The sequence below is a fragment of the Undibacterium umbellatum genome (genome assembly GCF_014284125.1).
Lineage (GTDB): Bacteria > Pseudomonadota > Gammaproteobacteria > Burkholderiales > Burkholderiaceae_D > Undibacterium > Undibacterium umbellatum.
On sequence record NZ_JACOFX010000005.1, the window covers coordinates 1 to 57,671 of the forward strand.

Below are 57,671 nucleotides of genomic sequence, written 5' to 3' on the forward strand. Positions count from 1 at the left end.
TGCGCTCAGCAGAATATCTTCTATCTTTGCAAACTGTTCTCTACTGATGTCGCTTGGGTAGGCTTTTCTCATCACCTAAGTTTACGCAATATTCCTTTTGTTTACAATAAGATCTCGAACAGCCTCTTATCTGCCCAGCGCGCCGCACCATAGAAGGCAAGACCTGCGACGATAGCGGCGACAGCAAGCAGCGCAAGTAGCAACGATACAATCCAGGTCATAGTGAAATTGGCTGCTTGGTGGAAAAGAGATGGAGTAGATTATGCACAAAACGCTAGCGCGTGTTTGTTGGGTATCAAACATAGGCGGGCAGGTAAAGGTCGAATCAAATATGAAGGCATTTGCACATTTCTTATCTCAGCCGCTTGGTAGAAGCCCGCGCCAACTCAATCAAGGCCGCCTTAGCCGCAGAATGCCGCACTGGCAGCAAAGCATCCACTCCCATGGCAATCTGCCTCGCAGCCTCAGCCCGCGTATCCTCCAGCGCTTCATTGGCGACCAGCCACGTACTGACCTCGGCGGCATCTGCAAATCCATTCGCTGCCAGCACATCAAAACCTTGCAGGTCGCGCTGGCGGGCCAGTAGCAAGGGGTAAGTTAGCAGGCCGGTGCTGAGGTCGGTGTAGCGGGTTTTACCGGTGTCCTTGGTATCGGGGGCGAGGTCGAGTATGTCGTCGATGAGCTGGAAGGCCAGGCCCATGTGGCGGCCAAAATTGGCTGTGGCGGTGACTGTGGCGGCGTTGCAGCCGCCTACGGTGGCACCGGCGCGGCAGGACCAGGCGAACAGGCCGGCGGTTTTGCCGTCGATGATGCGCAGGTAGTCTTGTTCGCAGGCTTCCAGGTTGCGGCGGCCTGATAGCTGGTCGGATTCGGCGGCGATCATGGATTCTATGACTTCAAACAAGTCATCGGCCAGGCCGTTATAGCCTATGCGGTAGAGTGAGCGCACGGCGCGTGAGACCAGCAGGTTGCCTGCCAGCACACCGGCACCTACGCCATATTTTTTCCATGCAGTGGGGTGGCCGCGCCGCTGGTCGGCTTCATCGATGATGTCATCGTGCAGCAGGGTGGCGGCGTGTATCGATTCTGTGATGATGGCGACTTGCACCGCTTCTTCTGACAAGAAGCGCCGCATGAGCATGGAGCACAGCAGAGCGCAGCTTGCGCGCAGGCGCTTGCCGGACTGGAACAGCGAGTCTGCCAGTACGCCATCGATAAGATGGCGCTGGTGGCTGGCGCCGTATTCTCTGAAGTGTTTGTCGGTCTGGTCAAGCGCGCTGATCAAACGTGCACGTAATTTATCGAGGTCGTCTGCCAGTGCCTTGTCATTAATGGAGCCGACTACATCATTGATCAGCGCGTTGACCCCGGATGTATTAGTCTGTGTTTCTGCTGTACCTGATTTCAAGTCAGGCGTAGTGCTGGCCCATTTGGATACTGGTGCCACGCCCCTGCTGAGGTTGTTGATAAAGCGCATGGCCCTGGATTCAAATTCGGGCAGGCGCTGGTCCCAGCCGAGTTGGCGCACGATATCGCCCGCCTTGACAGAATACTCGGCAACGCGGCCAGTCATGCCACCCAGCCAGGCGATGGTTTCGCCAGAAAATACTGGCACCAGGTCCAGCAGGTGCGGCAGGCCCGCCTCAAAGCGCAGCCTGTCTATAACCTTGAGTGGTGTCAGTGCCGTCGGTTCTTCCAGCGGGAATAACTGGCAGCGTGCGGCACTGGATGTAGTCAGATCAAGTATGTGGTTGACTGCATGGCGTGCAGATTCATTCGCGCTTTCCATGGTCGCCACATCGGTCGCAGTACGCACAAAATCGCCAGCGACAAACAGGTTGCTGATGCCTATATCCACTTCAGGCCGTGCCGCCCAGGAACCGGCGGTGTTGACGAAAAGCGGCGCATCGTTTTCCATGCCTTGCTCTGTCCAGCGCAGTGATGGGTCGATGGAACAGGCGATCACTCCCGCTGCTTCCAGCTCTGCCCGGTCTGCCGGTGCAAGGTGGGCCAGGATTTGTTGCCAGACTTCTTCCTGTATTTCTACTGGCGTGCAATCCTTGGCAGGTTTGCGTATGTATTCACCCGGCGCATCAAAATCAGATATGCAAACGCTGATAATGCCGCGCACTGTGCCATCGCCATATTGGGCCAGCCCGCGTGGCCAGAAGCGTTGCTGGCATAGCGAGGTCAATGCCCACGGCGCATCCAGGAATATGGTGTGCCCGTGATTGAGTTCTATGTCTTGCCCGAGATAGAAGAGGATGCCATTCATCCACTCGGTCTTGAGTTCACCCAGCCTGGCGAGGCTGGGTGCTCTCGCCAGCATGTCGTCATTGCTGATAGCGTGCAAGGCTTCCAGCGGCAGCGCAAGGATGAAGTGATCGGCTGCCAATTCTCTACCATCGTCCATTTGCAAGGCACGTGCAGCTTCACCATCCCACAACACATTTTCTACTGACACCCCCTGGATAAACTCCACCCCCAGGTGTTCCAGATGCGTGACCCATGGTGCTATCCATACTTCGCTGGTCGGGCCATTCAAGACCCGGTCGGCACAACTGCGGTAAATATCGCTGAGTAGTTGTATGCCCACCACCACGTTGGACCGTGCACTCATGTCTGCCGCACGGCAAGCCACCAGGGTGCGCGTCACGGCATTGATGACATACTTCTGATAAGCCTCAGAGCGTGACGGTGCCTGGAAATAATCCCAGGCAGAGATATTTTCAAATTCACCAAAGCGCCGCTCATCTGAACTGGTCAGCATGGTGAACACGCAGCGCACATAATGCAGCATGTCTTCACGCGGCACATCAACACCGCTGCCCACAAAAAGATCGTACAGAAAAGACAGCAGCGATGCCGCGTCACGCGATGATGAGCGCAACTGGTTAGGCACTTCCCAGCGCCCCTTTTTTGACAACGCCAGTGTGCGTGTAGTGTGCGCCAGGTTGTCTGCCACGCTGCCATAAGAACCATCTGCCAGAATACAGGGTATGCGCGCCATGGTGTCGGGGATATGCCGGTAAAAACCAGGGAAGAAGCGAAAGCCATGCTCGCCCGGCAGCTCTTGCTGGCCTGCCGTAGCCGAACCCTCTACCGGAATACTGCGCGACTTGCCACCCGGCACAGCCAGCGCCTCCACCACCGTCACCAAATAGCCGCGCTCGGCCAGCTCATGCGCCGCCGTCAAACCTGCAATGCCTGCGCCTGCAATAAGTACTCTAGTCTGCTTCAACGAGCTGTCTCCTGAGATAAGGTCGCGGAGATAAGCTCATCCGCCATTTTTCAGTGGGTAATTTGTCAGCAGGTATTATGCTGGCAGTCTGTTGGTCTTGGGCAAGCAAAGTGTGAGTGGGATAGTATTTGTATAAAAAAACAGACATTCACCATAAGCTGGCTCAGTCCGAGCTTATCCGCCCCATCATCAACTCTTTCCTCTTGTGCGAAAAGCCCTTGTTCCCACATCACGACAGTGCCTTTTGCCCGATAAGCTCCAGCAAAAAGTAAATACAAAAAGTTATTTGCACGCTGATATGGGTAAGATATTGTTCACATATGAAAGAAATTAAGAAAAGATGCGCTCAAAGGCGATCACTTGCTGGCAGTGCTGGCGGCGTTGTCCAACCCGCACCGCTTGCGCGTTGTTGCTGCGCTTGAGACGCAAGGGCGCAACTACATCAGCCAGCTCCTACTGTCTCATGAAGGCAAAGCATTTAGAACTCATTTCATAAATAGGGTGAGATGCGTTTGCCTCATAACGTGGGCTGGCAAGGCGGACGAGGCAGTCAATAGCTTTGCCTATTGACAACGAGTCCAACGCAGTCCAGCGCGCGTTATGAGGCAAACCCTTCGGGAACTGACGATTTGGGCGCATTGCAGCGTTGTGCCGCTTGCAAAGGCGGACGCCTTAGCTGCGCGTCACGTCTTGCACTGCATCCCAAATCGTCTTGTTCGCACTCATCCTATTTATGAAATGAGTTCTAAATATTTTGAAGTAAGCGGTATCGCTGCGGCGGTGTTTTCTCTGCACAACAAACCAGAATCATAGGGGTTAACATGTCTTAAAATGTTATTTGCTGCGTTCTTCTTCCCCGCTGCTGCTGCCGTCATCGTCTACTTCATGAAATACCTATCCGATGTTGTGCAGGTAAGGGTGCGCCTCGGGCAGGACGAAGCTTACCGAGCGCGTGCAAGCCAGGTAGCGCTGGCAGAAATGCACGGCAGGCTCGTGACAGTAGAAAAAATTCTGCGCGAAGTCGAATAGTTGAGTAATCGCACAATCAGCAGCATCAAATCAGGGTGCAGTCTCACATTGATTTACCTACGCCCCAGCGGCCAACAGGAGTTAAGCAAATGATGCCTGTATCATCGTTTCACCTGAATGCGCTCAGGCCGCTTTACTCGTTTATTGCTGTCTTGCTTACATTAACCTGTCCAGGCAATCGAGGTGCAAGATGAAACGAGTGTTACGCTGGTTTGCCTGGATACTGCTGGGCCTGCTTGCCCTGCTTGCCCTCATCGCATTGTGCGGCGCGCTGTTCGCCTACTTCATTTATTCCCCAACACCTGTGCGCCCAGCCTTGTCTGGCGCTGTGCAAAAAGGCAGCATACAAGCAGGTGGCATCAAGCGCACCTACATCAGCTATGTCCCCCGCGACCTGCCCAAGGGCGCACCCCTGGTACTCGTCATGCACGGCTCCGGCCAAAGCGCAGCAGACATACGCGTAGAAACCGGCTACGGCTTCGAACGCCTCGCCGACCAGCATGGCTTTGCCATCGTCTACCCCAATTCCCACAGCTTTGACTGGAACGATTGCGGCAAAATCGGCGACTACCAGGTCAATGGCCGCGACATCGACGATGTCGGCTTCCTCAACGCCCTGACCGACAAACTTGTCAAGGACCTGGGCACAGACAAGACCCGCGTATTCGCCACCGGCGTCTCCGCAGGCGGCTTCATGTCACTACGCCTCGCGCTGGAATCCCCAGCCCGCTTCCGCGCCGTAGCCGCAGTATCCGCCAGCGTGCAAGTTCCGCAAAACTTCCGCTGTAAACCCGCAAGCACCGGCGGAACCTCCGTCATGATCATGAACGGCACCAAAGACCCGCTAGTGCCCTACAACGGCGGCGAAGTGAACCTGCTAGGCCTGTTCTACAAATGCGGCGACGTACTTAACGCCCGCGCATCGGCACAATATTTCGCAGACCTGAACAAGATCACCAGCACACCCACAGCACAGACGACCGCAATATCAGGTGTCGATGTAGAACGCATAAGCTGGAAGCAGGACGCCAGAACCGAAGTCGAACTCGTCACCATCCACGGCGGTGGACATGGCCTACCGCAACCCTACTACCGCCGCGCCCGCCTGCTAGGCCCATCGCCAATGGCCCCGAATGGGGCGGAAATGATTTGGGACTTTTTTAAGCGGCAACAACCCTGAGGCCCGAGCAGCCTGCCATATCACTGCATATCGCCCAACTACTCTTAGCCATCATGGGAAGCTCAAGTCCAAACCAAACGTACTGGCAAGCACGAAGGTGAAAAGCCCCAGGCCCAGGAGCGACAGCATGAAGATGACGGCCACCTTGCCACTCGCGCGTAAAACCGCGCGCTGCTCCAGCCCGTTGTCCTGCTCCTTCTTCCCTTGATCATAATGCCACTTGACGGCGAAAAACATGCCCACGCCAAGCACGAGAATCTTGAACGTCACCAAGACTACAGGTATCCAATCCATCATTTTGAGTATTTCCAGGCTATTACATACCACTATCTATCGTGAAGCCCACTAACTAAAACCTTGCTTTAGCAGCTACGTTTCTTGTTCAAACCATCCCCACAGGCATCCAGCAAAGTAAGCTGCCGAATGCAGATCAGAGCGGTGAAAGCCCCAACGACTGCCCTGCAAGGATAGTGTTGCTCCACATCCTCCTGCATACTACCTGAAAGCAATTTCCATACATGAGGACAAAATGTCCCAGTTGAAAAACACACAAGACAAAATTTACCAACCTGATTGCCATGATTTGCCATGAACGGCGGGCCACGGTTCTTGCAAATTGCAGATGCCTTGCAGGCAGCGGCTAGCACAAGCCCAGGCTGGTCTATCTCAATCCCACATTACAGAACCCGACCGCCATCACCATGCCAGAACACCGGCGCAAGGAACTCGCCAGCATCGCGAAGCGCTGCAATGTACGCATCGTCGAGGACGACCCCTACCGGCCCTTGCCGATGCCCCGCCACTACCTATTGCCACGTTTGCCCCGGAACAGGTGTATTACATCTCAAGCCTGTCAAAATGCCTGACGCCCGGCTTGCGCGTCGCCTTCGTGCTCATACCCGCCACGCAAGAACGCGAACGTTTCCTGGTCGCGCTAAATTCATTTGCGCTGATGGTCACCCCTCTGACGACCGCACTGGCCACCCAGTGGATACTCGACGGTTCGGCTGACAGATTGATGGAAGGCATACGCAAAGAGGCGCGCCTGCGCCACAGCATGGCCAGGGATATTCTGGCAGGGCGATACAGCGGCACCGGAGACGGCCTGCATATCTGGCTAGAGCTGCCAGCATATTGGAATTCCGCACAGCTTGCGCGCGCGGCAGACAGCGAGGGCATAGCAGTTACGCCGGCAGAGGCATCCGCAAGTGGCCGCGGATCAGTGAATGCAATCCGCATCTCTTTGGGCAGCATTAAGGGCCGTGGACGCTTACAGGCGGGTCTTCAACGGCTGTCTCACCTGCTTGCACGGCGGCCCGAGTCGTTCAATACTGCGGTGGTTTAAGTGTCCAGGAAGCATTGTGCTACATCCGGGAATTCTCTGAATGCGGTCGTGCATTGGCTTGCTGCCTCAGTGCGTATTTATCGTGAGATTACGCGCGAAAGTGAACAGACAGAAAGCTAGGATTGCGATGCAGCACAACGTTCGCTTAGGGGGGCGGAAGCCGCGTCGTGCTCTGCTTTCCTTTATTTTTTGAGCGAGTCACCAGCGCCAATTATTGAGGTTTTCCTAAATGATGACAACACATCGCGTGCTGATTCTCCTATAAGAACCAACACAAGGGTACTGTCATGTATTATGTAAAGATCAATAGTAACAGAAATTATTGCAGGTACCGCCGCTAATCCGATCAATCAATATTCAGTATCGCACTTATTTCAGGGAGTGAACGGTAAGGTTTGAGATATACACTTGCAGCACGAGAGTATTCTTCAGTTTCCCGAACCATTTTCGCTAAAGATTTAGTAATTTTAGTAATTTGTGTTCTGTCGCCGATTTCCTTTGCAGCTTTAAGGCTCACAATTTTTTTGTTAACGTCAATTCGAATGTTATTTCGCTTTCTGCAAATTCTTGTTTCATGAAGATGAAATATTACGATAGAATTTTCTACTTTTTTGCGTTGAACAGTATTGATATTTTCTGACGGAGCGGGTTTTCCATCATTGTCAAACCAGATTGATTTGCAATCTTCGGGGTTAAACGGGTCTAGAAATGCTGGGTCCTCTAAATTGAAATCATCTCCAGGTTTATACGCACGTTTATCTTCCTCAACCAACGGAAATTGACATGCTTTCCCCCCTTTAGTATCTGTAAATTTTCGATGCGAGTTACAAAATGTACATGCACAACGATAATTTTTCCAATCGAAAGCTAGCCACCAGTAACCGTCATGTAATTCGTCACCATCGAGCCTATTTTTCGGTCTAAAGTGATCTATCGGAAAGTCTGACCGTACATCTGCAGCTTCGCAATACCAACATTTTTTTTTCAAATTTTCTGGTAAAAGTTTATAAAAGTCACGCCAAATTTTTGAAGAACTAGCCTTCTTCAAGATGGCTTTTTTCGCTGTTATTGTCGATGCGTTTTCAAGTGCTTTAAGTGCATCCCCGGCTGTTTTTCGCCACTCTTCAGTTAAGCATTCTTCGATATGATCTTCACATATCCAGCGCATTATTTTGCCTCGTCATTCTTTTGATGATATTTTTTATTGAGGAAATCCGTATAGTCAGGATCGTCTGAAATAAAATTAAAACCTAATTTGTCCAATTCCTCATTCAAAACATCTAATTTCTTTAATTCACTACCCTGCAACGATTCCTTACTTGCCAATTTGTTGCGCTCAATTATTTTTTCATTTGTTTTATTGTCGAGCGTTGTTTTTAAACCAAACATATCACTTCGTAGAATCAGATTGATCCCCATACCTCGTGGGCTCTCATTCGGCATTGAAGCCGTAATTTGAGAACGTTGCATTACAGAAGAATTATCGTCTGCCAAGGGACTGGGAATTTCTCTTAATGTTCTCTTCATAACTTGAACTTGGCTACGATCAAGTTCTGCAATCGCCAGTGGATGGTGGGTTACCATCAGGAGATGACTTGTTTCGTGATTTGGAACAAATCGCTCCAAAAAGCTCAAATACTTGACTGCCCAAGATGGATTTAAATGCGTATCTGGTTCGTCTAGGAGAAACAGCGAATCTTTGCCACCGGTAAATTTTAGCAGGCCTAGGACGGTCAATAATTGTTGCTCCCCTTCGCTCAATTCACGGAAAGTTAAAGATTCATCCGTAGAAGTGATTTTTACGCGAACGCTTACTTCAGAAATCATTTCCGATAACAGCGTACTTTCAAGCATTTTGAATAATTCATCAGGGCTCAAATTCTTTGCAAAATTTCGTAGTGATGTGACGTCAGGCAAAAATAAATGGAAGAATTCATTCTTGATTTGGCTTCCAGTAAGTGTAGTATCTTCCCCTCTGGTGACCTTAATCGGCGCTAATGCATAAGGAAATAGCTCGTCAAGAAATTTGCGGACTACGCCATGCGCACCCCAAAATAGTTCTCCTTTCTTTTTTGCCCATGATGGTCTACGCATTACGAAATGGACGCTATCGAGATTTTCTATCCCTAGTTCATCGCGTAAAAATTTTTTTTCGTTGTCTTCTTGGGCGCTCAAAAAGAAGGCAAGGAGCACAAATTGACTATGAAATGGTTTTGCATAAAATAATGGTCGGATATCACCTTTGAGATCAACTTCGTTTTTGAGTAATTTATTATAGAAATCTGTCCGATGTTTTCTGAAGTACGATTCTAGTCTGTCGCTCGGACCAGAGTAATAAGCAAACAAATACTTTGGTAGATATGGTGCGACACCTGATTTAGGATCTCGTTTTACTTTTGAAAATGGCAATGGATCTTTTGGGTTCTCGACAGCATTTAGTTCTTTTTTAGCGCCGTACAGTTTGAGTTTTTTTATTGTTATTTGATATTGTTTAGATAGGCCGAGTCGAGATGGATCGGCATCAATTTCAATTTCGTCCCACCGATCCGAATGGGCATCGCCTAACTGATACGTCAGTGCATACGAAAAAGGTGGAGATTCGCCTAAATCTAAATTACGGAAGATAGATACCAAGGCTTCGAGCACGTTTGATTTCCCTGAGCCATTGAGACCAACGATAACCGTCATCAAACTCGCTTCAGCAAAATTTATAGACACATTTTCAAGGTTTTTAAATCTCGAACGAATATGAAATTTGTCAATTTTCATTGCTTATTCTTCCATCATGCATTGTTGGCTAATTCAAACCAGTCTTCATTGGAATCTTTTGGGCGCTTTTTTATTACAAGCCCATTGCTTATTTGGTCACGAATATCGAGGAAGAATTGTTCTAATAATTGCACCGACGCTTCTTGAGGATATCCAGCTAATATAAATAACTCTCTACCTGAAAGAGATTTTTTTTCTTGATTTAAAATATCCAAAATGGGGCTAATCTGATTTAGATTCATATTTTTTTTCGCAGAGTTTATTAATTTCCTTGGCGGTTTCTGCCCGATGTTTCGTATGTGAACATTCGTTTTTTTCAGCAAATCTTCAGCTGATTCGTCATTTGAATCTTGTGGCACGAGTGCGCCATGCAAAGCTTTTTCATATAGCGCTGGCATTAACCGATTGGCCGCAATGAATGTTTTAGAAAGGCGTTGCTCTAACTTGTCAGCTAAAGCAAAAAGAGAATCTACTTGTCGCACAATTTCATGCTGCTCTTCAGAAGGGGGAATCTGAATTTCAAGATTTCGAATGTCGCCTAATGTTAATCCAACTTTTGTTGCGCCTTTGCTGAGATTTTGAAGTTGTGCTACCCCCCCTGTAGGTGAGGCCAAAAAATAAGCTAAATATTTTGCGTTATATTCTGATTTTGGTCGTGCTAAGCATATATGTTGATTAATGTATGCCTCTGATAGTAGTGGTCCATCAATTAATGCAACCATTCCAACATCTGCGGTAATTGATATTAATATATCGTTTATTTGAACCCTGGTCCGATTGCCTTCAGCATCTTTTGGGGGAGTTACATATTGAATTTTCGATAAATCTAAGGAGATGGATTGGTGATTCAAATTTCCAATACGAAGAAAAATTGCACCCTCGTTCGAGTAATATTTTGCCCAACCTCTTGAGCCGCTGGTAATCACATCAAAAACATCGTTTCCTTGTTCTTTAATCCAAGTGACATCATTTGCCGTTCGTTTCCCCATTTTTTTTCGCCAGCTTCGTGTCAGCTCGCCAGATGTAGCAGCGACGAGGATAGACTGCCGAAGACGCTTTATATTAATTGGCAAACTGTCAAGGCGTTTCTGGCAGTTTCGAACCACCTTAAGTACGGCGTCAAGTTTATTTGCAATTCGTTTTTGTTCCGCAAGCGGTGGTAGGGAAATGTTTAATAAATATGCGTCTTTTCGGTTGAAACCAGGAATCGCAGTTGATTTATTTAATGACGCCAAGTTAAGTTGTTTAAGCTGATAAAACCAATATTTTGGATCTCCAAATGGGAAGTGGTCAACGTAATAAGTGGTATCAATTGGTGTACATGGGGTTTCTGAGAAGCTTACTTCCCCAACACTGCCTTTCCGCCCTATGATTATGGTTTTTCCATCAGTTAGTGGAGTGTGATGGAAGCCAACTACTCCATTTGAACCATAGACGGGGTATCCCGCACCAGATCGGACCCTATCAGGCAAAGCCTTACCATATTTCAATTCCATAACCTGGCCGAGTTTTGCGTGTGTCCATCCGAGAGGTAGAGTTTTCATGCCTTACCCAATTCGTCCAGAATCGTTTGTAATTCCACTATCGCCGCCTCAAGTTCAACTACAATTTCCTGTGTGAGCATTGCCGGGTCTGGCAGGTCCGCAGCATCTTCCGTATTTTCGTCTTTTAGCCATGATATATTTAGACTGTAGTCATTGTTTGCAATCAAGGAATGTTTAAAGAGACGGAAACGTCCCTGTTCCCCTTGATTTATACGTGTGCTTTTGCCGTACGGATCATCTCCATAGGCAATTTCAAATTCTCGAAAGTACTTGCGACTAAACGGGGTTCGTTTACCAAATTTAGGCATATTGGCACGTAAATCATAAACCCAAACTTCATCAGTGCTACCTACTGCGGTATCACTAACTTTCGTAAAAAAAACTACGTTTGTCTTCACCCCTTGAGCATAAAAAATACCAGTAGGTAATCGTAAGACCGTATGTAGATGGCATTTATTCATTAAATCTTTGCGAATTTCTGAGCCAATACCCGTTTCAAAAAGGGCGTTGTCAGGTAACACGACTGCAGCACGTCCACCAGGTTTAAGACCCAAGTAAATATGCTGTAAAAACGCAAGTTGCTTATTTCCTGTCGTAAATGGCAGGTCTTTTCGAGTTGGACCCCCACCACCTTTTGCTGTTCCAAATGGTGGATTGCTAAGAATTAAGTCGGCAGGAGGTAAATTTCTTCCTAAATCACTGAGGGTATTCCCCAGGATGACGATTCCTTCATCATCCCCCTCCATATCGTGAAGTAGACAATTCATTAAGGCTAAGCGTCGTGTACTAGCGACTAGTTCCACTCCCACATAGGCCTTACTTCTTTGAAATTCTATTTGCTGGGGGGGGAAACCAAAAAAATCATTTGTTTGACTTCGTATGTAAGCGTTGGCCGAAATTAAAAAACCAGCAGTACCCGCTGCTGGATCCTGAATAATTTCACCTGCTTTTGGTTTAACTACTGCAATAATACTGTCAATTAGTGGGCGAGTAGTAAAGTATTGTCCCGCTCCAGATTTTGTTTCAATTACATTCTTTTCTAATAAACCCTCATATAGATCTCCAAGGCCGTCTTTTTTCTCACTAAACCAGCCAATACTGTTTAGTGATTTAATCAATTGACTTAGATGACGTGGCTCTTTCAATTGCGACTGTGCGTTTGCATAAATCGCATTTATAAGCTGATCTTCGCTTTCACTGAGTTTCTTTAGAGTTTTTTTGTAGTGGTCTAACCTTTTTTCCTCTGGCAGCTGAGCGAGTGTTTCCCAACGGGCATACTCCGGCAATTTATGGCGTGCTAAAGGGTTGAGTATTACACGATGCTCTTGAACCTCTTGTTCCATTTTAATAAATAGCAGGAGGACTAGTTCGGAAACATAATCAGAGTAGTTGATTCCATCATCACGCAGGATGTCGCATAAATTCCAGAGTTTTTGGACGATTTCAGTGTTGTTCATTGCATAAGATATTTTGTTTGCAGAAACCACGAGATTGAATACAGATTTTCTCAATAGTCTGAAAATTCACATGTATATCAGTATGTAATTCGTGTGTTCTAGTTTCATCGAAACTTCGAATAATATGTAAATATTGATATTGTGCAACGCACTTACCAAATTTTGGGTCTTGTAGATAAATAAAAAAGCCCATCTTTGTGGGCTTTTCTAATGCAACTATACTACACGTCAATATTCCCCGCCCGCAACGCATTCGATTCAATAAACGCCCTGCGTGGTTCAACGTCATCACCCATCAATGTTGTAAAGATCTGGTCGGCGGCAATGGCGTCTTCGATCTGTACTTTGAGCAGGCGGCGGACTGTGGGGTCCATGGTGGTTTCCCAGAGTTGGCTTGGGTTCATTTCGCCCAGACCTTTGTAGCGTTGCTTGCTGACGCCGCGTTCGGCTTCGTCGCGTAGCCAGAGCATGGCCTGGTGGAAGTCGTGTACGGCGATTTCCTTGGCTTTTTCGCCTTCGCCACGGCGGATGAATGCGCCTTCTGTGAGCAGGCCTTTGAAAGTCGTGGCGGCGTTTTCCAGTACCTGGTAATCGGCACCATCAACAAAGTCGGCGTCGATGCTGCTGACCTTGATGTTGCCGTGGTACAGGCGTTCTATACGCAGGCTGAATGCGCCTGAGAGTTCGTCGCTGCGTACTACTGCTTTCACGGCATTGTCGCCAATGGCGGCGGTCAGGGCGATGGCGGATGCTTCTGCGTTTTCTGCATTATCCAGTTTCAGCGTGACACCGGTCATGATGGCGGTGAGGGCGGCGCGGTCGATGACGCGGGTCAGGCGCATCATGATGGCGTTGGCCAGGTTGTACTGGCGTACCAGTTCGCCCAGGGCTTCGCCAGTGATGGGGGCTGCGCCTGTGCCTGGTGTGAGGGATGCGCCAGTCAGGGCAACGGTCATCATGTAGGTGGCTTCTTCTGCGTCATCTTTGAGATAGCGTTCATCGCGGCCTGCCTTGACTTTGTAGAGTGGTGGCTGGGCGATGTAGATGTGGCCGCGTTCTACCAGTTGTGGCATCTGGCGATAGAACAGGGTCAGCAGCAGGGTGCGGATGTGGGCGCCGTCAACGTCAGCATCGGTCATGATGATGATGCGGTGGTAGCGCAGTTTGTCGGCATTGAATTCGTCGGGGCCTATGCTGGTGCCCAGGGTGGCGATCAGGGTGGTGATCTGTTCACTGGACAGCATTTTTTCAAAGCGGGCTTTTTCTACGTTGAGTACTTTACCGCGCAGTGGCAAGATGGCCTGGAACTTGCGGTCGCGACCTTGCTTGGCTGATCCACCCGCAGAGTCACCTTCGACGATGTACAGTTCGCACAGGGCCGGGTCTTTTTCCTGGCAGTCTGCCAGTTTGGATGACAAGCCCAGGCCGTCCATGACGCCTTTGCGGCGTGTCAGTTCGCGGGCTTTGCGGGCTGCTTCACGGGCGCGGGATGCCTCGACGATTTTGCCGCAAATGATCTTGGCGTCGTTTGGTCGTTCTTGCAAAAAGTCAGACAGGGTCTTGGCGACGATTTCTTCTACCGGGCCGCGCACTTCGCTGGAGACGAGTTTGTCTTTGGTCTGCGAGCTGAACTTTGGTTCTGGCACTTTGACGGACAAGACGCAGGTCAGGCCTTCGCGCATGTCGTCGCCAGTGACTTCGACCTTGGCTTTTTTGGCGTATTCGTGTTCTTCAATATACTTGTTGATGACGCGGGTCATCGCGGCACGCAGGCCGGTCAGGTGGGTGCCACCGTCGCGCTGCGGGATGTTATTGGTGAAGCACAATACCTGTTCATTGTAGGCGTCATTCCATTGCATGGAGACGTCGACCGTGATGTTGGTGCCCTGGTCAGACAGGCGTTCGCCAGTGGCCTGGAAAATGGTTGGGTTGAGTATGCTTTTGTTTTTGTTGATGTATTCAACAAAGCCTCGGGTGCCGCCTTCAAAGGCAAACAATTCTTCTTTGCCGGTGCGGTGGTCGTTGAGCTTGATGCGTACGCCATTATTCAAGAAGGACAATTCGCGTATGCGCTTGGCCAGGATTTCATAATGGAATTCAACATGGGTAAAGATTTCTTCATCGGCCCAGAAGTGGACTTCAGTGCCGCGTTTGTCTGTGTCACCCATGACTTTGATGGGTGAGGTAACAATGCCATCAACGGTTTCGAGTTCGCGGTTTTGCGGTACGCCACGGACAAATTCCATCGCATACATTTTGCCATCGCGGCGGATAGTCAGCTTCAGCAACTTGGACAAGCCATTTACGCAGGACACGCCCACGCCATGCAGACCGCCAGATACTTTGTAGGAGTTTTGATCAAACTTGCCACCTGCGTGCAACTCGGTCATGACGATTTCTGCGGCGCTGCGTTTTGGGTCGTGCTTGTCATCCCATTTGATGCCGGTAGGGATGCCGCGGCCATTGTCGGTAATCGAGATGGAGTTGTCGCTATGAATGGTGACATTGATCTCGGTACAGTGACCTGCCAGGGATTCATCAATCGAGTTATCCAGCACTTCAAAGACCAGGTGATGCAGACCGGTGCCGTCCGAGGTGTCACCGATGTACATGCCGGGGCGTTTCCGCACGGCTTCCAGGCCTTCCAGAATCTGGATTGAAGATGCGCCGTATTGATTGGGCTGGGCTGGAGTGTTGTCTTGGGTGTTATCGGACATGGCTACCTTCTAAAAAAACGAACTGTTTTGGACAATTGTGTCAATCGCCCAATGTGAAACATATTCAGGGACTGCTTTGTCATTCTTATTCAGGTGGGATCCACTGTCTGCGTTGTTGATGCATTACGGCACAACGACACTGGGGCGCCAGCCCGGTGGATTCCCGCCTGCGCGGGAATGACGGTAATGAGATTGCCGTGAATTTTGCGTACAGCTTTCACGGCAATTCAGCACATAAAAAAACTATATCCGCATCGGCATGACGACATATTTAAAGTCGGTGTTGTCGGGGATAGTGATCAGTGCGGATGAATTGGAGTCACCCAAAGAGACCGATATCTGGTCGCATTTGAGGTTGTTCAATACATCGAGCAGATAGCTGACATTGAAGCCGATGTCTACGCTGTCGCCACCGTAGTCGATTTCGATTTCTTCTATCGCTTCTTCCTGGTCGGCATTGGTCGACAGGATCTGCATCAGGCCAGGGGTGATGACGCAACGCACGCCCTTGAACTTGTCCGACGTCATGATCGCGGCACGTTGCAGTGAACGCAGCAATTGCTCACGGCCCAACGTGAAGCTGTTTTTATAGCCTTTTGGGATGACGCGGTTAAAGTCAGGGAACTTGCCTTCGACCAGTTTGGAAATCAGTTCGATATCGGCAAAAGTCAGTTTGACCTGGTTGTTGGCGATGTCGATTTGTACCGGGTCTTCTTTGTCTTCCAGCAGGCGCTGCATCTCGATGATGGTCTTGCGGGGGATGATGACTTCATGACGCGGGAACTCTTGCTCAACTTCGACCTGGCAAAACGCCAGGCGGTGGCCATCAGTTGCCACGGCGATGACGTTCTTGCCATCAACGACCAGCAGCAAGCCATTCAGGTAATAACGAATGTCTTGTTGCGCCATCGAGAAATGCACCATGTTGAACAGGTGCTTCAGGGTTTTTTGTGGCAGGTTGACGCTGGCATTGAAATGCTCGGCCTGGGCCACGGTAGGGAATTCTTCTGCCGCCAGGGTTTGCAAGGAGAAGCGCGACTTGCCTGACTGCACGGTCATCTTCTTGTTTTCAAGCTTGAGGACAACATCATTGTCATCTGGCAGGGCGCGCAAAATATCCAGCAATTTGCGGGCTGCTACCGTCGTGGCTGTGACGTCGCCGCCTGAGCCTATGGCCGCCTTGGTCGTGATCTGCACTTCGATGTCTGTCGACAGGAACGACACTTGTTCACCGTCTTTGCGAATGAGGATATTGGCCAGAATCGGCAATGTATGCCGACGCTCGACAATACCACTCACAATTTGCAAAGGCCGGAGCAGGGTGTCCCGGTGGGTTTTAACCAATTGCATTTGAATATCCTCACTAAATTATGGTGATAAGGAACTTAAATTATCTCTTACTGTTTTTTATAAACTGCTTCACATATTTACTGCGGTATTGCTTGTTACTTTGATGCGCATGGGGCACCTTACAAATTTTTCATTCCCTCCCTTTCAGGGGGAGGGAGTCACATCATATTGCCAAATTTCTATGTCGCTCTGTGCAAACGGCTCTTGCGCAGATGGATCCCAGCCTTCGCTGGGATGACGTTAATACGATTTCGCGTATCACCAATTCCAGAGCAAAACCCTTGCCAACCCGTAGGGTGCGCCGTGCGCACCGTTTTAGCTGGCTTTACTGACTTGGTGCGCATGGCGCACCCTATTCATCTACATGCCGCCAAAACCATCCCAACTTGCACATCCTACAACATCCAGCCCATCAACCCTTGAGCGTTTGCTCTAATACATGCAGCTCATGGTTGCATTCGGGGTTTTTGGTGCGGTCTGCTGTGATCTTGCGTACGGCGTGCAAGACCGTGGTGTGGTCGCGGCCGCCAAAGAGTTCGCCGATTTCTGGCAGGCTCTTTTGCGTAAGTTCTTTGGCCAGATACATTGCAATCTGGCGTGGCCTTGCGATATTGGCCGGACGTTTTTTCGAATACATGTCGGCGACTTTGATGTTGAAAAAGTCAGCAACGGTCTTTTGTATGTTCTCTACGGAAATCTGGCGGTTTTGTACCGACAGCAAATCCTTCAGGGCTTCTTTGACCACGTCGATGGTGATTTCTTTGCCATGGAAGCGGGAGTAAGCCAGGATCTTGCGCAATGCACCTTCAAGTTCGCGCACGTTGGAGCGCAGATGCTTGGCGACGAAGAAGGCAACATCGTCAGAAATATTCACGCCTTCTGAATGCGCTTTCTTGAGCAAAATCGCTACGCGCATTTCCAGCTCTGGTGGTTCAATGGCGACTGTCAGGCCAGAGTCAAAGCGCGAAATCAGGCGGTCATCCATGCCGGTGATTTCTTTTGGGTAAGTATCACTGGTGATGATGATCTGTTTCTTGGCCGCAATCAGGGCTTCAAAGGCGTAAAAGAATTCTTCTTGTGTACGGCTCTTGCCGCCAAAGAATTGAATATCATCGATCAGCAGCAAATCCAGCGAATGGTAATAGCGTTTGAACTCGTCAAAACCCTTGCGTTGGTAAGCGGTCACTACGTCGCGTACATATTGTTCAGCGTGGATGTAGCGTATCTTGGCGTTCGGGTTATCGACCAGGATCTGGTTACCAATGGCGTGGATCAAATGCGTTTTACCCAGGCCAACGCCGCCATATAAGAATAATGGGTTGTACGAAACACCAGGGTTATTCGCCACCTGGATAGCTGCAGCGCGGGCCAACTGGTTGGCCTTACCGGTGACGAAGCTGTCAAAGGTGAGGTCGGAATTAATACGGCTTTGTTCGCGGCGCGGTGATACTTCTGGTTGCGCCGGTTCGGACATCATTTCTGGCACGCTGCCCTGGGCATCGAGGTCAGCATTCAAACCTTGCGAACGTGGCGCAGCCGCCGCTGGGGGAGCCGGCTTTCTGTTGCCACGCGGATCAAGCACAAACTGTACTTCGACATCCTCATCCCAGAACTGGTTCGCCAGGTCGGTGATGCGGCTGGCGAACTGGGCTTTGACCCAATCCAGTTTGAAACGGTTGGGCGCCGCAATGCGCAGCTTGCCGTTTTCATAGTCAAGCGGTACTAGCGGTTTGATCCAGGCGCTATATTGCTGTGGTGGAAGCTCTTGCTCAAGTTGGGAAGAACAGGCCTGCCAGAAATTTTCCATGTATGACTTTAATTATTAAATGCAAATGCGCGGTGCCGAATTAAATTCTACCGGTGCGATATTTAGTAAAGATTACTGTGAGGTTTGCGCCTCTATCGCTGGGTAAGTTGTCTGGAAGACATAAAACGGTGCCGCGCTAATCCGCTATTTTAACCCCGCTTGACCGAGTTATCCACAGGTTTGGGTTTAAATTTATTCTTTGCATTGCACCAATGCTTGTGCCCTGATTGATTAATTTTTGCGCTAAGTGATTGACACGCAAAGCAAAAATGGTGTCTAATTCAGGGTTCCCTACCCCTCTTTTATTGGTGCGGCTTTAATTATCGGTTTTTTGATGGATTGATGCGCAACACCATGAGCAGCGGTTTTGGGGCAGTAAAGGCGAAAGGCCTGACGAAAATGTGCAAGCCGAAGTCGCACCCAAGACAGCCTTTATCCGTAATTCCGATTTTTTTTATTGCTCAATTAGCGAGACCAACATGAAACGTACTTACCAACCTTCCGTCGTTCGCCGCAAGCGCACCCACGGTTTCCGCGCACGTATGGCAACCCGCGGTGGCCGCGCTGTTCTGAACGCACGTCGCGCCAAAGGCCGTAAACGCCTGGCAGCTTGATTATCAGTTTTGGTCTGCGCCAGCCTTGCTGAATTCGCATGATCAATCATATAACTGAGCCAGTTCAGGCAGGTGCAGGCGGCGCAGATTTTGCCCGCGTTCGACGCATCGTTAAAACGGATGAGTTTTCATCCGTTTTTCGTTTGCGCCCCGTGCAAAAGACCGCGCATTTTGTGCTGTACACCAGAACCAATGATTTGCCGCATGCCCGTCTGGGTGTGGTGGCCGCTAAACGTTTTGCGCCACGTGCCGTGACGCGCAATACGATCAAGCGTGTCACCCGCGAGATTTTTCGTCACGCATCATTGCTGAATGTGGATTGCATCGTGCGGCTGTCCCGCCCTGTTAACAGCAAGGCAGGGCCGGCGACGACCGCCCAGCTCAAGCGTGAGCTCAGGGCGGAAATCTTGCGTCTATTTGCCGCACCGGCTTGCGCAGTGGCGGTTAGCAAACTGCCAGTAAGTCAACTTTAGGGCATTTGAGATGAAAACCCTGCTGCTCCTGTTGCTCAGATTTTATAAGCTGGCAATTAGTCCCATGCTGGGGCAGAACTGTCGTTTTTATCCCAGTTGCTCTGAATATGCAGCAGAGGCCATCAAGGTACATGGTGCCGCCAAGGGTAGCTTGCTGGCAGGCAAACGCTTGTGCAAATGCCATCCCTGGCATCCTGGCGGCGTGGATAATGTGCCACCTGCTAGTGAAAAATCGCAAACTGCCCCCACATCTGCCCAGTGCTGCCATGATGGCAAGCATACTGGACATTCTTCTCCCCTTTCCTGACATACACAAATGGATATCAAACGTACCGTCCTGTGGGTAATTTTCTCTTTCTCACTGCTCATGCTCTGGAATGGTTGGGGGCAATATAACGGCAAGCCGTCTATGTTCGCTCCACCGCCACCATCTGTCAAAGTGGCCAGTGCCTCGGCTTCTGCCAGCAATAGTGCTACCGCTGCTACAGCCACATCGGCAAGCGCTACCGCAGTTGCTGGTACGGATGCAACAGCAGCCCCTGTTATCAAGAGTGAAACCATTATCATCACAACTGATGTCGTCAAGGCGGAAATTGATACCATTGGTGGCGAGCTGAAAAAGCTGGAATTGCTCAAGCATAAAAATGACACGGACCGCACTAAAAATGTGTTCCTGTTTAATAAATCTGATAAACGCACTTATCTGGCGCAAACCGGTTTGTTGGGCGGTGCTTACCCTAATCACAAATCCGGCTTCGTTGCCAAACCAGGTGTACGTACCCTGGAAGGTGGCAACCAGGTGCAACTGGTGCTGGAATCCGAGCAAAGTGGCGTCAAGCTGACCAAGACTTATACCTTCAAAAAAGGTGAGTACCTGATTGATGTGCGTCATGATGTTACCAATACCAGTGCGGCAGCGGTTACGCCTTCTCTGTATCTGCAATTACTGCATGACGGCACCAAGCCTGAGAGTGGCGGCATTTTCTCTGGCAGTGGTGAGTTCTACGCGCCTGCTGTGTATACAGATGCAGAAAAATTCCAGAAACTGGATTTTGAAAAAATCGCCAAAGGTTCAGATAGTCATGCCAAAGCATCAGACAATGGCTGGATAGCGATGTTGCAGCATTTCTTTGTGTCTTCTTTCATCCCGCAAGACAAGACCAAGCGTGAAATCTTTACGAAACAAGTTGATACCAATCTGTTCGCAGTCGGTAATGTCTTGCCCATGGGCACAGTGGCACCGGGTGCAACCGTCAGTATGAATGCTCAATTGTATTCAGGCCCGCAAGAATCTGCCAAGCTGGAAGCAATTGCCCCAGGTTTTGAGCTGGTAAAAGACTATGGTGTATTGACCATCATCGCCAAGCCTTTGTTCTGGGTCATGGAGCAAATCCACAAGATGCTGGGTAACTGGGGCTGGACGATCGTGGTCTTCACGATTGCCATCAAACTGGCTTTGTTCCCATTGTCGGCTGCCGGTTATCGCAGCATGGCAAAAATGAAGGTCGTGACGCCGAAGATGCAGGCCGTGCGTGAACGTTTCAAAAACGATCCGCAAAAAATGAACCAGGCCATGATGGAGTTGTACAAAACCGAGAAAATCAATCCTCTCGGCGGCTGCTTCCCTATCCTGATCCAGATGCCTATCTTTTTGGCATTGTTCTGGGTCTTGCAAGCCAGCGTGGAAATGCGCGGCGCACCATGGGTGGGCTGGATCACGGATCTGACTGCACCTGACCCATGGTTTATCTTGCCGGTGATCTATGCGATCTCGATGTATATCACCTCCAAGCTGAACCCGGCCCCGGCTGATCCTATGCAGGCGAAGATGATGTTGTTCATGCCATTGGCATTCTCGGTCATGTTCTTCTTCTTCCCGTCTGGCCTGGTGTTGTATTGGGTAGTTAACAATATCTTGTCGATTGGACAGCAGTGGGTCATCAATAACAAGTTTATTCCGCCCGAGCATAAGGCTTGAAGATAGAGCTTAAAAATTGAGCAAATGAGAAAGCCCGCAAGTTTGCTTGCGGGCTTTTTTGTTTTTGCACAGATATGTTCCAACCTACGATATCTGCTCTTGTAGGTATACGCTCTGTCGCATTTCCGTCACAAACCCACTGACTAATTTGCACTCATCATGTGCAAGCACAGATAGAATTTCAACATGATCTACGAACCCATTCCCATCGCTGCCATTGCTACTGCCCCCGGGCGCGGTGGTATCGGTGTAGTGCGCATTTCCGGCAAAGACCTTGCCCCTGTCGTCGCGGCCCTGTTTGGCAATACACAATTCAAGCCGCGTCATGCCAGTTATTTGCCATTTACCCAGGCAGATGGCACGGTCATTGACCAGGGCATCGCGATATATTTCAAGGCACCGCATTCTTATACCGGCGAAGATGTGCTGGAGCTGCAAGGTCACGGTGGCCCGGTGGTCATGCAAATGCTGCTGTCACGCTGCCTGGAAGCAGGCAAGGATGCGGGTCTGCGTCTGGCCGAGCCGGGTGAATTCACTCAACGTGCCTTCCTGAATGACAAGCTGGACCTGGCGCAGGCAGAAGCGGTATCTGATTTGATCGAGGCATCGACCGAGGCGGCAGCCAAGTCTGCATCGCAATCCCTGTCCGGTGCTTTTTCCAAAGTCATCCATGCACTGGTAGAAAAAGTCGTGCATTTGCGCATGCTGGTAGAAGCGACGCTGGATTTCCCGGAAGAAGAAATCGACTTCCTGGAAAAATCCAATGCCCGCGGCCAGTTGGCCACTATACAAACGGCCTTGCAAAAAGTGTTTGAGCAAGCTGCTCAAGGCGCTTTGTTGCGCGCCGGTTTGAACGTGGTGCTGGCCGGCCAGCCGAATGTCGGTAAATCTTCTTTGCTCAATGTATTGGCTGGCGATGATGTCGCTATCGTTACCCCCATCGCCGGTACTACCCGCGACAAGGTGACCGAGACTATTCATATAGAAGGCATACCGCTGAATATCATCGACACCGCAGGCATACGCCACGAGCATGATGAACCTGAAGCAGGCCAGGTCGCCAATGCCATCGATACGGTAGAGCGCATAGGCATAGAACGCACCTGGGCAGAAGTAGAAAAGGCGGATGTCATCCTGCATCTGCTTGACGCCAGCCGCGGCCCTACCCGCGCTGATGATGCCATCGTCGCCCGCTTCCCTGAAGGTGTGCCGGTGATACGCATCTGGAACAAGATAGACTTGTCCGGCCATCATGCCAGCGTCGATGAAATGTCAGATGCCACACATATTTATCTGTCTGCCCATGAACACATAGGTATAGATTTGCTGCGCAAGGAATTGCTGCGCATTGCTGGCTGGGAGCAAACCGGTGAATCACTCTACCTTGCCCGCGAACGCCACCTTATCGCCCTGAAACACGCGCATGAGCATCTGCAAAACGCAGCGGAATACGCAGCGCAAAATGATCAGTCGCTGGATTTGTTTGCCGAAGAACTGCGCCTGACACAAGATCGCCTGAACAGCATCACTGGTGAATTTACTTCCGACGATTTGCTGGGTGTGATTTTCTCGCGTTTCTGTATCGGAAAATAGGCAGCGGCATCAAACATGGCGCAACTCAAGACTCTGATAGATACCGTCCCGCGCTTCTGGCGCGACGACAGATTACCGTTTATCGAGGCACGCTATCTGCCTGAAGGCCGTTCAGACAGTTATGACAGACATGCACATGCGACTTTCTGCATAGGCGCGATTATTGCTGGCGCAAGCAATTTCTTTATGGCGGGTGTGCAGCATCTTGCGCATGCAGGTGAGCTGGTGATCATCAATCCGGGACAGGTGCATATCTGTAAACCCGTCGATGATTTGCCCTGGGCTTTTTGCATGTTGTACGTTGATGCCAACTGGCTGGCAGCTTTGCAGACTGAACTGGGGCAAGTAAGAAAACCGGAATTTCAGGCTTATACCAGTGCGGTGTCGGGCAATATTTTCCTGTATGAAGGCCTGCTCGATTTATATCAAACCCTGATAGATAGCGAAGCTGAACTGCTTAGCAAACAGGGTAATGTGATCCAGTATTTTTCTGAGGTGCACAAGCACCTGCAATCTGCTCCGGCAGAACTGCAACTGGAAAATGCCAGGCTCAAACTGGCCGCTGATTTTATCCATGAACATTGCACGCAAGACCTGAGTCTGGATGATATTTCTGCCCACGCAGGCTTGTCCACTTCTTATTTATTCCGCGCTTTCAGGAAGCAATATGACATGACGCCGCATGCCTACCTGATTAATCGCCGTGTGCAATATGCGCAAGAGAAATTGCGGCAAGGTGCGACCATTGCCGATGCTGCATTGGAAGCAGGCTTTGCGGATCAGGCGCATTTCCAGCGTGTTTTCAAACGCCTGCTGGCGGCGACGCCGGGACAATACCAGGCTTGAAAATTTGGATCAACTCAGCACCAAATACACGGCACTGATCAATAACATCACAGCCAGGCTGCGGTTAAAGGCACGCATCAGCGCTGGCTTTTTGAAAAGCTGGCGCAAGGCCGTGCCCGCATAAGCCCAGGCGGCTATCGATGCATAGCAGATGAAGAAGTAGATGATGGTGAAGTGCCACACCATGCTGGTGTCACCATTCGCTGCATAAGCGCCCATGCCTGCGATAGATGCCAGCCATGCTTTGGGATTCAGCCATTGCATGAGCGCGCCATACCAGGCTGACGGTCCCTTGCCATGTTCATCCACTTCCAATTTCCCATTATCAACAGCCAGCTTGTAAGCCAGGAACAGCAGGAAAGCGACGCCTGCCCATTTTATGATTTGCGCCAGCGCAGGCATGATGGCTAACAGCTCATGCAGACACAGGCCCGTCAGAAATAGCAAGATCGTAAAACCTATGGTCGCGCCGCTGACATGGGCAAGGCTGGCACGGAAGCCATACTGTGTGCCCGACCGTAATGCAACGATATTTACAGGACCAGGTGAAATGGATGAGGCCAGCGCAAATGCGGCCATGGAGAGATAGAGATTGAGCATAAACGTGGTCCGTATAAGTGAGTCGATAGACAGATTTATACGTGACCACACTTGACCTGTATTGAAGAAAACTACCCTGAGGGCATGTGCAGCACTTACATAGTCATGGCTGCCTGTAAGCGCGGTCGCAGATCATCGACGAGGCGTTTGCGACTGGAGCGTGCATATTCTGCCGGTGAAAACCACATGGCGGCGTTTGCAAAGGCATCGACTACGGGCAGAATTCCCCTCGCTTCAGCCGCACTGAAATCAGTCTTGCTGCCATTGGCTGTCAGGTGGCTAAGCTTTTCTTGTAAAACGCCTTTGCATGCAATTTCAGCGGCAGAAACTGGATTGGCCGTACATATGCCAAAGGTGCCAAGCAGTAAATGCTTCCAGTGGAGTTCTGCATTTTCCGCCAGCCCGGCTATGTTGACCGTGCCATCCGCTTCAAAGCAGTCTCGCAGATGCCATACACTGGTATTCATTTCTGTCAGCGCAGCGATATAGTCACGCATGAATTCCTGCTTCATCAGTTCTGGTGCCGCTGTTTCTCCGTGCTCAGCCACCAGCTGTTTTGCTCTTTCGCACCAGACGGTATGACAGCCACGGAAATATTCTCCAGCAACAGTATCGTTGACATCTGACTCACCAAATACAGCAGAGTTGATGGTGGCATTTTCTGAGACTACATAAGAAGGACCGGGCAATATTTGTGCTGCTAACAAGTCATTCAATTCTGCTTCAGAAATTGCGCAGGCTGCTGCGAATTGTGCTCTGTTCAGGAAATGTCTATTCAGGTAGAGCTGTAGTTCAGACATGTTGATATTCTCTCTGGATATGAAAACTGCCTTTGGTTAGGCGGGATGTTGCGCCATAAGTTTGGGGTGCACTTATGCGTTAGCCATGTACATGGCGACTATCTGCCGGTGCCTGTTCACGCTCCAGCAAACCATAGTCACGCACTACCGATGCAATACGTAAACGGTAAGCTGCGAACACGTGGCCGCGTCCTTCTGATTGCGCCGCCCTGTGCTCTTCGGTATTGCGCCAGTTGGCGACTGCTGCTTCATCACGCCAGAATGACAGGGACAAAATCTTACCGGGGTCAATCAGGCTCTGGAAACGCTCTATGGAAATAAAACCATCCATCTCCCGGAGCAAAGGTGCAAGCCCTGCTGCGATATCCAGGTATTCCTGTTTGTTTTCTGCATGTGGTATGACTTCAAAAATCACGGCTATCATGTGTTCTCCTTGTTTTAGATGTTGTGAGTAAATACCGGGATGCGGCCATTCAGCGAAGCTCTGTAAGTCCAGCGTAGTGCAGCAAAATCAAATGCAGCTGTGCTCAGCAAATGAGACAGGCAAGTGGCTGTGATGCGCTCTGCAATGTCTTGGCCCGGGCAGGCGTGGCGACCATGGCCAAAGGTGAATACTTTTCTGTCTGCCCTGTTCAGTTGCAGCATGTCCGGGTCAGCATTGGCCGCAGCATCACGATTGGCAGCAGCTAGCAAGACCACGATGACATCGCCCGCTTGCAGGGACTGGCCAGCGATTTCGCAAGCCTGGTTAACGAAGCGCCTGGTGTTTTGTACTGATGCATCGTAACGCGCCACTTCGGCTACGAACTGGCTTAATTTTTGTGCAAGGGCAGAAGTGTCTGCACGCAAGTCTTGCAGCAAGACGGGGTGTGCTTGCAAGGCAACGAGGCCATTGCCTGCCAGGCCAGCAGTGGCTTCATAAGTCTGCGACAGCAAGCCTATGAGGTTGGACAAGGTGCCATCAGCATGCTGCCAGCCACATAGTTCAGCTTCGTTTTGCAGACCTGCCAAAAATCCTTGCGGTTTTGCCTGGCTGTCTTGCAGCAGTTGGCGGAAATTGTCTTGCAAAGCCTGAGCAGCCACATGTGCCGCATCAATTTGTTCTGCTGTGCTCAAGGGGGACAGACAGCGTACGAAATCTGCCATCCAGTTTGCCAGGTCAGGCAAGGTTTCTTCTTCAAATCCCAATATGCTGCCCATGACATGAACAGGCAAAGCTAACAAATATTGTGTCAGCCCGTTCCCTGTAGTGACATCATATTTCCTTGCAAGTTGAGCGGCATGCTGCTGCGTATATGCAGAGATGCCAGACAAGTCCAGCTTGCGTAATGAGCTTTGTATGACTTGCTTGGGTAGTGCATGTGCCTGGCCTTCATTCATGCGTATCAGGTTTGAAAATACTTCCCCTGCCGTGCCACCCGCAATATTGCGCGGCACGGGTTCGGCAACTGGCCTGACGGCGCAAGCAGGTGATTCCAGCACTTGTTGCACGACGACGGCACGGCTGGCTATCCAGCATTTGAGTTCTGCATCGAAAACCAGCGTGGGCCCTTCGCGCAGGCTGGCGTAATACGGATAAGGGTCTGGGTGGCAAGCGGCATTCAGGATGGTGATTGGATGTGTCATGGCATGGCCGTTGGGTAAGTAATGAAATGCAGTATAGGGCTTGTTTGCATTGAACAATTCGCTTACCATCAAACTATGAATGCAGACAATCCCACCAATATAGAATACGCCGATACCCAATTAGCCAAGTTGGCTGGTGCCATTGCCGAGCCTGCGCGCTCCCGTATGCTGTGCAGCCTGATGGACGGGCGCGCCCGCACCAGTACTGAGCTGGCTGTCGTGGCTGAGGTCAGTCCTTCCACGGCCAGTGTGCATTTGAGCAAATTGCTTGAGCAGCATCTGGTGAACGTGGTGGCGCAGGGCAAGCATCGCTACTACCAGTTAGCAAGCAATGAAGTCGCGATTGCACTGGAATCCCTGCTGCTGATCGCAGGTTTGCCCAAATCACGCTTTGTGCCCAACACGCCAGACCGCCTGCGCAAGGCGCGTACCTGTTATGACCACATGGCGGGTGAGGTGGCAGTGGGTGTACATGATTACCTGATGCAGCATGCCTGGATCAGACCTGTGGATGGTGAAGAAACCGCCTATGAATTGACAAGCACAGGCAGCAAAGGCTTGGAAGAATTGGGTCTGGATATCGCCACTACCCGCAAGGCCAGACGGCGTTTCGCCTGCTCATGCCTGGACTGGAGTGAGCGCACACCGCATCTGGGTGGCGCATTGGGTGCCGCTTTATTGAATTTGCTGCTAAACCACGCCTGGCTGGAGCGTGACCTTGATAGCCGGGCGCTGGCTCTGACCAGCAAGGGCAAACGTGAATTTCAAAAAGTGTTTGCCTTAAAAACCTGAAACCTCAGGTCCGAGGCTTGAGGCTTAAGATCTGGGCTGCGCTTACTCTGCGTTTACTCTTTTGTACCAGATTTGATCTTGGCAAGCCTATCAATGATTGCTGGCTTTAACTTGCGGAAGTACACCAAGTCTATTGTAAACATGGAAACAAGAGCCAGCCCGACAGTCAGCACGCAGCTAATCCATATCGAGTCTGGTGCCGCTATGCGGTTGGACAGATAAATTGCTGCGAATATTGTCAAAGCCGTCATGAATTCACGCCAGAATGGCTTGCGTGTCTTGAATGTTTTCTGCGCTGCCAGTAACACCAGGTCCGGGTAGTGTTTGGGCGCAACATCCTTTAATTCAGGTACTGCCAGCAATAAGGCATCGGTGCTGAAATTTTGCATGATTATTCCTTTATCAGCCTGATTTCAGGCCACGTTCAGATTATCTGCCTCAATATACGCTTAGTCTACGGTCAAAATGTAAAACATTTACCGATGGCATCTTTAAAGGGACATTTTTTCAGACGGGCATTCCCTGCTTATGCTGCTGGCCGTTGTTTTGCCATCAAAGCTGGCCGTAAATAACATAAGCAAACTTCAAAATCTTATATAGATGGGAATAATAAGCAGGTTTGCCTATGGTAAGGTATGTGCAAACTGTTTTCACTATATGCATCATGTGTCAATTACTAGGAATGAACTGCAATACCCCGACTGATATCGTTTTCAGTTTTACCGGGTTTGCAACACGCGGCGGTTTGACGGACGAGCACAAGGACGGCTGGGGCATCGCTTTCTTTGAAGGAAGCGGCGTACGCCTGTTTGTCGATCACCAGTCGGCGGTGGAATCGCCGGTGGCCGAGCTCATCAAGCGTTACCCCATCAAATCCAAGAATGTTATTGCCCATATACGCAAGGCTACCCAAGGCCAGGTCAGCCTGGAAAACTGTCACCCCTTCGTGCGTGAATGCTGGGGCCGTTACTGGGTATTTGCCCATAATGGCGATTTGAAGGAATTCGCGCCTGTGCTGGATGGCAGCTTCCAGCCTGTCGGCAATACCGATAGCGAAAGGGCATTCTGCTATTTGCTGCAGCGCATGCGCCGCCATTTTGGCGAGCAATTGCCATCGGTGCAGCAACTGGCTCAGTTCATGCGCGAGATCACCGCAGAGATCGCCAGTTATGGCACTTTCAATATGATGCTGTCTAATGGCGAAGCCCTGTTCACCCATTGTTCCACCAAGCTTTACTACATCGTGCGCCAGCATCCTTTCAGCACAGCAGCATTGACGGATGAAGATATGGCCGTGGATTTTTCTCAAGTGACCACGCCTGCCGACAAGGTCGCCATCATCGTCACCGAACCACTGACCACCAATGAAAGCTGGACCCAGTGTGCATCTGGCCAGATGCTGGTATTTGTCGACGGTGATGTATTGCCCCTGCCAGAGGTAGCAGCATGAGCCAGCAGCGTTTGATGGATCAGCTCGATACCAATCTCTTGCGCGTCCTGCATACCCTGCTGACCGAGCGCAGTGTGACCCGCACCGCCATGAAGCTGGGACAGTCGCAACCTGCCATCAGCAATATGCTCAAGCGACTGCGTGAAATCACAGGCGACGCCATTTTGGTACGCGGCAAAAACGGCATGACAGCGACAGAGCGCGGTGAAGAACTCTTGTTGCTGGCACGCCAGGGCCTGAATGTACTGGAAAGCATCGCCAGCCCGGCTCCAGCTTTCATGCCCGCCTCAACCCAACGCATCTTTCACCTCGGTGCACCGGATTACCTGAGTGCCTTGCTGATCCCCCTGATCATAGAAAAACTGCGTGAACAAGCCCCCAATGCTGGCCTGACCGTACATGCCCTGAATGCCGGTTTTGATTATGCCGCTGGCCTGGAAAGTGGCGAGCTTGACTGCGTTATCGGCAACTGGCCAGACTTGCCACCCCACCTGCATCTGGCGCAATTGTTTGAAGATGAAGTGGTGTGCATGGTCAACCGCAAACACCCAGTCGTCAGCAAAGGTTTGTCGATCAAATATTATCTGGAAATGGCACATCTGGCCCCCACGCCCTACATGATGGGCCACCGCAGCATCATCGACACAGCGCTGGCAGAGCAGGGCTTGAAACGCAAGATACAGATGACCATCCCTTATTTCGGCATGGTGCCCTATGTACTCTCACGCACCGACCTCATCTTCACCACCAGCCGCAGCTTTGCCGTGCAATGCGCCAAAGACTGGCCGATAGAAGTCCTGCCCATGCCGGTCACCGTACCCAAGATGAAGTTCTTCATGCTCTGGCATGAACGCGCACATGCGGCGGCAGAGGTGCAGTGGTTGAGAAGGATAGTGGCCGAGGCTTCGGCTAAGGTGATGGTGTAAAAATATAGATGTAGCTTGAGCCGGGCCTCGTTAGGCTTCGCCTTATCAGCCCAACATTGGGGCTCAGCAAACGTATATCTTATTTAAACGCCGAATGTTGGGCTGATAAGACTTAGCCCAACCTACAGTTCATCTCTTCGTCTTGAAAGGGAACGATGCTCCTACATCAACCCGGCACTTTGCCTTCCACACCCTCGACATAAAACTTGATGTCATGCAGGAACTTGTCATCCGCCACTGCATCCTTGCCCAGCACTTCCTTGCCGATATTATCCTTGATCGGGCCTTTCCAGATCGGGCCTGTGCCATCGATGACGCCCTGGCGTTTGTCGGCGATGAGTTTTTTGACTTCGTCTGACAGGCTGGTGTTGAAGGCTTTGAGGTCTATCATGTTTTCCTTCAGGCCCCACCAGGTGGTCTCTGATTTCCATGTTTTGTTGAGCACTTCATCCACGCGCTTGGTGTAGTACACGCCCCAGTCTATGACGGATGCGGCGAGGTGGGCTTTGGCGCCGAACTTGCTCATGTCGCTGTCCCAGCCAAAAGCATACACGCCTTTTTCTTCTGCAGTTTGCACGACTGCGGCAGAATCAGTGTTTTGCATGAGCACATCCACGCCCTGGCCAATCAGGGTAGTGGCGGCTTCGCGTTCCTTGCCAGGGTCAAACCATTTGTTGACCCAGACTACCTTGGTGGTGGCCTTGGGGTTCACAGAGCGAGCGCCCAGCGTGAAGGAGTTGATATTGCGCAGCACTTCAGGAATAGGAAGAGAGGCAACCACACCCAGCTTGCCAGACTTGCTCATCTTGCCTGCGGCGATACCGGCGAGGTAAGCGCCTTCATAAGTGCGCACATCGTATTGCGCTAGATTCTCAGCAGTTTTATAACCGGTGGCATGTTCAAACTTCACATCAGGAAAATCCTTGGCGACTTTCAGCATGGCTTCCATGTAACCGAAGGTGGTGCCGAAAATCACCTTATTGCCCTGGTTAGCCAGGTCGCGGATCACGCGTTCTGCATCAGCAGCGCTTTCTGGTACGTTTTCAACGAAGCTGGTTTTGACCTTGTCTCCAAATTTGGCTTCTACTGCCTTGCGGCCAACATCATGGGCATAAGTCCAGCCTGCATCACCGACCGGGCCTACATATACAAAAGCGACTTTCAGAGGTTCTGCCGCAGCAGGTGCGGCAGCGGTGCTGGCTGGTGCAGACGCTGCTGCGCTGGCGGATTTGCTTGCTTCCTTCTGGCCACAGCCAGCAAGACCGACGATAGCCAGGGACAGCGCGGCTGCCAGGGTTTTTCTGCGAGAGATTTTCATGGATAGCTTCCTTGGTTTGATTTTCAGTTTTATTCAAAAAACGCACAGCAAATTACATTAATAGAGATTCAAGCTGACCCCGGACGGAAAGGCTTGCCCAGGGAAGCAGGCATGTTCAGACGTATCCAGTCAGGGTTACGCGAGATCAGTACCAGCACGATAATCGTCGCCAGATAGGGCAGCATGGATAAAATTTCCGAGGGTATGGCAATGCCTATCGCCTGGAAATGGAACTGCAATATCGTCACGCTGCCAAACAGTAAAGCACCCAGCAAGACCCGTGCCGGACGCCAGGTGGCGAAGGTGGTCAGTGCGAGTGCAATCCAGCCGCGCCCTGCAACCAGGCCTTCTACCCACATCGGTGTATACACGACTGACAGGTAAGCCCCAGCGATACCGCAGCAGGCACCGCTGAACAGCAGGGCCAGATAACGTATCTTGCGCACAGGGTAACCCAGGGCATGCGCAGATTCTGGCGATTCACCTACTGCCCGCAAGACCAGGCCAGCACGGCTGCGGTACAAGAACCAGATGATGCCGCCACACAGCAAAAGACCAAAATACACTGCCAGATGCTGGTCAAACAAGGCCTTGCCGAGGAAGGGGATGTCCGATAAAAACGGGATGCCATGTGGCCCTGCAGGCAGGGACTGACCGACAAAAGACTGCCCTATGAAGGCCGACAGGCCTGCCCCAAAGATGGACAGCGCCAGACCAGTTGCCACCTGGTTGGTCACCAGCACCAGTGCCAGCCAGGCAAACAAAGTCGCCATCAGCATGCCAGCAATAGCGCCAGCAACAAAACCCAGCCAGGGCATATGGGTCTGGTGGGCGACCGCAAAACCGGTGATGGCCGCCACCAGCATCATGCCTTCGGCACCAAGATTGAGCACGCCTGCACGCTCATTGATCAACAGACCCAAAGCGGCGATCAATAGCGGTGTACCGGAATTGATGGAGGCGGCGATAAGTGCAGCAAAATTTTCCATGGTCGCTTATTTCTGCCAACGCAGGCGGTAATTAATCAGGGTATCGCATGCAAGCAGCAAAAACAGCAGCATGCCTTGGAACAGGCCAGTGATGGCAGAAGGCAGGCCCAGGCGCGATTGCGCCATCTCGCCACCAAGGTAAAACAGCGACAGCACCAGGCCACCAAAGATGGTGCCTATGGGATTCAAGCGACCTATAAAGGCGACGATGATGGCAGCAAAACCATAGCCAGGCGAGATCGAAGGCAAGACCTGGCCTATGGGCCCGGCCACTTCAAATGCGCCCGCCATGCCAGCGAAACCACCGGATATCAGCAAGGATGTCCACAAGGCACGGCGACTGGAGAAGCCTGCATAACGTGCTGCCAACGGTGCCAGACCACCCACGGTCAATCTATAACCAGCAAAGCTGCGGTAGACAAATATCGCCATCAAGCCACTGGCAACCAGCATCACAATAAAGCCTATATGCAAGCGGCTGCCCGAGAACAGGTGCGGCAGCAGATAATCGCTGGAAAATACTTTGGACTGTGGAAAGTTCATGCCATGTGGGTCTTTCAGCGGGCCATTGACGGCGTACATCAGTAGCAATTGCGCGATATAAGTCAGCATTAGCGATACCAAAATTTCATTGGCATTAAAGCGGTCACGCAACAAGGCTGTGATGGATGCCCACAAAGCACCGCCGACTACACCAGCGCAGCTTGCCAGCAACAAAACCATGCCGCCCGACAAACCTGGTGTGCCTGTGTCAAAAAATAGTATAGTGCTGCCAGCGGCCAGGCCACCGGCGATCAACTGCCCCTCAGCACCAATGTTCCAGACATTGGCACGGTAACAGACCGACAGCCCTAGTGCGCACAAGACCAGTGGCGTCGTCTTCAGTAGCAGTTCAGCGATGGCTGCCTTGCTGCGTATCGGTTCTATCAAAAATACCTGCAAGCCAGTCAAAGGATTTTTACCCAGTGCCATGAACAGCAGGGCACCGAAAAAGATCGTCAGCAACAAAGCCAGTACAGGAGAAAGATAAGCCATGCTGCGCGAGCTGGCGGCACGCAATTCCAGCTTAAGCATGCTCACCCCGCTCGTTGCTGTATGGTTTCTTTTTGCGGCTGCCGCTGCTACCGGTTTTACCGAGGGACACAGTTTCTGCCGTTGTCCATTCTTCCCACAAACCACTCATCCACAATCCTATCTTTTCCCTGGTCGCGCTGGCTGTTGCTATCGATGGCGACAAACGGCCTTTTGCGATGACATGCATGCGGTCACATAATTCAAACAATTCATCAAGTTCTTCAGAAATCACCAGCACCGCGCAACCAGCTTGCTTGAGCTTGCGTATCTCATCATGGATTTGCGCTGCCGCACCCACATCCACGCCCCAGGTTGGCTGGGCGACGATGAAGACATCGGGCTGGCGTGTGATTTCACGGCCAACAATAAATTTTTGCAGATTACCACCCGACAGGCTACGCGCCAGTGCCGCAGGCCCGCCCGCCTTGACGCGGAAGCGGGCGATAATATCGGCCGCTGCCTGTATCGTATGGCGAAAATTGATCATGCCCTTAGTGACGAAGGGCGCATGCTGGTGCGACAATAGCATATTGGCTGTCAGGCTCATTTCGGGTACTGCGCCACGGCCCAAGCGCTCTTCCGGCACCAGACTTTGCCCCAGTTTACGCCTGCTCTCAGGGCCACGGTTGCCAACTGGTTTGCCTTTCAGTTCTATCATTTGCGGCGCAGCGCGCCTGTCTTCACCAGAAAGTGCAGCCAGTAATTCTTGCTGGCCATTACCAGACACACCTGCAATGCCTACAATTTCGCCGCCAAATAATTCCAGTTGTATGTCTTCGAGGGCCGTGGCAAAGGCATGCGCCTTGGGCAGGCTTAATTGATGTATGCGCAAACGCGATTCACCCAGGGTCACTGGCTCAGTATGGGCAGATGGCGGCAAGTCTTCACCTATCATCATGCGCGACAGGCTGGCAGCAGTTTCTTGCGCCGGGTCGCAATGCCCGGTGACCTTGCCGGCACGCATGACGGTGGCGCTGTGGCAAAGCTCACGGATTTCATCTAGCTTGTGGCTGATATACAGGATGCTGCAGCCCTCGGATGCAATCTTGCGCAAGGTGACAAACAGTTTTTGTACCGCTTGCGGCGTCAGTACCGATGTTGGTTCATCGAGTATCAGCAATTGCGGTTTGGTCAGCAGGGCGCGCACGATTTCCACACGCTGTCTTTCTCCGACTGACAAGGTGTGTACGTGGCGGTGCGGTTCCAGTTCCAGGCCATAGTTTTCACCGGTCCTGGCGATTTGCTCGGCCAGCTCCAGCATATTCACATTCTGGTCCAGGCCCAGGGCGATGTTCTCAGCCACTGTCAACGTATCGAAGAGTGAAAAATGCTGGAACACCATGGCAATGCCCAGTTTGCGCGCATCTTGCGGTGTCGCCACTTTGACTTCCTGTCCATTCCAGCGCACCGTGCCTGAATCAGGCTTGACGGCACCAAAGATGATCTTCATCAGCGTCGATTTGCCTGCACCATTCTCACCCAGCACCGCATGAATTTCGCCCGGCGCAACCTGTAACCTGACACCATCATTGGCAATAACGGCCGGATAGCGTTTACAGATGTCGGTCAGTTCCAGCCTGGGCAATATGGGTGAAGCAGCAGAAGTCACGTTGACCTTTCCATCTGGTGTTTGAAATTCTAGAGTAGGGAGTAAGTCCGTCTGTTCACATCACGTTCAGGACATGTTGGACATTTGCCTGACATTATAAGTGGCTGTCGCGCACATTTTCAAAATCTATCTGTCATTTGGTACAAGGTGGAATTTGTTTGCCTGAAATCAAATTGGAAGAAATCGTTTAAATTTTTCATCTGATGGCTATACGTTGTTTTCCAGCATCAACAACATTGCCTGCGCACAAAATTTTGTGGATGCGCTATTTGGCGCCTAGCCCTCAAGGCAAGTGAAGCAAACTTAGCTTGAGTAGCAGGCTTTATAGGGAGGAGGAAGAGAAGAGAAACATCCATGGTGATGTTCTTCTTCTATGCAGCTAACTGGATGGTGTAGAAAATAGGGCGTGAAAGCTTAATAGTAGCTGCACTCTGCATTTAACCTCTATCAAGTATTCGATTCAGTCAGACGGTTACTCTTGCTTTATTGCTTGACAAAAACTGGTTGGTCTACCAATCCTGCTCCCGGTGTATATACAGACGCGGCTGTATTTATCCGCTTGGCAGGCGTGCTGCCATCTGCGCCAGTCGCAGGGTTGGGTAAAGGCAATTTAAACTTGGTTCCCAACAAAGCATAGCCGGTGTATTGAGTAGTACCGTTCGAAGTGATATCCAGTGTTTTGTAGGATTCAGTGCCAGAAGTCAAATAAATGTCGCCCGTTTTGAAAATTCCCGTCAGGCTATCATTTTGGATGAAGCCTCCAGTGTTACCGGTAAGGATGGCGCAAACTTCCTTCTTGCCGGTGATAGCGTTGCCTGAGAAAGTAAAAGTGGTACGTGTCTCATACGCGCCATGGATGTCTAAACCGCAGGCAGTTCCAGTGGTATGGCTCCCCGTGGAGTAGACCCATGTTCCTTCAAGTTCGGAGACAGTTGGGGTTGTCGTGGTGTTAGGAGTAGAGGAACCTCCGCCACAGGCAGTAAGGCAGGCAATGAATAGGAGGGATAGTTTTTTCATAGGGCGGGTCTAAATACGAATTAGCAAATGTTACATAAAAATGGGATGCAAAATGTATCACATATAAGCAGAAATGGTGCTGACGCGCGTCAATGTTCTCGCTTGGGTATAGAATAATCCTTAATAATCAAAGGATTTGCCGTATTTTCTAGCGCATGGACAAACCAGCCACTTTCCGTGACGATGCCCGTTTCTGGCGCAGCCCGCTGCTGCCGGATGCTGAGTTGCTGACCGCTGAATACTTTGCCCAGGAATTTGCTCCGCACTGGCATGAAAGCTTTTCCATCCCCGTCATACAGTCTGGCGCACAAACTTACCGCTATCGCGGCACCCGCTGCCTGGCCACGGTTGGCTGCATCGCAGCCATCAATCCCGGCGAAGTGCATACCGGCGAAAGGGCAACCGAACATGGCTGGGCCTACCGCGCGTTTTACCCGTCCGTAGACTGGATGCAGCAACTCGCCAGCGACATGGCGGGAAGCGCTGTTGGTGTTCCCTGGTTGCCGGATGGAGTCATTGAAGATGCCGAGGTCTCCACCCAACTGGCATATGCCCATCGTTTGCTGGAAGCAGGTAGTGATCCCCTGGCAGCAGAAAACGCCCTGACCGCAGGCTTTGCCCTCATGCTGTCCCGCTACGCCCGCACCCGCCCGACCATTCAGACTATTTTGCCCGATGCCGTCAGGGTAGAGATGATGAAGTCCAGACTCAGCGACGACCTCAGCACATCCATCAGCCTGACCGAGCTGGCACAAGAGGTTGGCCTGTCCAGCTTCTACGCCGCCCGTTTGTTTTCCCGCACTACTGGCATGCCACCGCATGCCTGGCGTAATCAGCTGAGACTGAACCGCGCGCAGAGTTTGCTGCGGCAGAATCTGTCGGTGACTGAGATTGCGACCATGATAGGGTTTGCGGACCAGAGTCATTTCACGCGGCATTTTAAAAGGGCGTTTGGGGTAGCACCGGGCAGATGGCGGGTTTGAAATTATTAAGGCCAATGATAGATTTACTTTACCTACAGCTATTTGACACATAGGTTGTGTTGACGTTGGGGTTGTTGTTGCTTTTGATGTTTGTAGTTCCGATGTGTCGATGCCTTTGCTGCGAGACAGAAAATGGATTAAGAAATGACCGTTGTTTGAGCGAAGCGAGTTTCGGGCATTTCCCATTTTTTGACTTGCAGCAAAGGGGCCCCCTTTAGGGGGCAGCGACGCCTCGGTCGCCTTCTTTGACTTACTTTTCTTGGCGAGACAAGAAAAGTGAGTAGCCACCGGGCTACCCCCGGCCTGCAATCGTGAATAACGTGTGGAGATATCTAGAAATCTAGCTCGTAAATCTACGATTCTGAGTTTAATGTATTGCACGGCATGCTAGGAACGCCCATGGATTCCAGCCAAAATCACGCTGGAATGACGTAACTAGCATGTAGAGTCATTTAGTTTACTTTCAGCAAGGTAAGGTACATAAGTAAATTTTTTATTTCAAATAACGCCCCCAAACCGCAAGAACGTACAAGCCCTTTCCCCAATTTACAGGCAAGATCCCATTCAATCGCCATCCGCAATATGGAATCAGCACATGCCTACCGCTACCCCTACCCGATTAAACCACTTCACCGCTGGCGTCCGCGACACCGTCCCCATGCTTATTGGTGCAGCCCCTTTCGGCATGATCTTTGGGACCCTGGTCGCCACAGCACAAATGCAAGCCTGGCAAGGGCAATTGATGTCGCTGGCGGTGTTTGCAGGCTCTAGCCAGTTCATCGCCACGGGTCTCATCGCCAGTCATACTGGCATGCTGGTGATATGGCTGGCGACTTTTATCGTTAATTTGCGACATATGCTGTATGCGGCTGCTCTGATGCCACATGTGCGTCATTTACCGAGGCGCTGGCGCTGGGGACTGGGCTTTTTGCTGACGGATGAAACTTTTGCCGTGGTTGATCGCTATTACCGACAGCATCCTCAGGATGCCTTGGGGCATTGGTATTTCCTGGGCTCTGGCTTGTCCATGTACGTCAACTGGCAAACTTGGACGCTGATAGGCCTGATGTTTGGGGCGATATTCCCGCAATTACAGACCCTGGGTCTGGACTTTGCCATGGTGGCAACTTTTATTGCGATAGTTGTGCCGCAATTGTTCAAACGTCCACATTTGCTGGCCGCCATCGTTGCTGGAAGCACAGCTTATGCTTTGCAACATTTGCCTTACAAACTGGGCTTGCTGGTGGCGATTGCTTTTGGGGTGGCGACGGGCATGCTGGTGTCGCGCTTCACCAGGCAAGATAATAAGCAAGAACAAATCACCGCGGAGCAGGCATGAATATTACTTTGACCATCCTTGGCATGGCAGTCATCACCTTTCTGGTCAAGGCCTTGATCTTCATCCTCGGTGACCGCGTAGCATTTTCCGGTAACCTCAAAAAGGCACTGGAGTTTGTGCCGGTGACTGTCCTGACAGCCATCATCGTGCCCATGATCTTGTCGCCTCATGGCAAGGAGTTGGAACTGACCTGGCGCAATCCGCAACTGGTAGCGGCGACTGTAGCAGCCTTGCTGTGTGCGGTGAGCAGGCATCAACTGGCAACCATCATCGTCGGGCTGACGGTGTTCTTTAGCTGGCAGTATATGCTTAGCTGAAGGTAAGATATGTGCTTTGTCGCTTTCAACATTTAGCAAATGACTTACGATTTCAGCGCAGTTAACGCAGCCATGCAAAAATATGTGGACAGGCAGATCCTGTCCGGTGTCTCGACCGCCGTGCTGGTCGGGCGCGAACTGGTGCACCAGCATTGCACTGGCTGGGCCGACCGCGAGAGCCAGACGCCGATGCGCGATGATCATCTGTTTCGCGTGTTTTCGAATACCAAGCTGATTACTTCGGTGGCAGTCTTGTTGCTGATGGAAGACGGCAAGCTGGAACTTGATCAGCCAGCTGAAGAATTCCTGCCGCAACTGGTGCATATGCAGGTGCTCAAACCTGGTGCGACCAATATCAGTGATACCGAGCCAGCGCGCAGCAAGATCACCATCAGGCATCTGCTTACTCATACTGCCGGTTTGAGTTATGGCTTGCTCGATCATGGCACGGTCATGTACAAGGCCTACAATGAAAAACGGGTCATGAATGCCTTTACCAGTCTGAACGACATGATGGATGTGCTGGCAGAATTGCCGCTGAGTTTTCATCCCGGCGAAGCCTGGGAATATTCGATTGCCACCGATGTACTGGCGCGGCTGGTAGAAGTTGTCAGCGGCATGAGTTTTGACCGTTTTTTGCAGTTGCGCATCCTCAATCCCCTGGCCATGCATGACACCAGCTTTGTCGTGCCTGCGCATAAACTGGGCAGGCTGGCTTCTTACTATGCTGGTACTGATCCACAAAACATCTTGCAGCGTGGCTTGCGCAAGCTCGACAAATCTCCTTACCCTGGCGCATTCACCACGTCAGTTGCCCGCCTGTCTGGCGGTGGTGGCCTGGTATCGAGCATGCAGGACATGCTGGCACTGATGCGCAGCTTCATGCCAGATGGCGATACCTTGCTCAAGCCGGAAACGATCAAACTCATGATGCAAAACCACTTGCCCCCTGGTACTGGCATTGCATTTCCTGGCGTTGGTGATGTGCCTGGCAAGGGTTTTGGCCTGGGTGGTGCGGTAACACTAAAACCGTCATCGATAGATCCACCAGCGTCTGTTGGTGAATTTGAGTGGGGTGGTATCGCAGGCACGCATTGGTGGATATCACCACGCCACAATATCGCCGGGATATTGATGACGCAAAGACTCATGAGCTTCTGGCATCCGTTTTCTTTTGACTTCAAGCGACTGGCATACGAGGCAGTAGGGGTGAAATAAACAAAAGGAGAAGAGCATGAATTTTTACTCGACAGCTAAGCTGCGCCTGATAGGTGCCTTGGCAATCGGCAGCTTGCTGGCTGCCTGCAGCAGCGTCCCTATACAAACCGGGCAAGACAGTAAAATGCAGACTGCCTGGGTCGTCATTGGTGAAAACGGGCAAGCCATTGCCAGAGCCATTACGACAGATACGACTTGCCCGGCCCTGGTGCAGGATGGCAAAGCTGCCAGTATGAGCATCAGGGCAGCAGCGGATACCCTGCCTTTGCGCAAAACTGCAAGCAAACCGGAAGACAGCAAGCCATCCACTTTTCCTGTGTTGACTTGTGAAGCGGCATTATTGGCGAGCACCAAAACAGCCAGTATTGCTGGCCGTGATTTGCCCATCCCCAAACCAGTGGCACAAAAAATTATTGTCATTGGTGACACTGGCTGCCGTTTGAAAGTGGCAGACAATTACTTCCAGTCCTGCAATGACAGTGAGAAATGGGCTTTCCGTGAAATGGTGGAAACCGCAGCGCGCTTCAAGCCTGACCTGGTCGTGCATGTCGGAGATTATCACTACCGCGAAAATGCTTGCCCTGAAGGTAATGAGGAATGTGCAGGTAGCCCATGGGGTTATGGCTGGGATACCTGGCAGGCAGATTTCTTCACACCAGCGCACGCTTTGCTGAAGGTTGCGCCGTGGGTCGTTGTGCGCGGCAATCATGAAACTTGTGTGCGTGCAGGCCAAGGCTGGTGGCGTCTGATGGACCCGCGCCCTTTGAAGAGAGGGCGCGACTGTGTGGATGAAGGAAATGACATGCGTGGCGACTATAGCGATCCTTATGCCGTACCCCTAGGGCGCGTGGGCAGCGAGCAGGCGCAACTCATCATCTTTGACTCTGCTAAAGTGCCTATCAAACCACTGGCAAAAACCGATGCTGCCTACCAGCTCTATATGGAACAGTTCAAGACCGTCAATGCATTGGCAGAAAGTGCAGACTTCAACATCTTCATTGACCATCACCCCATCCTGGCGTTTGCCGCAGAGCGTAAAAAAGATGGGCCGCTGAATATCTTCCCTGGCAATCTTGCCATGCAAGACATCATGCAGACTTTGAATACCACACGCCTGTTTCCATCCAGGGTGCAAGCGACACTGGCAGGTCATGTGCATTTATTCCAGGCTTTGACTTTTAGCACAGATCATCCTGTGCAATTTGTAGCGGGTAATGGTGGTTCTTCTCTGGATACTCCTTTGCCGATACCTCTCGCGGCGAATTCCACGCCATATACAGAAGCCAGACTCGATTTCTTTAGCAATTCCAATGAAGTTGGCTTCATGACGATGGAACGTGAGCAGCACAGCTGGAAAATCCAGGCCTGGAACAAGCGCGGTAAATTGATAACGGAATGTCGTACGCAAGGCAAAAAAACGGAATGCAAGAATAAATAAGCCTGCTTCTATTTCGTCAGAAAAGCAGAAAAATTTAAAAAGCCTGAGTATTTTTACTCAGGCTTTTTTATATTTGCTGACATAAATTTTGCACCAGCGCAGCACGCACCAATGTGGCAAGATTGCTCATTTGAGGTGCAGTTTTCTTGTTTTTGTTTTATTGAAACTGTCGGCATTTCGCCACGGAATGTGCAAGAAATGGTGAAATAACTTTTTGTAAGTCTTGTCATCATCTAACTTGAAAAGAATGGTTGAAATTTCTATTTCCGCCAGGCATCTCCTACGAGACATCAAGTAAGTCAGTGCTCTATTGCCAGTCGTTAAGTTGTTGTTGTGAAATGGTTTTGAAAATTTCCATCAGGAAATAGTTCAAGTCTGTCAGATGAATAAAACCTACAATGAAGAAACTTTCAAGGAGATAGCATGAATTTGAAGCCTTTTATCACTTTATTGGCAATGACTTCCGCAGTATCGGCCGCCTGGGCCCAGGATACTTCCAATATAACCATTAGCGGATTTGGTACAGCTGCACTGACGCGCAGTAATACTTCCGATGCAGAATTTGCCCGTCCCAATCAATTGGCAGGGGTCACCAGTGGCGCAAAAACCGGGGTAGATTCCAACCTCGGTTTACAAGTCACCGCAAAAATGAATGACTGGTTGTCTTTCACAGGCCAGGGTCTGGTGCGTAAAAATGTGACGGACAATTTTGGTGCAGAACTGGCCTGGGCCTTTGCTAAGGCCAAGGTATCCGAGAGCCTGAATATACGGGTGGGCCGCATAGGTTTGCCGGTCTATATGATTTCTGATTACCGCAATGTCGGTTACGCCAACACCATGTTGCGTCCCCCGGTAGAAATGTATGCTCAGGTGACGCTGGAAAGCCTGGATGGTGCAGACTTGCTGTATCAGACCAGTCTGGGTGACACCAATATCACGGCACAAGTTGCCTACGGCGTGACCGACTCAGAAAATCGCAGTAACTTTACGGCAAAATTCAAAAAGGTCTCAAGCATCAATATCGTTGCCGAGAATGGTCCTTTCACTTTCCGCTTCGGCCGTGTCGATGCGAATGTCACAGTCGATAATTCAACCAATCTGAACACTCTGGTTTCCGGTTTGTCAAAGTTTGGATTTGTCTCTGGTGCGAACGCAATTGCAGTCAACGATACCAAGGCATCTTTCACCTCTGTTGGTCTGGGTGTGGACTGGAAGAGCATGGTTGTGCAGGCTGAATATGGCAAGCGCAAATCTGCCAGCCTGTCGATTGCCGACACGACATCCTGGTACACCATGTTTGGCTATCGCATGGGCAGCTTCCTGCCATATTTCGTCCATGCTTCGGCAACACAGGATAGCCCACGCACCGTTGCTGGCTTGCCAACTGCCGGTCCCCTGCTGCCTTACACCCTGGGTGCAAATGGCCTGGCCTCGGCTTCACCTATACAAACCAGCAATAGCATAGGTGTGCGCTGGGACTTCCATAAATCAGCCGCTTTAAAACTGCAACTCGACAGAATGTCGCCAGAAAATGGGCCAGGCGTATTCATTAATGCCAAACCTGGTTTCAAGGGCCCGGTCACGGTGTTTGCGGCAGCAGTTGATTTTGTATTTTGATGGAGGTGTGCGATGAATAAACATTTAACACACTTAATGCTGGCCGCAAGCTTCATGACCAGTGCGTCGTTTGCCGGTGCCGCAGAACTGGTTGTCATCGTCAATACAGCCAACCCGGCAACGGCGATGACTGCTGCCCAGGCATCCCAGTTTTTCCTCGGTAAGTCGGCGATGTTCACCCCTGTGGATTTGCCAGACAACTCCCCTATCCGTGCCGAGTTTTATAAAAAAGTGGCTGACAAGGACTTATCCGAGGTCAAGACTATCTGGTCCAAACTGGTTTTCACGGGCAAGGGTACTGCACCGAAAGAAATGCATAACTATGCTGAAGTGAAGAAAGCAGTCGCCGCCAATCCGACGGGCATCGGTTATATAGAACGCTCCGCCGTGGATGCAACTGTCAAGGTAATCACGGTTTTGCCTTGATTTTTCATGCATCGTTGTTTCTGAGAAAGCTGCTAGTCAGCTTTCTTTTTTTTTGTGGCTTTTGCTGGATAACTACAAATTTCCAATGAGAAATTTGCAATCTGCAACAAATCCATCTAAAACTACATATATAGTCTAAGTAAGTTTCTTATTTCCCCCTCCCTCGCAATTCTGTTGTTCTTTCCAATAAAGGACTTATCATGAAATTGTTTTATAACCTGAGGATATCAGCCAAATTGTTTGTCGGATTTGGTTTGCTGCTGTTACTCACGGTTTTTCTAGGTGTGTTTTCCATCGCCATGTTGGCCAAGGTCAATCAAAATGCCTATGAACTGGGGACCAACTGGATGCCTAGTGTGAATGCTGCCATGGGGATCAAGGAAAGGGTGTCTCGCATCCGTTCTCAGGAAGCTCAACTGGTCTCAGCAGAAAATGCCGAAGAGGTAGAGAAATATATTGGTCGCACCAAGGAAGCGATTACCGGGTTGAAAGAAAACGAGGCCGAATACGCACGCCTGGTTTCTACTTCTGAAGAGAAAAAACAGTTCGAAGAGTACAGTAAATCCATGGGGGAATATCTCCAGATTTCTGACAAGATCATGGCACTGGCACGCGACGGTAATAGCAAGGATGCCATGAGTTTGATGCGTGGCGATTCTTCCAAAATCAATACCAAAGTCCGTGGACTGGTCGATAACATGGTAAAAACCAATGTGGATGGTGGTGTCAATGCCTACAAGAAGGGTACGGAGGCTTATCTAGCTTCGCGCACTTTGATTATTGCCGTTTTGGTCGCCAGTATCTTGCTTGGTATGTTATTGGCTTATGTCATCGCCCGCATTGTCTCACGCCCTTTGCAAGACGCACTGAAGGTTGCACAAACGGTAGCATCTGGCGACCTGACCAGCAATATCCAATCGAGTACCAGTGACGAGACCGGCTTGCTGTTACAGGCATTGAAGGAAATGAACCAGAGCCTGTTGCAAGTGGTGACTGAAGTGCGCCAGGGTACGGATGAAATCGCCGCTGCAACAAAAGAAATTGCCGAAGGCAATATGGACTTATCCAACCGCACCGAAAACCAGGCCAGCTCGCTGGAAGAAACCGCTTCTTCCATGGAAGAAATTACTTCCACCATCAAACACAATAGTGACAATGCACGCCAGGCCAATCAACTGTCGCATTCTGCCTCTGCCGTAGCGCAAAAAGGGGGCGATGTGGTGTCGCAAGTGGTTGATACCATGGGTTCTATCAACGAATCTTCCAAAAAAATCGTTGATATCATTGCTGTTATTGATGGCATTGCCTTTCAGACCAATATCCTGGCTTTGAATGCGGCGGTAGAGGCAGCTCGTGCCGGTGAGCAGGGGCGCGGCTTTGCCGTGGTGGCGTCAGAAGTTCGCAACCTGGCCCAGCGGTCAGCCGGCGCTGCCAAGGAAATCAAGGAGTTGATCAATGATTCTGTCGACAAGGTAGGGCAGGGTACACGTCTGGTTGACCAGGCTGGTGAGACCATGAAAGAAGTCGTCGAAAGTGTCAGAAGGGTCAGCGACATCATTAGCGAAATCACGGCTGCTGGCACGGAGCAGAGCGCGGGTATAGAGCAAATTAATGTTGCCGTCACCCAGATGGATCAGATGACGCAGCAAAATGCCGCTCTGGTGGAAGAGGCTGCTGCGGCAGCAGGCGCCTTGCAAGACCAGGCACAAAACCTGAGTCGTGTAGTCAGTGTGTTCAAACTTGATCAGACAAATACAGTCGGTAGCAAACCAGAGCCGGTGGCCAGATCAGTAGCAGCAAAAAATACCGGCGCAAAACCGGCGGTGCGTAACTTGCCCAAGCCAGCTGTCAAAGCTGCAAAGCCTGCCTCGACAAGAAAAGAACCAGTCGCAGCGACTGATGACTGGGAAGAGTTTTAAGCTTGATAAAAAAAGCCCGTCTATTGACGGGCATTTTTTTAAACTCGAAATACAGCGTAGAAACGCAAGCTCAGGACAGTTCGCTCTGGTTAACAATGATGCGAGAAACCAGTCCATACTCCTTGGCTTCAACAGCGCTCATCCAGAAATCACGGTCTATATCTGCCGTCACTTTTTCCAGTGTCTGGCCAGATTCTTTGGCGATCAGGGCAGCGATGCGCTCGCGTATCTTGACGATTTCACGTGCCTGGATCGCGATATCTGTTGCCTGGCCACCAAATCCACCGCTAGGCTGGTGTATCAGGAAGCGGGTATTTGGCAAGCATACGCGGCGTTCTTTGGGGACCGACAAGAAGACATTGACGGCAGCACTGCCTACCCAGCCTGTGCCAACCATATTCACTGGCGCATCGATGAACTTGATGATGTCATGGATGACATCGCCAGATTCCACATGGCCACCAGGGGAAGATACCAGGATAGTGATAGGTTCTTTGGACTCTGCCGACAAGGCGATCAGACGCTTGCTGACTTCAGCAGCGAGTTTATCGTTAATCGTACCAAATACCAGCACGGTACGGGATTTAAATGCCTTTTCTTCGAGGAAAGGGCTACGTTGTGCGTCGTTATTGTCTTTTTCGTCGGCCATGGAGAAGTCTTCTTTGCTTATTCTGGTTGAGTAGGTGAATTCAGGTGATTTTAAGTCATTCAGGCTGCCTAGATGGCAGCTCAGGTGCTTTTTTTCAAGTAGGCCTCTGCCAGCCTGACCCAATAAGTTGCGCCTATGGGCAGCAAATCATCATTGAAGTCATAGCTGGGGTTGTGCAAGTTGCAAGGCCCGAGGCCGTGGCCCATGTCCCTGTGCCCACCATCGCCATTGCCTAAAAAGACATAGCAACCCGGTTTGGCTTGCAGCATGAAGGAAAAATCTTCAGCGCCCATGGTGGGTTCTACCTGGTCATCGACCTTGTCTGCGCCTACTACGCTGCGCATCACTTCTGCGGCAAAGGCGGTCTCTTTGGCGTGATTGATCAGGGGCGGGTAATTGCGCTTGAAGCGGAAATCCACCTGGGCATCAAAAGCAGCCGCAGTATGTTCAGCGATGGTGCGCATGCGTTTTTCGATGAGATCTATCATTTCCGTACTGAAGGCGCGCACCGTGCCTATCAGCGTCGCTTCATCCGGGATGACATTCGTCGCGCTGCCGGAATGGATTTGCGTGACCGACAAGACGGCTGACTCCAGCGGGCTGGCATTGCGGCTGACGATGGTTTGCCAGCTCTGCGCCATCTGTATCGCCACGATGATGGGGTCTATACCCTTGTGCGGTTGCGCCGCATGGGCACCTTTGCCCCTGACAATGACTTCAAATTCATTCGACGAGGCCATCATGGGGCCTGGCGTGACACCAAAAGTGCCCACTGCTGCGCCTGGCCAGTTATGCATGCCAAAGACTGCATCCATTGGGTATTTCTCAAACATGCCTTCTTCTATCATGCGGCGCGCACCGCCACCGCCTTCTTCGGCAGGCTGGAAGATCAGATAGACCGTGCCATCGAATTCCTTGTATTTGGACAGATAATGCGCCGCCCCCAGCAACATGGCAGTGTGGCCATCATGACCGCAGGCATGCATTTTCCCATCGTGTTTTGAGGTATGGGCAAAGGTATTGATTTCCTGCATGGGCAGGGCATCCATATCGGCACGCAAGCCTATGGCGCGTTCGCTAGTGCCATTCTTGAGTACACCGACGATGCCTGTGCCAGCCAGACCACGGATGATGGGTATGCCCCAGGCCTCCAGCTTTTGCGCGACAACTTCAGATGTGCGGTGTTCTTCAAAGCAAAGTTCCGGGTGGGCATGGATATCTCGCCGGATTTGCTGGATTTCGGCCTGGAATTGGACGATAGGATCGATCAGGTTCATTATTTGTCTCCGGGTAGCGTATTCTGGCCCATGGGCAGGTAGACGCCAATTATTCTTGACAGGATGTTATCCTGTTGAAAAGAGAATGAATAGCCTGCGCACCTTGGTTGGCGGACTATGACTTTCTTCAGTATAGAGAAAGATACCAGATTCCAGGCAAACTGGTAGCCCTGACGCCTATTTCATTCCTGGCATATCGATACTATAAAAACAGATTTGCGTTACCCTTGCACAATCAGGTATGTTCGTGCTGCGCCAAAGACATCGAGTGAAAGGCGGTAAAACCCGGCGACATGTTCCGGACCGAGATTTCCGGTAAAAAGAATAATGATTGCACATGATAAACACCTTTAAAGAGATACAGAACTTCTCCAGGAAAACCAGTTTTTGTGGGTTTGCAGACTCCCTTATGAAGCTGAGATAGGTATGCCCGGATTTATCTTGCGCCGCCTGCTGCAAAGCCTGGCTGTTTTACTACTCATGTCACTGCTGGTATTTGCTGGCGTGTATGCGATAGGCAATCCCATCGATATTCTGATCAGCCCTGAGGCTGACCAGGTTGAGCGTGCGCGCATCATTGCTGCCTTCGGCCTGGACCAGAGCCTGCCGCAGCAATACTGGTTATTTCTTAAAAATGCCCTGGCTGGCGATATGGGGCGCTCCTTCGCTTATGCCACACCTGCACTGGCTCTGATCATAGAACGCATGCCTGCCACGCTGGAACTGGCCGTATTTGCCATATTGATTGCGATAGCTCTGGGCATACCGCTGGGTTTGCTGGCGGGTTTGCGGCCAGACAGCATTGCTGCAAAAAGCATCATGGCGGTATCGATATTAGGCTTCTCCTTGCCGACCTTCTGGGTCGGGCTGATGCTGATCATGGTGTTTGCCGTGCAACTGGGCTGGTTGCCTTCCAGCGGGCGTGGTGAGACAACGCTTTTGCTGGGTGTGCCTGTCAGTTTTTTGAGCATAGATGGCCTCAGGCATTTGCTCTTGCCTGCGCTGAACCTGGCGCTCTTCAATATCGCCATGGTAATACGCCTGACGCGCTCAGGTGCGCAAGAAGCGCTGTTGCAAGACTATGTGCGCTTTGCCCGCGCCAAGGGATTGCGAAATAGCCGCATCATAGGCGTGCATGTACTTAAAAATATCCTGATTCCTATCGTTACTGTGATTGCCTTGCAATTCGGTTCCATCATCGCCTTTGCAATAGTTACAGAATCAGTGTTTGCCTGGCCAGGCATGGGCAAGCTCATCATCGATTCTATCCGCGTGCTGGACAGGCCAGTCATCGTTGCCTATCTGCTGTTGATTGTCAGCCTGTTTATTCTCATCAACCTGGTGGTGGATGTGCTGTATTCATTACTGGACCCGCGTGTGCGTTTGTCAGAAAGCCGGGGCTGATGTGATGGCGACAGAAACCATAAGCCCAAAAATTGAAACGCCCTTACAGCGTTTCTTGCGCGACTTCTTTGCCAGCCGCATCGCCAGCCTGGGCAGCCTGATTTTATTGCTGCTGGTCTTGCTGGCGATATTTGCGCCATTGATTTCACCACAAAATCCTTATGACCTGATGGCGCTGGATGTCATGGATTCCCGCCTGGAACCCGGCAAACTTTCCGCGGATGGCAAACAGACTTTTCTGCTCGGCACTGATGAACAAGGGCGAGACATGTTGTCGGCCATCTTCTATGGTTTGCGTATTTCGCTCATCGTTGGTTTTTCCAGCACCGCAATTGCGCTGGCAATCGGCCTGAGCCTGGGTTTGCTGGCGGGTTATCTGGGCGGCCGTGTCGAAGCCATCATCATGCGTATCGCTGACATACAGTTATCTTTCCCCGCCATCCTGATCGCCATGATCTTGCTGGCGCTGACAGGGCAGGGCATCGGCAAGATCATCATCGCGCTGGTATTGGTGCAATGGGCTTATTATGCGCGCACGGCCCGCAGTGCGGCGCTGGTGGAAAGACAAAAAGAATATATAGAAGCCGCAGTCGGCCTGGGCTTGTCACCGGCGCGCATTATCTGGCGTCACTTGCTGCCCAACTGTTTGCCGCCACTGATCGTCATTGCGGCCTTGCAGGTCGCATCTGCCATTTCGCTGGAAGCCACGCTCTCATTCCTGGGCCTGGGTTTGCCAGTGACCGAACCTTCACTGGGTTTGCTGATCGCCAATGGTTATCAGTATCTGTTGTCCGGTAAATACTGGATCAGTTTTTATCCTGGCCTGGCCTTGTTGCTAACGGTCGTCTCCATCAATCTGGTGGCTGATCATTTGCGCGATGTACTCAATCCGCGCTTGCAGACGCAATAGGTGGTGCTAAATATGACGATGGCGACTCTGGAAGTACAAAACCTGCAGACTGAATTTGCCAGCCGTGGAGGTACTGTGCGTGCGGTGAACAATGTCAGCTTCAGCGTGCAGCCAGGGCAAATCATGGGCCTGGTGGGTGAATCCGGTTCTGGCAAATCCATGACCGCCTATTCCATCATGGGCCTGATCGATTCACCCGGCAAAGTCACGGCAGGCAAGGTCTTGTTCAAGGGCGAGGACTTGCGCAGCCTGTCGGCAGAGGCCATGCGGCAAATCCGGGGCAACCGCATCGCCATGATATTCCAGGACCCGATGATGACCCTGAACCCGGTCCTGCGCATTGATACACAAATGATGGAAACCATCTTTGCACATCAACAGGTCAGCCGCGAAAAAGCGCGGGAAATGGCACGCGCTGCCTTGGTCAAGGTGGGTATTCCCTCGCCTGATGAAAGACTGCTGGCTTATCCCCACCAGTTTTCTGGCGGCATGCGGCAAAGGGTGGCGATCGCCATTGCTCTCCTGAATGAGCCCGAGCTGATTATCTGCGATGAGCCGACCACCGCACTCGATGTCACCATACAGGGCCAAATCCTGTATGAAATGCAAAAACTGTGCCGCGAATCTGGCACGGCACTGATATGGATTACCCATGACCTGTCAGTGGTGGCTGGCCTGGCTGATACCGTAGCCGTCATGTATGCCGGAAAAATAGTCGAAAGCGGTAGCGTGCAACAAGTACTGGAACAGGCCTGGCATCCCTATACTCACGGTCTGATCGCGTCTTCACCATCACGCAATCTGCATGGGCAAAGCCTGCGTCAGATTCCGGGGTCAACTCCGTCTTTGTTGAACCTGCCGCAAGGCTGTGCATTCCGCCTGCGCTGCGAACGTGCTACTGCGGTTTGTGAACAAGACCCGGTGGCAGAAAATCTGCCGGGCCACAAGGTATTGTGCTTCCACCCAATGCACGCAATGGCCGAGGTGGCGCATGACTGATAGCCGTTTGCCCGCCTTGCTGGAACTGCGCCAGGTCAGCAAGCGCTTTGCCAAACCTGTGGCATTCACCGACAAACTGACCCAGCTATTCGGTGCTAACAGCAAACAGCAAATCGTCCATGCCGTTGATCAAGTCGATTTGAGTTTGCAGGCGGGTGAAGTCGTCGGCCTGGTAGGTGAATCAGGCTGTGGCAAATCTACGCTCGGGCGCATGGTCGTGGGCTTGCACAGTTTGTCAGAAGGGTCGCGCTGGTGGCGTGGCGAAAGTCTGGCTGACATGGACCAGGCCAAACGCAGGCAAATGCAACTGGCTGTGCAGATGATATTCCAGGACCCATATGCCTCGTTGAACCCGCGCCTGCGCGTGCAAGATATCGTGGGTGAAGCACCGGTCGTGCATGGCATGATCAAGTCGGCAGAACAGCAGGAATATGTAGAACACCTGCTACAAAAAGTAGGGCTGGACCCGGCTGTGCTGAAACGTTTCCCGCATCAGTTTTCTGGCGGCCAGCGCGCCCGCGTTGGCATCGCCAGGGCACTGGCCGTCAAGCCTGAACTGCTGGTGTGCGATGAGGCAGTAGCGGCGCTGGATGTGTCGATACAGGCGCAGGTCTTGAACCTGTTCATCCAGCTACGTGACGAACTGAACCTGACTTATCTGTTCATCAGCCATGACCTCGGCGTGGTCAGGCATGTGTCTGACCGCGTGCTCATCATGTACCTGGGTCGCGTGGTTGAGTCAGCCGCGACTGCAGAAATTTTTGAGCGACCTAATCATCCCTATACGCAAGCCTTGCTGGCATCTGCCCCCAGGCTGGAAGTGCGCAAGATGGAATACCTTGCCATCAAGGGTGAAATTCCATCGCCTTTGCATCCGCCGACTGGCTGTCACTTTCATCCGCGCTGCCCGCACGCCATGCCCAGATGTGCCACAGAGCAGCCAGCACTCAAAGAAGTTGCTCCTTTACATTTTTCTGCTTGTCATTTAAATACTTGATTATTATCTTGTTATGTTTTAGGCAGTGAATGAGTTTTAATGAAGCAGCAAAGAATCCTGGATTACGATCTGGCGCGTGTTGGTATCAGTCTCAAGACCAACCAGTCAGGCTGGCTGGCGATGCTGCAGCCCTAAATCGGCAAAGAGTCAGTTTGTTGAAACGCGCTGCTTTCCTGTTTTGTTATGGCCTGCCGGTATCCTGCATTATTACGGTTTGTATATTGCATTGGCTAAAGTCTTGCTTACAGTGTCGTACTGCCTGCCAGCCTTGCCTGTGTACATGATCTCTGCAACGGGAGCTCAGCATCTATCTGGCCCATGTGCTGATAGGTATGCTTGTGCTGGAAGAGCTGCGTTATCTGGAGGGTCATACTGTGGGCATGGCGGCCCTTGCTGCACTCATTTTCTCTACATGTGCGCTGGTGTTTTCTCATCTGTGGCGCAGCACGCATCAAAAATAAGAGTCGGCTGTATCCCAGAGTGCAAGTTTTCAGAGACATAGACAAAAATCGCAGTTATCAACTCAGATATTGGAAATGGTGATAACTGGTATACCAAAAATAAAGATGCATTATTTGCTGCGGTGCGATAAAGTAGTACCTGTCTCCTCCAACACCTCCTAAGGTTTGGATTTAACCCGCAACCGCAAGGTCGCGGGTTTTTTTTTGCCTTTTTACCGATCTACCCATAGGCATGATGTTAATTTCATTGATTTCAATTCTGTCAGGAAATATTTTAAACAGGCTTGATATGCGATTTATGAATGATTGATATGTGAAAATAGATGTTGGTGAATTTGTTGCGCTGCGATATAGTTGCACCTGTCTCCTCCAACACCTCCTAAGGTTTGGATTTAAACCCGCAAAATTTGCGGGTTTTTTTTTGCCTGTTTTGAACGTGATGATTCAAATGATGTTTGCCAACTATTTTCCTGCGACTTGTGTGCAAGCTCAGTCTGCGTGACTATCTGGCTTTACTCATTCGCTAAACCCATGTCTATATGCATTTTAAAACCGGATCTGTCTATCTTGCATGTCTTTTGAGTATGTTCGCCTCCACTTGCTTGCCAGCAAGTGCGATGGATCAGCCAAGGAATGGCGTGGTCAAGCAGTCCATTCCCAAGCCCCGCATAGATAAAGATATGCGTCTAGCCTTGCAGCAATTTGTCACTCGCTACGCACTGCATCCAAAAAATGCATCACAGCATATTCATATCGCCAATGTAAAAATAGACAGCGGTGAAACAGCCATGTATGCCTACTGGAAAGAAGATCAGTCCATCTTGATCATGCACTTCTTTGCCCATCCATCCGAAGAGCAGGGCCTCTTATGGCTGCACCATAAAGCCAGGATAGATTTGAAGACTGGCGTGGTAGCTACGGAAGAAGAGATGAGTGGCAGTAATTACCTGGTCACCAAAGCCTGGGCTCAGCACGTCGTCAATGTCTGTCTGGAACATGGTCAATTGCTGGTATTGAAGCCTAAGACAGATCGCAAGTAATTCATCTGGATCATGAGCGGGCTGGTCCAAATATAAACCTGAGTATTACCTCTAGTGATGACGAAAACATCACTGGTATGTCACTTTCCTTGGAGCGGTAGAGGAAGGGCGGATGAGTGGTATGCAATCTATAAGAGATATTCAGAAAATGTATACCTGATATTTGTATAATAAAGCATACAGATATGTTGCGGCGCATTAAAGTAGTACTTGTCTCCTCCAACACCTCCTAAAGGTTTGGATTTAAGCCCGCGAATTCAGCGGGCTATTTTTTTGTCTGCTCACTTGGTAGAAGAAAGTACGGGCTTATTCGGCGATATGGATATGCCGCTTGATATGCTTGAGGTGGGCGACGATGGTAAAAGTCATGATGACCAGCAAGGACCATGAACTCCACTTGCCCAGATGCACGGTAGACCAGGCACCCAACTGGTTGGGGTAACGCCAGATACCAAAGAAGGTCCCCATATTTTCTGCCAGCCAGATAAAGAAACCTATCAGTATGAAAGATAACAGCAAGGGCATGCTGCGGTCGCGGTCCAGCGGGCGAAATACCACGGATGAACGCGCATACAGACCCAGTGCACAAGCCGCCATGTACCAGCGATAGTCACCAATGTAATGGTGAGTGAAAAAATTCACATAAATCAGTATGCCTATCAGCGCGGCCATCCAGTAAGGGGGATGATGGCGTATGCGTAAATCAAATAAGCGCCAGGCCTGGATGATATAGCTGCCTATGCTGGCATACATGAAACCGCTGAACAGCGGCACGCCCCAAATCTTGGTATAGCCAAATTCAGGATAAGCCCAGCTCTGTATCTGGCCCGATACCTTGAACACTTCCAGCGCAAACCCAACCATGTGGAACAGGGTGACGGCTTTTAGCTCATCAACAGTTTCCAGCTTGCTCCAGACCATGCCGCCCTGTATGAGCAGTGCAATCACAAACAGCACGTCATAACGCGGCAAGCCAAACAAGCCAGCCTTGGGCACGATCAAAATCGATGCAAAGAAGAGGCCGACAAAAAGGCAGGCGCGCACTTCTTTGATACCAAAATACCAGAACTCCAGTAAAAAACGACGAAAGCCCACCAGATTTTCAGGCTGGGGAGGCTGGATCAGGAATTGGTCTATGGATTGCAGGCGCATGGGCTGCATTGTAACAAGCTTGCTGCGCTTATCGTCAGGGCAGTGATACGGTTGCTATTGTTACAGGGTGCTTACACAGCATTTATTTGACCTGCCTTTGCTTGTTGTGAAAAATTCCATGTTGTTTAATTGATGCGTAATAGGACATATACTAAAAACAGTATATCTAACCGTGAAAAATTGCTGACAATCACAGGCGAATATGAAAAATGATTTAGTGCAAATGGAAAGATGGCACGTCACTTGCATTCGCCATCTACTTCAAGCAGAACGATGAAAGCCAGGATCACAAGTCCTGAGCAGCATGTACCGGAGAACAAAAGTATGACGCAGTCCAGCAATCAGTATAGTGATTATCCTCGTGATCTCATAGGCTATGGCCGCCATGTCCCGCATGCGCAATGGCCAGGTCAGGCCAGGATAGCCCTGCAATTTGTCTTGAACTATGAAGAAGGTGGCGAAAACTGTGTGCTGCATGGTGATCGTGCGTCTGAGCAGTTTTTATCCGAGATTGTTGGTGCGGCAGCTTATGAAGCGCGGCATATGTCGATGGAATCTATTTACGAGTATGGCTCCCGTGCCGGTGTCTGGCGCATCTTGCGCGAATTTGAAAAACGCAAGTTACCGCTGACTGTGTTTGGTGTCGCCATGGCCTTGCAGCGCCATCCCGAGCTGACCCAGGCTTTTGGCGAGCTTGGTCATGAAATCGCCTGTCACGGTCTGCGCTGGATACATTATCAGGCGCTGGACGAAACCATAGAGCGTGAACATATGCAGCAAGCCGTGCAAATCATGCGCGAGCTGACTGGCAAAGCCCCGCTGGGCTGGTACACCGGGCGTGATTCACCCAATACCCGCAAGCTGGTGGTTGAGCATGGCGGCTTTGCCTATGATGCTGACTACTATGGCGATGACCTGCCTTTCTGGACGCAAGTCACTACCAGCGATGGCCAGCAGCATCCGCATCTGGTCGTGCCTTACACCCTGGACAGCAATGACATGCGCTTCGCCACGCCACAAGGGTTTAATACGGGCGAACATTTCTATGATTACCTGAGAGACAGTTTCGATCTCTTGTATGCCGAAGGTGACCCAGATGGTGACAATGCACCAAAAATGCTATCCATAGGCATGCATTGCCGCTTGCTGGGGCGGCCCGGACGTTTCCGTGCCTTCCAGCGTTTCCTTGATTATGTACAGTCGCATGACAAGGTCTGGATCTGCCGCCGCATTGATATTGCAGAACACTGGAAACAAGTACATCCCTATGTAGCTAAGTAAATGCAGCGCCTGTTGACTGGCGGGACGTACCCAAGTCCTGCCTGCCCAAGATTAAGCTGACAAAGCTTGAATTGCCACCACGCTGAAAAAATCGTTGTTAAATCTGAGAGAAGGAAAAAAGATGAAAATGCAAATGAAATTCATGGTTTTGGCAGTTGCTTCTTGTTTGTGTGCAGGCAGTGCGCTGGCGCAATCCAGTGTTACCGTGCAAGGCCTGATGGATTTGTCTGTGGGCACAGTCAAGATGAGTGGTGACAAAGCCAGCACGGCTGCCATCACGCCGGGTGGCATGACCACATCCTGGTTTGGTTTCAAAGGGGTAGAAGACCTCGGCGGTGGTCTCAAGGCAGAATTTGCACTGACAGCCTTCCTGCGACCAGATACCGGTGAGTCTGGCCGCTTTGGTGGCGATACCCTGTTTTCGCGTGATGCCAATGTCGCCTTGTCCGGCAGCTTTGGCCGCGTGTCGCTTGGCCGTGATCTGGCTCCCAGCTTTTTGCCTGTCGTGATTTTCAATCCCTTTGGTGATTCCTTTGATGTTTCGCCTTTGGTGCTGCACTGGTATGTGCCTTCTGGTGGTTTTGCTTCACGCACCTGGGCCAATTCTGCCGCCGGTGATTCTGGCTGGAGCAATGAAATCATTTACAGCACCCCCAATTTCTCCGGCTTCAGTGCCAACATGCACTATCAGTTTGGTGAAAAAGCCGGTGACACAGGCACTCGCAACATAGGCCTGAATGCGCTGTACTTCAATGGCCCACTGGCGCTGAGTGCCTTCTACCAAAAAGTCCAGGTATCGAATCCTCTTGGTGGTTCAGCAATTGTCGATGCCACATCTGCACCTGTGAATTTTGCATCCATCAATAACCAGACTGCTTACTTCGTCGGTGCCAGCTATGACCTGACTGCTGCCAAACTGTATGCCACTTATACCTCCAGCAAAAATGACAATGCTGCTGGCAAGCAGATGGATGACAAGATTTATAGCCTGGGTGCCAAGATCCCGGCAGGTGGTGGCGACATCTTGCTGGCCTATGCCAATACCAAACGCAATGGCACGCTGGCGGCAAATACGGAATACAAGCGCGATACCCTGTCTGCTGGCTATGACTACAACCTGTCCAAGCGTACCGATGTGTATGCAGTGCTGATGAGTGACAAGATCAGTACGGCTGATCGTGCTACTAGCGTCATTGCTGGGATACGTCACAGATTCTGAGTTATTTCAGCTAACAAAAAACCGCATATTGAAAGATTTGCGGTTTTTTTTCTATCCGCTGTCACAAACGGTAAGGCTGATTCGTCTTATCATCATGGACATACCGGATACCACTATGATGAACCGCCTGCAAAGCTTCACTGACCATAGACCCCGCCTGTTTGGCTTAGCCTATCGCATGCTGGCTTCGCGCGCTGAGGCAGAGGACCTGGTGCAAAACACCTATCTGCGTTGGCATGCGCTAACGGATGAAGAGCTATTGCAAATCCGCGAACCACAGGCCTGGCTGGTGACTGTCATCAGCCGCCTTTGCATCGATAGATTGCGGGTACTCAAGCGTGAGCGCGAAAACTATACTGGCCCCTGGTTGCCAGAGCCCATGGTAGAAGTCGATAACCAGACACCAGAACTGATGGCTGAATTCAGCAGCGATGTCTCGCTGGCTTTTTTGACTATGCTGGAACGTTTGTCCGCAGAAGAACGCGCTGCCTTTCTGCTACATCAAGTATTCGATGTTGATTACCCTGAAGTCGCAGGCATGCTCAACATGACTGCAACTGCCTGCCGCCAACTGGTACACCGGGCGAGAGAGCGGTTGCAACAAGACAAACCGCGTTTCCAGGTCAGCCGTGACCATCACAGGCAATTGCTGCAACGCTTTACCCTGGCCGCACAAAGCGGAGATTTAAAAGCCCTGAATGCGCTGTTTGCAGATGATGCGCAAATGATAGGGGACGGCGGGGACAAGGTCGCTTCAGTCAACCGCATCCTGCATGGTGCGGCACGCATATCGCGTCTGTACCATGTGATCGCCAGAAATTTTTCCCAGCGCATGCAGTTTGTTGAAGTCAATATCAATGGTGAACCCGGCTTGCTGCGCT

General features: G+C 50.9%; 49 protein-coding genes and 1 pseudogene (1 of these 50 running past the window's edge). 28 read left to right on the forward strand and 22 right to left on the reverse strand.

All coding sequences use genetic code 11. The features are described 5' to 3' along the window. Positions 1 to 352 precede the first annotated feature (352 nt). Positions 353 to 3,241 carry a polyprenyl synthetase family protein gene (locus H8L47_RS11730; protein WP_186953784.1) on the reverse strand — a complete coding sequence of 963 codons (2,889 nt, stop codon included), beginning with the start codon at positions 3,239 to 3,241 and terminating at the stop codon, positions 353 to 355. Positions 3,242 to 4,072: 831 nt separating this feature from the next. On the opposite strand from H8L47_RS11730, the gene H8L47_RS11735 reads away from it, so the two are divergent. Continuing rightward, complete coding sequence (locus H8L47_RS11735) at positions 4,073 to 4,270, forward strand: hypothetical protein (protein ID WP_186953785.1); 198 nt, start codon at positions 4,073 to 4,075, stop codon at positions 4,268 to 4,270. Positions 4,271 to 4,460: 190 nt separating this feature from the next. Beyond that, entirely contained in the window at positions 4,461 to 5,450 is a 990-nt protein-coding gene (locus H8L47_RS11740; RefSeq protein ID WP_186953786.1) for an extracellular catalytic domain type 1 short-chain-length polyhydroxyalkanoate depolymerase, read from the forward strand. Between the two features lie 51 nt (positions 5,451 to 5,501). Here the strand turns inward: H8L47_RS11740 and H8L47_RS11745 are convergent, their stop codons facing one another. After that, positions 5,502 to 5,747, reverse strand: coding sequence for a hypothetical protein (locus H8L47_RS11745; RefSeq protein ID WP_186953787.1), 246 nt, complete (start codon positions 5,745 to 5,747; stop codon positions 5,502 to 5,504). Between the two features lie 347 nt (positions 5,748 to 6,094). On the opposite strand from H8L47_RS11745, the pseudogene H8L47_RS11750 reads away from it, so the two are divergent. Next, positions 6,095 to 6,795, forward strand: a pseudogene (locus tag H8L47_RS11750) (aminotransferase class I/II-fold pyridoxal phosphate-dependent enzyme); the annotation flags it as partial. 346 nt (positions 6,796 to 7,141) lie between these two features. On the opposite strand, the gene H8L47_RS11755 reads toward H8L47_RS11750, so the two are convergent. From H8L47_RS11755 to dnaA, 7 genes are all read right to left on the reverse strand, one after another. Continuing rightward, positions 7,142 to 7,963 (reverse strand): HNH endonuclease family protein, encoded by an 822-nt coding sequence (locus H8L47_RS11755; protein ID WP_186953788.1) that lies wholly within the window; start codon positions 7,961 to 7,963, stop codon positions 7,142 to 7,144. Beyond that, positions 7,963 to 9,564: an AAA family ATPase gene (locus tag H8L47_RS11760; protein WP_186953789.1), complete on the reverse strand. Its 1,602-nt coding sequence runs from the start codon at positions 9,562 to 9,564 to the stop codon at positions 7,963 to 7,965. The genes H8L47_RS11755 and H8L47_RS11760 overlap by 1 nt, the downstream gene beginning before the upstream one ends. Before the next feature lie 14 nt (positions 9,565 to 9,578). Beyond that, positions 9,579 to 11,108, reverse strand: coding sequence for a restriction endonuclease subunit S (locus H8L47_RS11765; RefSeq protein ID WP_186953790.1), 1,530 nt, complete (start codon positions 11,106 to 11,108; stop codon positions 9,579 to 9,581). Then, the gene (locus tag H8L47_RS11770; RefSeq protein ID WP_186953791.1) at positions 11,105 to 12,565 is read right to left on the reverse strand and encodes a type I restriction-modification system subunit M; all 1,461 of its coding nucleotides are present in this window, start codon (positions 12,563 to 12,565) and stop codon (positions 11,105 to 11,107) included. The genes H8L47_RS11765 and H8L47_RS11770 overlap by 4 nt, the downstream gene beginning before the upstream one ends. A 221-nt stretch (positions 12,566 to 12,786) precedes the next feature. Then, on the reverse strand, positions 12,787 to 15,282 hold the full coding sequence (gene gyrB / locus H8L47_RS11775) for a DNA topoisomerase (ATP-hydrolyzing) subunit B (protein WP_186953792.1): 2,496 nt from the start codon (positions 15,280 to 15,282) through the stop codon (positions 12,787 to 12,789). A 243-nt stretch (positions 15,283 to 15,525) separates the two neighbouring features. Next, positions 15,526 to 16,632, reverse strand: coding sequence for a DNA polymerase III subunit beta (gene dnaN / locus H8L47_RS11780; RefSeq protein WP_186953793.1), 1,107 nt, complete (start codon positions 16,630 to 16,632; stop codon positions 15,526 to 15,528). Positions 16,633 to 17,044: 412 nt separating this feature from the next. Next, positions 17,045 to 18,439, reverse strand: a complete 1,395-nt coding sequence (gene dnaA, locus H8L47_RS11785) for a chromosomal replication initiator protein DnaA (protein WP_186953794.1) — start codon at positions 18,437 to 18,439, stop codon at positions 17,045 to 17,047. A gap of 479 nt (positions 18,440 to 18,918) precedes the next feature. Here dnaA and rpmH point away from each other — a divergent pair, with 479 nt between their 5' ends. The 6 genes from rpmH (at position 18,919) to H8L47_RS11815 (ending at position 23,943) form a co-directional block, all read left to right on the forward strand. Further along, positions 18,919 to 19,053, forward strand: coding sequence for a 50S ribosomal protein L34 (rpmH, locus tag H8L47_RS11790; RefSeq protein WP_061535510.1), 135 nt, complete (start codon positions 18,919 to 18,921; stop codon positions 19,051 to 19,053). Between the two features lie 38 nt (positions 19,054 to 19,091). Continuing rightward, the gene (rnpA, locus tag H8L47_RS11795; RefSeq protein WP_186953795.1) at positions 19,092 to 19,526 is read left to right on the forward strand and encodes a ribonuclease P protein component; all 435 of its coding nucleotides are present in this window, start codon (positions 19,092 to 19,094) and stop codon (positions 19,524 to 19,526) included. A gap of 10 nt (positions 19,527 to 19,536) precedes the next feature. Further along, complete coding sequence (gene yidD, locus H8L47_RS11800) at positions 19,537 to 19,833, forward strand: membrane protein insertion efficiency factor YidD (RefSeq protein ID WP_186953796.1); 297 nt, start codon at positions 19,537 to 19,539, stop codon at positions 19,831 to 19,833. Positions 19,834 to 19,842: 9 nt separating this feature from the next. Further along, positions 19,843 to 21,504 carry a membrane protein insertase YidC gene (gene yidC, locus H8L47_RS11805; RefSeq protein WP_186953797.1) on the forward strand — a complete coding sequence of 554 codons (1,662 nt, stop codon included), beginning with the start codon at positions 19,843 to 19,845 and terminating at the stop codon, positions 21,502 to 21,504. Positions 21,505 to 21,690: 186 nt separating this feature from the next. After that, a complete protein-coding gene (mnmE, locus tag H8L47_RS11810) occupies positions 21,691 to 23,097 on the forward strand; it encodes a tRNA uridine-5-carboxymethylaminomethyl(34) synthesis GTPase MnmE (RefSeq protein ID WP_186953798.1) in 1,407 nt (468 codons plus the stop codon). A 15-nt stretch (positions 23,098 to 23,112) separates the two neighbouring features. After that, entirely contained in the window at positions 23,113 to 23,943 is an 831-nt protein-coding gene (locus tag H8L47_RS11815; protein ID WP_186953799.1) for a helix-turn-helix transcriptional regulator, read from the forward strand. A 9-nt stretch (positions 23,944 to 23,952) separates the two neighbouring features. On the opposite strand, the gene H8L47_RS11820 is transcribed toward H8L47_RS11815, so the two are convergent. From H8L47_RS11820 to H8L47_RS11835, 4 genes are all read right to left on the reverse strand, one after another. Continuing rightward, a complete protein-coding gene (locus tag H8L47_RS11820; protein WP_186953800.1) occupies positions 23,953 to 24,543 on the reverse strand; it encodes a LysE family translocator in 591 nt (196 codons plus the stop codon). A 95-nt stretch (positions 24,544 to 24,638) separates the two neighbouring features. Further along, entirely contained in the window at positions 24,639 to 25,343 is a 705-nt protein-coding gene (locus H8L47_RS11825; protein WP_186953801.1) for a DUF6058 family natural product biosynthesis protein, read from the reverse strand. A gap of 79 nt (positions 25,344 to 25,422) precedes the next feature. Beyond that, positions 25,423 to 25,767, reverse strand: coding sequence for an antibiotic biosynthesis monooxygenase family protein (locus H8L47_RS11830; RefSeq protein ID WP_186953802.1), 345 nt, complete (start codon positions 25,765 to 25,767; stop codon positions 25,423 to 25,425). Positions 25,768 to 25,781: 14 nt separating this feature from the next. After that, entirely contained in the window at positions 25,782 to 26,969 is a 1,188-nt protein-coding gene (locus tag H8L47_RS11835) for a cytochrome P450 (RefSeq protein WP_186953803.1), read from the reverse strand. A gap of 75 nt (positions 26,970 to 27,044) precedes the next feature. Between H8L47_RS11835 and H8L47_RS11840 the strand changes: the two genes are divergently transcribed. Further along, positions 27,045 to 27,761 (forward strand): ArsR/SmtB family transcription factor, encoded by a 717-nt coding sequence (locus H8L47_RS11840; protein WP_186953804.1) that lies wholly within the window; start codon positions 27,045 to 27,047, stop codon positions 27,759 to 27,761. Positions 27,762 to 27,814: 53 nt separating this feature from the next. Here the strand turns inward: H8L47_RS11840 and H8L47_RS11845 are convergent, their stop codons facing one another. Beyond that, a complete protein-coding gene (locus H8L47_RS11845) occupies positions 27,815 to 28,150 on the reverse strand; it encodes a hypothetical protein (RefSeq protein ID WP_186953805.1) in 336 nt (111 codons plus the stop codon). A 275-nt stretch (positions 28,151 to 28,425) separates the two neighbouring features. Here H8L47_RS11845 and H8L47_RS11850 point away from each other — a divergent pair, with 275 nt between their 5' ends. Both H8L47_RS11850 and H8L47_RS11855 read left to right on the forward strand, forming a co-directional pair. Then, on the forward strand, positions 28,426 to 29,211 hold the full coding sequence (locus H8L47_RS11850; protein ID WP_186953806.1) for a class II glutamine amidotransferase: 786 nt from the start codon (positions 28,426 to 28,428) through the stop codon (positions 29,209 to 29,211). Beyond that, positions 29,208 to 30,137, forward strand: a complete 930-nt coding sequence (locus tag H8L47_RS11855) for a LysR family transcriptional regulator (protein ID WP_230413702.1) — start codon at positions 29,208 to 29,210, stop codon at positions 30,135 to 30,137. Before H8L47_RS11850 ends, H8L47_RS11855 begins: the two co-directional genes overlap by 4 nt. Before the next feature lie 166 nt (positions 30,138 to 30,303). Here the strand turns inward: H8L47_RS11855 and H8L47_RS11860 are convergent, their stop codons facing one another. The 5 genes from H8L47_RS11860 to H8L47_RS11880 all read right to left on the reverse strand — a co-directional run bounded on the left by H8L47_RS11860 (position 30,304) and on the right by H8L47_RS11880 (position 36,144). Beyond that, a complete protein-coding gene (locus H8L47_RS11860) occupies positions 30,304 to 31,455 on the reverse strand; it encodes a BMP family ABC transporter substrate-binding protein (protein ID WP_186953807.1) in 1,152 nt (383 codons plus the stop codon). 68 nt (positions 31,456 to 31,523) lie between these two features. Next, positions 31,524 to 32,444, reverse strand: coding sequence for an ABC transporter permease (locus H8L47_RS11865; RefSeq protein ID WP_186953808.1), 921 nt, complete (start codon positions 32,442 to 32,444; stop codon positions 31,524 to 31,526). A 6-nt stretch (positions 32,445 to 32,450) separates the two neighbouring features. Next, complete coding sequence (locus H8L47_RS11870; RefSeq protein WP_186953809.1) at positions 32,451 to 33,518, reverse strand: ABC transporter permease; 1,068 nt, start codon at positions 33,516 to 33,518, stop codon at positions 32,451 to 32,453. Next, on the reverse strand, positions 33,511 to 35,127 hold the full coding sequence (locus H8L47_RS11875) for an ABC transporter ATP-binding protein (protein WP_329605447.1): 1,617 nt from the start codon (positions 35,125 to 35,127) through the stop codon (positions 33,511 to 33,513). The genes H8L47_RS11870 and H8L47_RS11875 overlap by 8 nt, the downstream gene beginning before the upstream one ends. Positions 35,128 to 35,610: 483 nt before the next feature. Continuing rightward, positions 35,611 to 36,144 (reverse strand): hypothetical protein, encoded by a 534-nt coding sequence (locus tag H8L47_RS11880; RefSeq protein WP_186953810.1) that lies wholly within the window; start codon positions 36,142 to 36,144, stop codon positions 35,611 to 35,613. Between the two features lie 155 nt (positions 36,145 to 36,299). Here H8L47_RS11880 and H8L47_RS11885 point away from each other — a divergent pair, with 155 nt between their 5' ends. From H8L47_RS11885 to H8L47_RS11920, 8 genes are all read left to right on the forward strand, one after another. Continuing rightward, positions 36,300 to 37,127: an AraC family transcriptional regulator gene (locus H8L47_RS11885; RefSeq protein WP_186953811.1), complete on the forward strand. Its 828-nt coding sequence runs from the start codon at positions 36,300 to 36,302 to the stop codon at positions 37,125 to 37,127. Between the two features lie 595 nt (positions 37,128 to 37,722). Further along, positions 37,723 to 38,466 carry an AzlC family ABC transporter permease gene (locus H8L47_RS11890; protein ID WP_186953812.1) on the forward strand — a complete coding sequence of 248 codons (744 nt, stop codon included), beginning with the start codon at positions 37,723 to 37,725 and terminating at the stop codon, positions 38,464 to 38,466. Continuing rightward, positions 38,463 to 38,783, forward strand: coding sequence for an AzlD domain-containing protein (locus H8L47_RS11895; RefSeq protein WP_186953813.1), 321 nt, complete (start codon positions 38,463 to 38,465; stop codon positions 38,781 to 38,783). Before H8L47_RS11890 ends, H8L47_RS11895 begins: the two co-directional genes overlap by 4 nt. A gap of 39 nt (positions 38,784 to 38,822) precedes the next feature. Then, the gene (locus H8L47_RS11900; protein ID WP_222616510.1) at positions 38,823 to 40,001 is read left to right on the forward strand and encodes a serine hydrolase domain-containing protein; all 1,179 of its coding nucleotides are present in this window, start codon (positions 38,823 to 38,825) and stop codon (positions 39,999 to 40,001) included. A gap of 16 nt (positions 40,002 to 40,017) precedes the next feature. Then, complete coding sequence (locus H8L47_RS11905) at positions 40,018 to 41,439, forward strand: metallophosphoesterase family protein (RefSeq protein ID WP_186953814.1); 1,422 nt, start codon at positions 40,018 to 40,020, stop codon at positions 41,437 to 41,439. 423 nt (positions 41,440 to 41,862) lie between these two features. After that, positions 41,863 to 43,056: a hypothetical protein gene (locus H8L47_RS11910; protein ID WP_186953815.1), complete on the forward strand. Its 1,194-nt coding sequence runs from the start codon at positions 41,863 to 41,865 to the stop codon at positions 43,054 to 43,056. Between the two features lie 12 nt (positions 43,057 to 43,068). Continuing rightward, a complete protein-coding gene (locus tag H8L47_RS11915; protein ID WP_230413703.1) occupies positions 43,069 to 43,482 on the forward strand; it encodes a type 2 periplasmic-binding domain-containing protein in 414 nt (137 codons plus the stop codon). 200 nt (positions 43,483 to 43,682) lie between these two features. After that, positions 43,683 to 45,401, forward strand: a complete 1,719-nt coding sequence (locus tag H8L47_RS11920; RefSeq protein ID WP_186953816.1) for a methyl-accepting chemotaxis protein — start codon at positions 43,683 to 43,685, stop codon at positions 45,399 to 45,401. Between the two features lie 70 nt (positions 45,402 to 45,471). Here the strand turns inward: H8L47_RS11920 and H8L47_RS11925 are convergent, their stop codons facing one another. Beyond that, positions 45,472 to 46,050 carry an ATP-dependent Clp protease proteolytic subunit gene (locus H8L47_RS11925; protein WP_186953817.1) on the reverse strand — a complete coding sequence of 193 codons (579 nt, stop codon included), beginning with the start codon at positions 46,048 to 46,050 and terminating at the stop codon, positions 45,472 to 45,474. Positions 46,051 to 46,130: 80 nt separating this feature from the next. Further along, the gene (locus tag H8L47_RS11930; protein ID WP_186953818.1) at positions 46,131 to 47,327 is read right to left on the reverse strand and encodes a M20 aminoacylase family protein; all 1,197 of its coding nucleotides are present in this window, start codon (positions 47,325 to 47,327) and stop codon (positions 46,131 to 46,133) included. Between the two features lie 426 nt (positions 47,328 to 47,753). Here H8L47_RS11930 and H8L47_RS11935 point away from each other — a divergent pair, with 426 nt between their 5' ends. The 5 genes from H8L47_RS11935 to H8L47_RS11955 all read left to right on the forward strand — a co-directional run bounded on the left by H8L47_RS11935 (position 47,754) and on the right by H8L47_RS11955 (position 53,138). Continuing rightward, positions 47,754 to 48,731: an ABC transporter permease gene (locus tag H8L47_RS11935; protein ID WP_186953819.1), complete on the forward strand. Its 978-nt coding sequence runs from the start codon at positions 47,754 to 47,756 to the stop codon at positions 48,729 to 48,731. Between the two features lie 4 nt (positions 48,732 to 48,735). Next, positions 48,736 to 49,641 carry an ABC transporter permease gene (locus H8L47_RS11940; protein WP_186953820.1) on the forward strand — a complete coding sequence of 302 codons (906 nt, stop codon included), beginning with the start codon at positions 48,736 to 48,738 and terminating at the stop codon, positions 49,639 to 49,641. A gap of 12 nt (positions 49,642 to 49,653) precedes the next feature. After that, entirely contained in the window at positions 49,654 to 50,640 is a 987-nt protein-coding gene (locus tag H8L47_RS11945; RefSeq protein WP_186953821.1) for an ABC transporter ATP-binding protein, read from the forward strand. After that, positions 50,633 to 51,637: an ABC transporter ATP-binding protein gene (locus tag H8L47_RS11950; protein WP_186953822.1), complete on the forward strand. Its 1,005-nt coding sequence runs from the start codon at positions 50,633 to 50,635 to the stop codon at positions 51,635 to 51,637. Before H8L47_RS11945 ends, H8L47_RS11950 begins: the two co-directional genes overlap by 8 nt. A gap of 1,078 nt (positions 51,638 to 52,715) precedes the next feature. Continuing rightward, complete coding sequence (locus H8L47_RS11955; RefSeq protein WP_186953823.1) at positions 52,716 to 53,138, forward strand: hypothetical protein; 423 nt, start codon at positions 52,716 to 52,718, stop codon at positions 53,136 to 53,138. Between the two features lie 306 nt (positions 53,139 to 53,444). Here H8L47_RS11955 and H8L47_RS11960 read toward each other — a convergent pair whose 3' ends face one another. Next, on the reverse strand, positions 53,445 to 54,290 hold the full coding sequence (locus tag H8L47_RS11960; RefSeq protein WP_186953824.1) for a DUF817 domain-containing protein: 846 nt from the start codon (positions 54,288 to 54,290) through the stop codon (positions 53,445 to 53,447). Between the two features lie 324 nt (positions 54,291 to 54,614). Here H8L47_RS11960 and puuE point away from each other — a divergent pair, with 324 nt between their 5' ends. The 3 genes from puuE to sigJ form a co-directional block, all read left to right on the forward strand. Continuing rightward, positions 54,615 to 55,571 carry an allantoinase PuuE gene (gene puuE, locus H8L47_RS11965; protein WP_186953825.1) on the forward strand — a complete coding sequence of 319 codons (957 nt, stop codon included), beginning with the start codon at positions 54,615 to 54,617 and terminating at the stop codon, positions 55,569 to 55,571. 127 nt (positions 55,572 to 55,698) lie between these two features. Continuing rightward, entirely contained in the window at positions 55,699 to 56,790 is a 1,092-nt protein-coding gene (locus H8L47_RS11970) for a porin (protein ID WP_186954056.1), read from the forward strand. A 118-nt stretch (positions 56,791 to 56,908) separates the two neighbouring features. After that, positions 56,909 to 57,671: the 5' portion of an RNA polymerase sigma factor SigJ gene (sigJ, locus tag H8L47_RS11975; protein WP_408057694.1), read on the forward strand. Its footprint extends 134 nt past the window's final position; 763 of the gene's 897 nt are visible here — the first part of the coding sequence; it begins with the start codon at positions 56,909 to 56,911; its stop codon lies beyond the right edge, outside the window.

Bases quoted from the DNA above. Each gene is read 5' to 3' on its own strand.
- H8L47_RS11890 (WP_186953812.1), top strand. From the start codon at position 37,723: ATGCCTACCGCTACCCCTACCCGATTAAACCACTTCACCGCTGGCGTC.
- yidD (WP_186953796.1), top strand. From the start codon at position 19,537: ATGAAAACCCTGCTGCTCCTGTTGCTCAGATTTTATAAGCTGGCAATT.
- H8L47_RS11945 (WP_186953821.1), top strand. From the start codon at position 49,654: ATGACGATGGCGACTCTGGAAGTACAAAACCTGCAGACTGAATTTGCC.
- H8L47_RS11840 (WP_186953804.1), top strand. From the start codon at position 27,045: ATGAATGCAGACAATCCCACCAATATAGAATACGCCGATACCCAATTA.
- H8L47_RS11960 (WP_186953824.1), bottom strand. From the start codon at position 54,290: ATGCGCCTGCAATCCATAGACCAATTCCTGATCCAGCCTCCCCAGCCT.
- H8L47_RS11855 (WP_230413702.1), top strand. From the start codon at position 29,208: ATGAGCCAGCAGCGTTTGATGGATCAGCTCGATACCAATCTCTTGCGC.
- H8L47_RS11745 (WP_186953787.1), bottom strand. From the start codon at position 5,747: ATGATGGATTGGATACCTGTAGTCTTGGTGACGTTCAAGATTCTCGTG.
- H8L47_RS11740 (WP_186953786.1), top strand. From the start codon at position 4,461: ATGAAACGAGTGTTACGCTGGTTTGCCTGGATACTGCTGGGCCTGCTT.
- puuE (WP_186953825.1), top strand. From the start codon at position 54,615: ATGACGCAGTCCAGCAATCAGTATAGTGATTATCCTCGTGATCTCATA.
- H8L47_RS11755 (WP_186953788.1), bottom strand. From the start codon at position 7,963: ATGCGCTGGATATGTGAAGATCATATCGAAGAATGCTTAACTGAAGAG.
- H8L47_RS11815 (WP_186953799.1), top strand. From the start codon at position 23,113: ATGGCGCAACTCAAGACTCTGATAGATACCGTCCCGCGCTTCTGGCGC.
- H8L47_RS11895 (WP_186953813.1), top strand. From the start codon at position 38,463: ATGAATATTACTTTGACCATCCTTGGCATGGCAGTCATCACCTTTCTG.
- H8L47_RS11930 (WP_186953818.1), bottom strand. From the start codon at position 47,327: ATGAACCTGATCGATCCTATCGTCCAATTCCAGGCCGAAATCCAGCAA.
- H8L47_RS11830 (WP_186953802.1), bottom strand. From the start codon at position 25,767: ATGATAGCCGTGATTTTTGAAGTCATACCACATGCAGAAAACAAACAG.
- H8L47_RS11970 (WP_186954056.1), top strand. From the start codon at position 55,699: ATGCAAATGAAATTCATGGTTTTGGCAGTTGCTTCTTGTTTGTGTGCA.
- H8L47_RS11880 (WP_186953810.1), bottom strand. From the start codon at position 36,144: ATGAAAAAACTATCCCTCCTATTCATTGCCTGCCTTACTGCCTGTGGC.
- mnmE (WP_186953798.1), top strand. From the start codon at position 21,691: ATGATCTACGAACCCATTCCCATCGCTGCCATTGCTACTGCCCCCGGG.
- H8L47_RS11905 (WP_186953814.1), top strand. From the start codon at position 40,018: ATGAATTTTTACTCGACAGCTAAGCTGCGCCTGATAGGTGCCTTGGCA.
- H8L47_RS11950 (WP_186953822.1), top strand. From the start codon at position 50,633: ATGACTGATAGCCGTTTGCCCGCCTTGCTGGAACTGCGCCAGGTCAGC.
- H8L47_RS11860 (WP_186953807.1), bottom strand. From the start codon at position 31,455: ATGAAAATCTCTCGCAGAAAAACCCTGGCAGCCGCGCTGTCCCTGGCT.
- H8L47_RS11935 (WP_186953819.1), top strand. From the start codon at position 47,754: ATGCCCGGATTTATCTTGCGCCGCCTGCTGCAAAGCCTGGCTGTTTTA.
- dnaN (WP_186953793.1), bottom strand. From the start codon at position 16,632: ATGCAATTGGTTAAAACCCACCGGGACACCCTGCTCCGGCCTTTGCAA.
- H8L47_RS11735 (WP_186953785.1), top strand. From the start codon at position 4,073: ATGTTATTTGCTGCGTTCTTCTTCCCCGCTGCTGCTGCCGTCATCGTC.
- rnpA (WP_186953795.1), top strand. From the start codon at position 19,092: ATGATCAATCATATAACTGAGCCAGTTCAGGCAGGTGCAGGCGGCGCA.
- H8L47_RS11915 (WP_230413703.1), top strand. From the start codon at position 43,069: ATGAATAAACATTTAACACACTTAATGCTGGCCGCAAGCTTCATGACC.
- H8L47_RS11760 (WP_186953789.1), bottom strand. From the start codon at position 9,564: ATGAAAATTGACAAATTTCATATTCGTTCGAGATTTAAAAACCTTGAA.
- H8L47_RS11850 (WP_186953806.1), top strand. From the start codon at position 28,426: ATGTGTCAATTACTAGGAATGAACTGCAATACCCCGACTGATATCGTT.
- gyrB (WP_186953792.1), bottom strand. From the start codon at position 15,282: ATGTCCGATAACACCCAAGACAACACTCCAGCCCAGCCCAATCAATAC.
- H8L47_RS11885 (WP_186953811.1), top strand. From the start codon at position 36,300: ATGGACAAACCAGCCACTTTCCGTGACGATGCCCGTTTCTGGCGCAGC.
- H8L47_RS11925 (WP_186953817.1), bottom strand. From the start codon at position 46,050: ATGGCCGACGAAAAAGACAATAACGACGCACAACGTAGCCCTTTCCTC.
- H8L47_RS11765 (WP_186953790.1), bottom strand. From the start codon at position 11,108: ATGAAAACTCTACCTCTCGGATGGACACACGCAAAACTCGGCCAGGTT.
- H8L47_RS11845 (WP_186953805.1), bottom strand. From the start codon at position 28,150: ATGCAAAATTTCAGCACCGATGCCTTATTGCTGGCAGTACCTGAATTA.
- H8L47_RS11940 (WP_186953820.1), top strand. From the start codon at position 48,736: ATGGCGACAGAAACCATAAGCCCAAAAATTGAAACGCCCTTACAGCGT.
- H8L47_RS11900 (WP_222616510.1), top strand. From the start codon at position 38,823: ATGACTTACGATTTCAGCGCAGTTAACGCAGCCATGCAAAAATATGTG.
- H8L47_RS11835 (WP_186953803.1), bottom strand. From the start codon at position 26,969: ATGACACATCCAATCACCATCCTGAATGCCGCTTGCCACCCAGACCCT.
- H8L47_RS11770 (WP_186953791.1), bottom strand. From the start codon at position 12,565: ATGAACAACACTGAAATCGTCCAAAAACTCTGGAATTTATGCGACATC.
- H8L47_RS11920 (WP_186953816.1), top strand. From the start codon at position 43,683: ATGAAATTGTTTTATAACCTGAGGATATCAGCCAAATTGTTTGTCGGA.
- H8L47_RS11910 (WP_186953815.1), top strand. From the start codon at position 41,863: ATGAATTTGAAGCCTTTTATCACTTTATTGGCAATGACTTCCGCAGTA.
- H8L47_RS11820 (WP_186953800.1), bottom strand. From the start codon at position 24,543: ATGCTCAATCTCTATCTCTCCATGGCCGCATTTGCGCTGGCCTCATCC.
- H8L47_RS11955 (WP_186953823.1), top strand. From the start codon at position 52,716: ATGGATCAGCCAAGGAATGGCGTGGTCAAGCAGTCCATTCCCAAGCCC.
- yidC (WP_186953797.1), top strand. From the start codon at position 19,843: ATGGATATCAAACGTACCGTCCTGTGGGTAATTTTCTCTTTCTCACTG.
- dnaA (WP_186953794.1), bottom strand. From the start codon at position 18,439: ATGGAAAATTTCTGGCAGGCCTGTTCTTCCCAACTTGAGCAAGAGCTT.
- H8L47_RS11825 (WP_186953801.1), bottom strand. From the start codon at position 25,343: ATGTCTGAACTACAGCTCTACCTGAATAGACATTTCCTGAACAGAGCA.
- H8L47_RS11865 (WP_186953808.1), bottom strand. From the start codon at position 32,444: ATGGAAAATTTTGCTGCACTTATCGCCGCCTCCATCAATTCCGGTACA.
- H8L47_RS11870 (WP_186953809.1), bottom strand. From the start codon at position 33,518: ATGCTTAAGCTGGAATTGCGTGCCGCCAGCTCGCGCAGCATGGCTTAT.
- rpmH (WP_061535510.1), top strand. From the start codon at position 18,919: ATGAAACGTACTTACCAACCTTCCGTCGTTCGCCGCAAGCGCACCCAC.